Genomic DNA, 56,584 nt, shown 5'->3' with positions numbered 1-56,584 from the left:
CGCAGGAGCGCAGCGGCCCCGAGCGGTTCCTCTCGACGTTCCCGCTGCTCACGGCCCTGTTGCGCCACGGCCTTCCCGACGCCGGGGCGGGGCGGGTCGGGCTGCTCGTCGCGCGGCTCGCGTCGCTGCGCCGCCTGTCCCTTGGGGTCGCGAGCGCCCTGGAGCGGGGGGAGTCGCCGGACGTCGCGGCCGCGCTCGTGAAGGACCTGGGCACTCGCTACGAGGGCACGGTCGTGGAGGAGGTGCGGGCGCTGTCCCCGGTGGTCGCCGACCCGTCCGCGCCGGTGGGGTCGCTCGCCGAGGTGCTGGCCCTGGGGATCGGGCACCTGCCCGCCTACACGCTGCGCGGCGGGACGAACGAGATCCTGCGCGGCATCATCACGAAGGGGCTGGGCGCGTCGCCGGAGCAGGACGCCCCGACGCTCACGCTCGACCCCGGGGCGTCCGTGGCCGAGCAGGTGACCGTGGTCCGCGCGCTCGGCGCCGGGGTCGCCGACGGCCCGACCGTCGAGGACCTCGTCGCCCGGCGCGTGCTCGCCGCGGCCGGTCAGCCGGTCCCGGACGGCCCACTCACTGTCGCGTTCGACGACCGCATCGTGGTGCGGGACGCCGACGACGGGCAGGTGGTGCTGGACGGCGAGCTCACCCGGGTGCCGTGGGGGCGGTCCGCGCCGACGGTCCTGGTCACCCGCGGCGCCCACGGCCCGTTGCTGGTCGTGCTCGAGGCGGGCGGACCCGTCGTCGGGAAGGGGTCGCACGGCGCCGGAGGCGAGGAGCCCGAGGTGACCACCCCCGTCGTCGGGAAGGGACAGAACCTGGCGGGGGAGCCGCGGGACACGCTCACCCTGCACGAGCTGACGGCGGCGGCGACGCCGCTCGACCCGGACGCGGCGCAGGACGGTCGGTACCGGCTGGCGCTGCTGCGGGCGGCGCTGATCGCGGGCGCGGCGCGGCGGGCGAGCGAGCTCGCGATCGACCACGTCCGCACCCGCGAGCAGTTCGGGCGGCCGCTCGCGAGCTTCCAGGCGGTGAAGCAGTCGGTGGCCGAGCTGGTCGAGGAGGTCGCGCTGGTGGAGGCCGCCGTCGCCGTGGGCGCGGAGCGGGGCGGGGAGTTCGGCGTGGGGGTCGCGAAGGCGCAGGCCTCGGCGTCGGTCGCGGAGATCACGCGGATCGCCCACCAGCTGCACGGCGCGATCGGGTTCACCGAGCGCAGCGCCCTGCGGCACGCGACGACGCGGCTGTGGTCGTGGCGCGACGAGGACGGCGACGAGCGCGCCTGGGCCGGGCGGCTGGGCGCGCTCGCCGTCGGGACCGACGACCTCTTCGCCCTGGTGACCGGCTGAGGGCTACCGGCCGGTGTGGGCGAAGGAGCTGTCCTCCTCGGCGGTGCGGATCGACTCCTTCTGCCGGTCGAGCCGGCCGAGGACCGTCCGCAGGTCGTCGAGCAGCTGCGAGGCGAGGGAGTGGGTGAAGCCGTTGCGGATGACGAGGCGGAGGACCGCGAGGTCGGTCCGGTCGGCGGGGAACGTGTAGGCCGGGACCTGCCAGCCGTGCTCGCGCAGCCCGGCGGAGACGTCGAAGACGCTGTAGTGCGTCACGTCGTCCCGGAGGCGGACCGCGAAGACCGGCAGCTCGTCGCCGTGGGTGAGCAGCTCGAACGGGCCGAGGTCGGCGATCCGGTCGGCCAGCCTCGTCGCGACCTCCCGGCAGTGCTGCTGCACGCGGGTGTAGCCGTCCCGGCCGAGGCGCAGGAACTGGTAGTACTGCGCGGCGACCGGCGCGCCCGGGCGGGAGAAGTTGAGCGTGAAGGTGGCGAGCTCGCTGCCGAGGTAGTTGACGCGGTAGACGAGCTCCTCGGGCAGGGCCTCGGTGTCCTGGAAGGCCACCCAGCCCAGTCCCGGGTAGACGAGCCCGTACTTGTGCCCCGAGGTGTTGATCGAGGCGACGCGCGGCAGGCGGAAGTCCCACACGAGGTCGGGGTCGAGGAACGGCGCGACCATCGCCCCGGAGGCACCGTCGACGTGGACGGGCACGTCGGGCCCGCCGTCGGCGGCGAGCCGGTCCAGCGCCGCGCAGATGTCTGCGACGGGCTCGTAGCTGCCGTCGAAGGTGGAGCCGAGGATCGCGACCACGCCGATCGTGTTCTCGTCGACGTGCTCGAGCGCCGAGGCCGCGTCGAGGTGGAAGCGGTCGCCCGACATCGGGACGAGGCGCGGCTCCACCTCGAAGTAGTTGGCGAACTTGTCCCAGCACACCTGGACGTTCCCGCCCATGACGATGTTGGGCCGTCCGGTCCCCGCACCCCGGGCGATCCACCGTCGCTTGAGGGCGAGCCCGGCGAGCATGCAGGCCTCGCTCGACCCGGCCGTGGAGGTGCCGGGCGCCGTCGTCGGGTCCGGGGCGTGCCAGAGGTCGGCGAGCATGCGCACGCACCGCTGCTCGAGCTCCGCGGTGCGGGGGTACTCGTCCTTGTCGATCATGTTCTTGTCCGCGCAGGACGCCATGAGCGCGGCGGCGTGCGGCTCCATCCACGTGGTGACGAACGTGGCGAGGTTGAGCCGGGAGTTGCCGTCGAGCATCAGCTCGTCGTGCACGAGCTGGTGGGCGACCTCGGGGTCGAGCTCGTGCTCGGGCAGCCGGGTGGAGGGCATCGTGCCGGGCTCGGCGGTGAAGGTGGGGACGAGCGCGGCGTCGAGGCCGCTGCCGGCCCGGGGGGTGCGGGACGGCGTGGCAGGGTGGGTCACGACCATGATCGTGGCCCGACGGGGCGAACGTCGCGGTGAACAGTCGCCGACGTCGCGAGATCGGTACGTCGCGGTCGGTGCCCCTCCTGCTCGGACGGGGTACAACGGCGCTCGTGGGATCCAAGACCAAGGCCGCGTCCGTGACCGCCTCGACGCTCGTCCTCGCCGCGCTCCGGGAGCGCGTCGCCGCCCTCCACGCCGCGGTGGAGTTCGAGACCGACGAGCCGGTGCCGACGCTCGACGACACCGAGGTCGCCGCGTCCTCCGACGGCGCTCCCGACACCGACGCCGGGCAGGACGACGACGGCGGCACGTCGGTGACGGTCCCCGCCGCCCCGGAGGAGGTGCCGGACGCCGACGCCTCCGACGACGAGGACGACGACTCCGTGGTCGCCGCCGGCGTCGACGTCGAGGGCCTCGCCGAGGTGCTGGCGGAGCTCGACGCGGTGGTGGCCGGGTTCGCCCCGCTGATCGAGGGGCCCGACGTCACGCCGCTGCGGGCGGAGCTGGCCTGGGCCCGGGCGATCGTCGACGAGGCCCGCGGCCTGGAGGACACCGTCGACGTGCTCGAGGACCTGCTCGGCGGCCTCGACCCGTCGCTGCGTCTCGGCCCGGTGGAGCAGCGGCTGCGCCTCGTGGTGTCGGCCCGGACGACGGAGCGGCGCGACGCGGTCGCGACGATGCTCACGCAGCCCGAGTGGTCGAGCCTGGTGGAGCACGCCGACCGGCTCGTGCTGACCGCCCCGATCGCGGGCAGCAAGCCCAAGCACACGGCGAAGGTGCTGGCCTCGGCGCTGACCGCCGCGGACGAGGCCGCCCGGCAGGCCGCCGATGCGGCCGTCGCCGAGGCCCGCGGGTCGGACCGGGCGGGCGACCCGCAGCTCGCTCCGGTGATCTCCGCCGCCACCACGGTGGCGACGACCGCCCACGTCACCCAGCCCGTCCTCGGGAAGGACGCCCGCAAGCTCGCCCGTGCCGCCGAGGCGCTGGCGGCGGCCCTCGTGGAGCGGCGGCGCAGCGAGGCGGCCGCGCACTGGCTGGTGGACCTCGCCGACCTCGCGCACCGCGCGGGCGAACCGAGCTTCACCTACGGCGTGCTCCACGTCGGCGCCCGCACCCGCCGGGAGCTGGCCGACGACGCGCTCGAGGCTGCCGTCACCGCCTACACGAAGCCGAAGCTGCACAAGCTGTAGGCGGGCGGGCGCCGCTGCGGGGGATTCAGCGCAGCGGCGGCGCGTGCCGCTCGCCCGCCTCCTCGCCGTGCTCGAAGAGCTCGGAGGCGGGCCCGACGACGGCGGGGTCGGGCGCGTGGGCCACCTCCGGGTCCTTCTCCGGGTAGTCGAAGCGGTGCAGGACGTGGCGGATCGCCTCGAGCCGGGCCCGCTTCTTGTCGTTCGACTTCACCACCGTCCACGGCGCGTCGGCGGTGTCGGTGTAGAAGAACATCGCCTCCTTCGCCGCGGTGTAGTCGTCCCAGCGGTGGATCGAGGCGAGGTCGTTGGGGGAGAGCTTCCAGCGGCGCACGGGGTCGACCTGGCGGATGAGGAACCGGGTGCGCTGCTCGGACTGCGACACCGAGAACCAGAACTTGAGCAGGTGGATCCCGCTGCGGACCAGCATTCGCTCGAGGTCCGGCGTCTCGCGCATGAACTCCAGGTACTGGCGCGGCTCGGCGTAGCCCATGACGCGTTCGACGCCCGCGCGGTTGTACCAGGAGCGGTCGAACAGCACGATCTCGCCGGCCGAGGGCAGGTGCACCACGTAGCGCTGGAAGTACCACTGTGTCCGCTCGCGCTCGGTCGGCTTCTCCAGCGCGACGACGCGGGTGCCGCGCGGGTTGAGGTGCTCGGTGAACCGCTTGATCGTCCCGCCCTTGCCCGCGGCGTCCCGGCCCTCGAAGAGCAGCACGATCTTCTGCCCGCTGTCCTTCACCCACGCCTGGAGCTTGAGCAGCTCGATCTGCAGCAGCCGCTTCTGCTCCTCGTACTCCTTGCGGTCCAGTCGCCGGTCGTACGGGTAGCCCTCGCGCCAGGTGTCGACGACCTGCCCGTCGGGCCCCAGAAGGGTCGGGTCGTCGTCCTCGGCTCCGTCGGTGTCGACGGAGAGCTGCTCGATGGGCACTCCCGCGAGGTCGGAGAGCTCGTCACGGTCCGGTGTCACGGTCGCGATCATGGCCCGAGGAGGTGGCCGTCAGGTGAACGTCGGCCGGGGGTCGCCTCACGGTCACGTTCCCGACGACGGGTCGGGTCAGGCTGGGGCCATGCCCCACCTCCTCAGCGGAGATGCCCTGCTCGCCCGCGCCGAGGCCGCGCTCGCCGTGGCGCTGCCCGACGCCCTCGGGCTCGAGTTCGTCGACTCGGCGGACCCCCTGCAGGGCGTGGCCTTCGAGGTCGCCGGGATCGCCGTCACCCCGGCGGCGACCCTGCACGCCTCGGCGCTCGCCGCGGCGCTCGAGCTCGCCGGCTACCTCGCCGTCCTCCCGACGCTGACCGCGGCGGAGCACGCCGTGACCCACCAGATCTCCACCCAGTACCTCCGGGCGGCGACGGTCGGGCAGCGTGTGCGCGTCCGCGCGGAACTCGCCCGCCGGACCCGGACCCTCGCCTTCGTCGGTGTGAGCGCGGAGCGCGAGGTCGACGGCGTCGTCCTCGCGCAGGGGCAGATCACGAAGTCGATCGTGGAGTTCTGAGGAGCGTCGCGGCGAGGCCGAAGCCGATCGTGGCCGCGAGCAGGTGCCCGACCGTGGTGAAGTCGGGGAGCAGCCCGTACCAGTCGGCGTCGGAGATGGGCCAGCCCACGACGAACACCACCCAGGGCGCCCACAACCATCGCGGCAGCGCGACGACGGCCCCGGCGAGCGCGGCCTCGGCCCCGTAGGAGATGCCGACGTCGACGGCGGCCCGGGTGTCGTCGGGGTAGCGACCGGCGCGGATGGCGGCGATCAGTATGAGGGCGGTCAGCAGGGTCGCGCCCACGTGGCCCGTGAGGAACACCGTGGCCGCCCGCCCCGCCCCACGGTGCGCCTCGATCCACCACAGGGCGCCGCCGATGCCGAGCCAGAGCGTGATCACGAGCCCCGGGTCGAGCAACGACCCGTCGGTGACCACGGCGCTCCCGACCAGCGAGCCGACCGGGTGGTGGCCCAGGTTGTCGAGGTTCGTCGAGAGCCAGGCGACAGCGGTGTCCGCCGCGGGGGAGAAGGTGAACCACGCGTGCGCGGCGAGCAGGACGACGAGGAACCCGCAGGTCCACGGGCCGCGCCGGACGTAGCTCACGGTGCGAGCTTCCCGTGTCCGACGTCAGGCCGCTGCGAGGGTCCGGCGGCGCGCCGGACGCCGGCGCCAGGGCGTCCGGCCCCACGGCTTGGCGACCGACGCCCACGTCATGAGCGGGAACGCCGCCATGCTCACGAGCGGGCCGACCACGAGCGGACCGGCGACCGGACTGGGGGAGGTGCCGACGGCGATGCTCTCCTCGACCCACACGCCCACGCAGAACGTGCTGTAGAGGATCACCGCGACCGTCAGCCCGAGCTTCACGAGCACCCACCAGTACGTGACCAGCCCCCACGGCGTGACCAGGCTGAGGACCACCCCGGTGGCGAGCGCGAGGAACGCCCCGGGGATGACGAGCCAGCGGTCGATCGTCGAGACCAGTAGGTAGCAGGCCCGCCGCAGCTCGACGTCGTCGGTCACGGCCGCCGTCGAGGTGAGCACGACGTTCGCCGCCCCGGCGCCCATCCAGCCGAGCGAGACGACGACGTGGGCGAACACGAGCAGGTGGCGGGTGCGCTTGCCGACCGAGGAGGCCACATCGGGGAGTCCCCGGTTTCAGGGTCCTGAAACGCGGGTGGCCACGCGGTTCAGGAGGGTGGTGAGCGTGGCCAGCTCGTCGGGGTCCAGGCCGAGGGCCTCGGCGCGGTCGGCCGCCTCGACGAGCGGGGTGGCCCGGGCGAGGACTTCGTGGCCGGCGTCCGTGAGGTGTACCGGGGCGGGACGACCGCGGCCGGTGGCGGTGCGCTGCAGGTAGCCCGCCGTCTCCAGTCCGGGCAGCAGCTCGCTCATGCTCTGCGGGGTCATGAGGCAGCGTCGAGCGAGTTCGGACGAGGTGGCGCCCGGGGTGTTGTCGAGCTGGACGAGAACTCCGAACTGCGTCGGACTGAGCCCGACCGGCGCGAGGGTGCGGGCCAGGCGGGGCGCCAGCAGCAGGTGGGCCCGGATCACCGACCAGCTCGGCAGTGCCGCCACCCGTTCGTCGCTCCAGAGCTCGGGCACGCGCGGACCCTAGCCCGCCTCCGGCGAAGTTGCTCCGAACGGCCTCTCGATCTTGTCGAACATGTGTTCGATACTGGGTGCATGGTGATCGCGGCAGGGTTCGACCCCGAGGCGGGGTCGCCGTTGCCGTGCCCGCCGGGGGACGAGGAGCCCGACGAGCCGTCGTTCGAGGTGCCCGGTGACGCCGAGCTGACGTGGTGGGCGGCGCTGGATGCCGGGGTGCCGGCGCGGGAGTGCCCGTGGCCCGACGACGAGCCGGTCGTGGCCGAGGAGCCGGCGTGGGCCGTGCCCGGGGTGAGCTCTGGGTGTGAGCCTGTCTCGGAGGGGCTCTCCGCCGGGACGCAGGCGCTGTTGGACGAGGCCGCGGCCGCCGCGTGCGCGCAGCGCACAGCTCTCGGACGGCTGTACCGGGCGGTCACCGCGTTGGGACGTAGTGACGTGTTGGCCCAGACGCACTACAAGAAGCTGTCGCGGCTGCTCGAGGACCACCTGCGCCTCGACGCCCACACCATCACCGCGCTCTCGACGCAGGCCGCAGCCCTGCACCCCACCGTGACNCCGTCCGGGACCGCCACGCCCGCGGACCTGCCCGCCACCGCCGCGGCGGTCGACGACGGAGCGATTGGCGACGGGCACGTGGAGATCATCCGCAAGACCATGCACCGCATCCGGACGGTGGCGGGGTTGGCGCCGGCGGTGGGTGACACCGCCGAGGAACAACTCGCCGGGTTGGCGACGATGTTGTCGCCGCGGCGGTTGGCGACCGCGGCGAAGGTGATCGCCGACCGGCTCGACCCCGACGGCGCCGCCCCGATCGACGACGACCCGTCGGGCAACGAGTTGCACTACCGCAAGCGNCGCGACGGCACCCTCACCGCGAAGCTGCTGCTGCGTGATCCGGCCGCGGTCGCCCTGTTCGACGACGCGATCCGCGCCGCCACCCCCGCCCCCGCCTCCGCGTCGTGTGCCGACCCCGAGACGGGGTTGCCGCCGGTCACCGAGGACGGCCGGCAGGTCGGGGCCGACCCCCGGGTGGAGGCCCGCAACACCAGACCCTGCCGGCAAGCGACCGGGCTGTTGGATTTGCTGGCCGCCTCCCACCGCGCCGGTCTCGATCACCCCGAGTCCGAACAACACCCCGGCAGCCCCACCGCGTCGATGCCGCTCCCGGACCTCGACGACCACGACGACACCGGCCCCGACGACGACCTCCCCGGCAACGCCACCGCCCCCGGGTCCCCTGGCGACGACCGCAACGGCACCAGCGACGGCATAGCCGCTGACGGCGACGCGGACACCCGGGCCATGGACGGTGACGCCGACACGAAGGCGCGCACCGGCTCCGCCGAGGCCGACGCCGACGCCGAGGCCGACGCCGACGCCGACGCCGACGCCGACGCCGACGCCGAGGCTGACGCCGACTCCAGTGCGGACTCCGCCGCCGACGGCGAGCCCGCCGCATTCGGACCCGCGTCACCGAACGCGAACGACGTGTTCGACGACGTCGAGTTCGACGAGCTCCGCGACGAGACCGGGCACGACGAGACCGGCGACGACACCGACGGCGAGACCGACGCGTTCGGTTCAGTCGGGTCAGCGCCGGACGGCACCGCCGATCCGGCACCCGAACCCGGAAGCCTCGGCCCTGAACCGCCGCCGCCCCCGCCGTGGACCCCACCGGAGCCCGGGGCGATGGCCCTGCCCGGCCGCGAACGGGTCACCCTCACCGTGACCCTGGACTACGACACGCTGCGCCACCAGCTCACCGACACCAGCCAGACTCTGGCGCTGCTCGGGGACTCCGCCTGGATCCGCCCCGACACCGCCCGACGCCTGGCCTGCGACGCCGATGTCATCCCCCTGGTCCTCGGCTCCCACGGCGAGGTCCTCGACGTCGGCCGCAAGACCCGGGCCGTCCCCACCGCCACCGCACGCGCCGTCACCCACCGCGACCGGCACTGCGCCTTCCCCGGCTGCCGACGACGCGCCCACACCACCGAAATCCACCACATCGTCCACTGGGCCGACCACGGCGACACCGCACCCGACAACCTCGTCTGCCTCTGCCGCTATCACCACGACCTCGTCCACCACGCCGGCTGGACCGTCGCCATGCTCGACCACCAGCCCTGGTTCACCCCACCGCACTGGCTCGACCCCACCCGAACACCACGACACAACCGGCCGTGGACCCTGATCACAACGGCGTGACCGCGTCAGGCTGGCCGTGGCTCGGCGAGGACGGTGGCCCAGACGTGGGTCATCGTGCGGACGTCCCCGTCCCGCCCCGGACGCAGGCCTGTGGCGGGTCCACCGGCGAGTTCTGCGTCGAGCTGGCGCCGGATCTCGTCCCGGTCCGCTTCCGGGGTGTGGCTGCGCTCCATCCAGTCCTCGACGTCGAGCGGGTTGTCCCGCAGCTCCGTGGAGATCGGGGTCGCACCGGCGTCCGTGAGCAGCCCGTGGATCTCGGTGGTGCTCAGCGTCCGGCCGTGGCTGGGGTCGCGGAGCCGTTCGAGGTGGGTGTTGCGGTCGACCAGGTCCGGGTCGGCCTCGTCGGGCTCGAGGACGAGGTCGGTGATGCCGATCCGACCGTCCGGGCGCGCGACGCGGACCATCTCCCGGACGACCGCGGCCGGGTCGGCGACCTGGTGGAGGGTGAGCCGGCAGACGACCAGGTCGAACTGGTCGTCGAGCCAGGGGAGAGCGGTGGCGTCCCCGACGGCGAACGTGATGTTGCGGAGCCCGGCGTCGCGGGCGATGCGATCGCCGTGGGCGAGCATCTCCGGCGTCAGGTCCAGGGCGCTGACGTGGCCCAGCCGGGGCGCGAGGGCCCGCCCGAGGTGCCCGGCACCGGACGCGACGTCGAGGGCCTGCTCGCCGGGTCGCGGGGCGAGCCGGTCCACGATCCAGTCGAGGTTGCTCGCGAACACGCCGGTGTCGGTGAAGGTCGGGGCCTGGAGCCGGAACTGCTCGAGGACCTTCGCGTTGTGCTCGTCCCGGCTGCGGTCCACGGACCGATCATCGCCCCCGGGGGCCGCCCGGTCGAGGGCCTACGGCGTCGACACCCGGCGGTTGCGCTGCACCGGGATGGCGCCCGACCAGCCGAACTGCTCGCTGTGCACCCGCTCGGCGGGGACGCCGAGCTGCTCGATCGCCGCGAGCGACCCGGCGAGGAGCGACGGCGAGCCGCACACGAACCAGTCGAGGTGGCGGCGGCCCCGGCCGGGGATCACCTCGTCGAGCAGGGCCGCGTCCACCCGCCGCCCGGACGTCCGCGTGATCCGCAGGTCGAGCCGGCGGGCCAGCGACGCGAGCTCGGGCTCGAACAGCGGCTCGTCGGGGCGTTGGGCGACGACCATGTGCAGCGGGCGTGGGTCGGCCGAATCGGCCAGGGTGCGCAGCATCGACATCATCGGCGTGATCCCGACACCCCCGGCGATCAGCACCAGGCCCGGTGCCTCGGGCGTGGCGGAGAAGGAGCCGTGCGGGCCGTCGAGCCAGACGCGCGATCCCGGCGGGAGCGACGCCAACGTCGTCGAGAAGTCCCCGCTGCCGCGGACGGTGAGCTCCAGCCGGCCCGTGATCTGCGCGGACGAGGCGATGGTGAACGGGTGCTCCTCGCTGCCGAGCACCGAGCGGCGCAGGCGCAGCCACACGAACTGGCCCGCGTGGAACCGCATCCCGCGCTGCAGGTGGACCGGGGCGAGGACCAGCGTCGCCGTCGAAGGTCCTTCCGGGCGGACGCCGTAGACGACGTACGCGCCGTGGCGGGAGAACAGCGGCCGCCACACCCACCGCAGGAAGAGCACGGCGAGGAAGCCGAGGATCAACGCGGAGAGGACGACCCGCATCACCGGGTCCTCGAGCAGGTTGCCGAGCCAGAACACGTGCAGTCCGGCCAGCACGATCGCGGCGGCCGCCAGCAGCGCGTGCACCCGCGCCCACACCTCGTAGCGCCGACCCGACCGTCGACCCCAGGCGGCGACGAGTCCGACCGCGACCATGGCCGTCGTCGCCAACCACCCCCACTGGATCGACAGCGACGCCGCGAAGGGGTTCCAGAGCTTCGGCGACCGGACGACGGCGACCGCCAGGTGCACCAGGGCAGCGACGATCGCGGCGATCCCGAGCCAGCGGTGGGTGCCGATGATGCGGTCGATCCCGAAGGTCCGTGTGAGGGTCCGCAGCCGCGCGGGGGCGAGCATCGTGACCCCCATCGTCACCAGCGCCACCACGCCGACGGCCGTGAGGATCACCGAGAGCGGCTTGCCGGACCCGGTCCGCCAGACCGTCAGCGCCACCGGCCCCAGGAGCAGGAGGGCCGCCACCGCCGTCCAGATCGTCCGTCGTGTCGCGAGATGCACGGGGCGCGACGGTAGGGAGGCGCACGGTGACGACTCCCCGAACCTGAGAACGCCGACGATCAGTGGTGCGGTGGGCGCGACGAGAGGCGGGACCCGTTCAGAGAGTCGTCCGCAGCCGGTAGGTGCGGGTGATCTGCTGCGGACTGTCGTTGTCGTCGGACACGAGCAGCAGGTCGAGCGCGCCATTGGGCTCGCGGCCGGTGATCGTCATGCCCTCGATGTTGTCGAGCAGCGGGTTGCGTTGCGGCTGCTTCGCGGTCGCGCCCAGCGACGGGCAGGCGCCCAGATCGGCGAGCACGCTGACGGTCGCCGGGCTCGTCCGCGGGTCGACCAGGACGAGGTGCACGGTGTTGCCGGTCGCCTTCTCGTACCCGCGCTCGAGAGCGAGCAGCCGCCCGTCGCCGATCGCGACGAGCTCGGAGACCCCCAGGTCGGCCGGCAGCGGCATCGGGATCTCCGGCCCGGGGACCCCACCGCGCCAGGTGAGCAGGCGCGTGTCGGTCTCACCGGTGAGCGGCTTCTCCAGCGACGCGACGAGCGTGTCGTCGGGCTGCAGCGCGAGGCCCTCGAACGTCGCGTTGTCCTGCGTCCGTCCGACAATGTCTGCCGGGATCGGCAGGGCGCCGAGCAGCCGTCCGTCGGGGGAGTAGCGCAGCACCTGCGGCCCGGTCTCGTCGCCGATCAGCAGCGATCCGTCCCGGTCGATGACGAGCGACTCCGAGTCGAGCGGCTGCCCGGCAGGATCGGCGAGCACCACCGCCGTCAGTGGACGGGTGGCGGACGCGTCGAGCGTCAACAGGACGGAGCGGTCGGAGAGTGCGAAGAGAGTGCCGTCGGCCCGCCTGGCGAGCGCGGACAGGTTGCCCACCGTCTGCCCCTGGAACGTCTGCCCCTCGAGGGCGTCGGAGTACGACGCGATGCTCGTGCTCGGCGAGCACGGCCCCGGACCGCTGTTCCCGACGGCCGGTGGGGTCGGGCCGGGTGCGCCGCACCCGGCAAGAACGAGGGCGGCGGCGAGGAGGAGGCGGCGCACTCCCGGGAGCGTGCCCGACGCGGGTGGCCCGCCGGTGAACGCGGTGACCGACGCACCCTCCGCGGACGGTGCCGTCCCGCTCGCGCCGTACGTCCGGGTCCGCACGACGTCACGTGTGGCGCCCGCGCAGACGGGCGACCCGAGGGCCATGAGCATGACGGTGGCCGTACTCGGCACGGGACTGATGGGCTCCGGGATGGCGCGCAGCCTGCTCCGCGAGGGGCACACGGTCCGCGCGTGGAACCGGACGCGGGAGAAGGCCGACCCGCTGGCGGACCACGGCGCCACCGTGGTCGACACCGCGGCCGAGGCGGTCGACGGCGCCGACGCGGTGATCACGATGCTGTTCGACGCCGACGCGGTGGCCGCCACGATGTCCGACGCCCTGCCGAGCTTCGGCGAGCGCACCGTGTGGGTCCAGACCTCCACGGTCGGCGTCGACGGCATCGAGAAGCTGGCGCGGCAGGCGTCCGACGCGGGCGTGGACTTCCTCGACGCACCCGTCGTCGGGACCCGGGGGCCGGCGGAGCAGGGGAAGCTCGTCATCCTGGCGTCGGGGGACAAGGACGTCGTCGAGCGCGTGCAGCCGGCGCTCGACGCCATCGGGCAGAAGACGGTCCACGCGGGCGACGTCGGCACCGGCAGCCGGCTCAAGCTCGTCGTGAACGCGTGGCTCTCGACGGTCGTCGGCGGGGTCGCCCAGTCGATCGCCCTGGCCGGTGACCTCGGCCTGGACCCGCAGCTCTTCCTCGACACCATCGACGGTCAGGCGCTGGACAGCCCGTACGCCCAGCTCAAGGGCAAGGGCATGATCGAGAACGACTTCGAGCCGTCGTTCGCCGTCGACGGCGTCCTCAAGGACACACACCTCATCCTCGACGCCGCGCACTCGTCCGGGACCTTCACCGGGCTGCTCGCGATGCTGGCCGACCGGCTCTCCACCGCCGACCGCGCCGGCCACGGGGACGAGGACGCCGCCGCGGTGGTGCTCGCCTACCGGGCGCACCGCGACTAGCGGCCGGGTCCGACCACGGCGTCGGGGTGCAGGTGCTGGTCGGCGACGAGGGTGAGTAGCCGGCGGGCCGAGCGCGGGGAGTCGACGACGCCGGCCGGCACCGCACCGCGGGTCTGCCGGTACGCCCGCCCGGCGAGGTCCTCGAGCAGGTCGGTCACCGGGCCGTCGTCGGCGAGCCGGAGACCCCGGTGCAGGCGCCCCGGCGTGCCGTAGGTGCGCTCGGCGTACTCCGGGAAGACCCCGGCGAGGAAGAGCGCGCCGTCACCGATCCGACGCCAGACCCCGGGGCGCTCGGCCTCGGGGACGTCGGCGAGCAGGTCGGCGAGGCGGGTCAGGTCGAGGTCGTCCCAGCGCCGCCGGCGCCAGCCGTGGTCGTCGCGACGCCAGACCACCCCCGACGTCAGGCGCGCGTAGGAGTTCAGCAGCTCGGCCGTGAACAGCCGGTGCTCCGGCTCGGTGGCGAAGGCGGCCAGCTGGGGCCCGTCGAGCACGGGGACGCGGGCGCGTGGTCCGGTGCGGTCGAGCACCGACGCGCGCCCGACCAGCCCGCCCGACGTGCGGTGCACGGCCGCCGCGAAGACCAGGAACGGCGAGACGTACCGGAAGCGCTCCCCGGGGTCGTGCTGCGCCGAGAGCACGGCGTCGGCCACGGCCGGGCGGTCGAGCAGATCCAGCACGAGCTCGGGTCGGCGCCGCAGGGCCGGCACCTGGTCGGGGCGGTCGCCGGTGAGGGCGAGCAGGTCACGGTCGGTGAGGTGTTCGCCGTAGCGACGGGCCACCGCCTCACGTGAGGTCATCCCCTCATGCTGCCTCCACCGCGCGCAGCTTGCCCGGGTTCAGCTGGGCCGCGAGGTGGACGAGACGCCCGGTGTCGGCGTCGAAGGCGGCCTGCATCACGACCGTCAGGACCCCGTCCACGCGCACGGACACGCCGACCGACCCGTTGACCTCGCCGACCTCGATCGTCGCGGTCGCCGCCTGGCGGGCCAGCCCGGCGACGAAGCGCGCGATGCGCTCCCGGCCCTCGACCGGTCGGCGCGCCGCGGTCACCACGCCGCCGCCGTCCGACACCGCGACGGCGTCGTCGGCGAGCAGCTGCTCCAGCGCGGCGAGGTCCTGACCCGCGGCCGCGGCGAGGAAGCGGGCGAGGAGGTCGGCGGCGCGGTCCGGGTCGGCCTCGAACCGACGGCGTCCCCGCACCCGGTCGCGGGCCCGGTGCAGATGCTGGCGGACGGTGGCCTCCGGGAGGTCGAGCAGCGTCGCGACCTCGGCGTGCGGGTGCCCGAACGCCTCGTGCAGGACGAACACGGCCCGCTCGGCGGGGGAGAGGGCCTCCATCAGCTGGAGCACGCCGAGCGAGAGCGTCTCCCGCTGCTCGGCGGTCTCGAGCGGCCCGAGGTCGGCGCCGCCGTCCGTGCGCACCGGCTCGGGCACCCAGGGCCCGACGTACTCGGTGCGCCGCGCCCGCAGCGACGTCAGTCGGTTGCGGCAGAGGTTGACGACGACGCGGGTGAGCCACGCGGGCGGGTCGCGCACCTCGTCGCCGGCACCGGCCCAGCGCAGCCACGCGTCCTGCACCACGTCCTGCGCCTCGTGCAGCTCGCCGAGCATCCGGTAGGCGAGCCCGGTCAGCCGCCCGCGCTCGGCCTCGAACACCTCGGGGGAGACGGAGCGCAGCGGGGCTCGACCGTGGTCGGGGGAGACGGAGCGCAGCGGGGCTCGACCGTCGTCGGCGACCCCGGCGGTGGTGGTCATGCGCTCGTCGGGATCCACGGGTGGCGCTGGACGCGCAGCGCGTTGACCACGATCGCCTCCTTCACCGCCGCCGCGAGCCGTCCCGTCAGCACGGTCTCGCGCGGCGAGTCGTCCGCGTGCACGAACTGGACCAGCCCGTCCCGGCGGCCCAGGCTGACGCACCGGAGCGCGTACCGGAAGTGCAGTGGCTCCGGTGTCGTCCCCGCGAGCACCGCCGCCACGGTGCGGGCGGCCTGCTGCGCCTGGGGCATCCCGGTCGCACAGGCCATGCGCAGCGGCTGCCCGTCGGGGCGGGTCGCGGCGGCCGCGTCCCCGATCGCGAGCACGTCGGGGTGCGAGGTCGAGCGCAGGTCCGGCCCCACCCGCACCCGCCCGGTGTCGTCCACGGCGAGCCCGGCCCGGCGGGCGAGGTCGGGCACCGCGAACCCCGCGGTCCCGACGACGACGTCGGCCGCCACCCGGGTGCCGTCGGCGAGGGCGAGTCCGTCGTCGTCCGCGGCCACGGCGCGGGCGTGCTCGCGGAGCACGACGCCGAGCCGGGCGCAGACGCGGCGCACGTGGCGGGCGCCGCGGACGGACAGGTCGTCCTCCAGGGCGCGGGCACCGACGAGGGTCACGTGGTGCCCGTGCTCGGCCAGCTCGGTGGCGAGCTCGAGGCCGGTGAGCCCGCCGCCGACGACCGCGACCCGTCGCGGTCCGGCCGCGAGCCGCTCGCGGAGCCGGGCCGCGCCGGGCGCCGTCGACACGTCCTCGACCGGACCCGGGAGCGCACGGGGGTCGGCGTGGCTGCCGACGGCGTGGACCAGCAGGTCGTAGTCCTGCGCGCCGCCGCCGCGCAGTGCGACGCGGTGGGCCGCGAGGTCGACGTCCTCGGCGCGGTCGTCGACGAACTCCACGCCGGTCCCGGCGAGCAGGTCGACGAACCGCGGCGCGGCCGCGGCGCTTCCCACCGCCGCCTCGTGCAGGCGCACCCGCTGGACGAAGCGGTCGCCGTCGTTGACGAGCGTGATCGCCGCGTCCGTCCGCGCCGCCAGGGCCTGCGCCGCGAGCTGCCCGGCGTACCCGCCGCCGAGCACCACCACCCGTGCCCGCGCGCGGGACCCGCCCCGACCCGTCGTCGGGAACATCCGGACCGTCATGGCCGACCTCCTCGTCGCTGCTGTCGAGAGGAGGACCGCCGGGCCGGACCCGGCGTGACAGCCGCGAGCGTGAGCCGCAGCACACACCGCCCGGACCCCGCCGTTCGGCCGGGTGTCGTACCGGTCCTGTTTTCCGATCAACGACGACAGGGAATCTGAACGGCGTGTGAGGTCCGCGCGGCGTCGTGCGGACCCGGGACGGAGGGGCCGAGATGGACCACGTGCGCTGGCTGGAGACGCTGTCGTCGAGCGACGTCGATGCCGTCGGGGGGAAGAACTCCTCGCTCGGCGAGATGATCCAGAACCTGGAGTCGGCCGGGGTACGCGTCCCCGGGGGCTTCGCGACGACCGCGGACGCCTACCGCGCGTTCCTGTCGGCCAACGGGCTCGACGACCGGGTGCGGGAGCTGCTCGACGGGCTCGACCCGAACGGCGACAAGCTCGCCGAGGTCGGTGCCGCGATCCGTGACGAGTTCACGAAGGCGGAGTTCCCGGACGACACCGCCGACGCGATCCGCGAGGCCTACGCCGAGCTCTCGCGCCGGTACGGCACCGAGAACGTCGACGTCGCCGTGCGCTCCAGTGCCACCGCGGAGGACCTGCCGGACGCGAGCTTCGCGGGCCAGCAGGACACCTACCTCAACATCACCGGCGCCGACGACCTCATGCGCGCCTGCAAGGACTGCTTCGCGTCGGTGTTCACCGACCGAGCGATCGCCTACCGCACCGAGCAGGGCTACGACCACCTCGACCTGGCCCTCTCCGTCGGCGTGCAGAAGATGGTGCGCTCCGACGAGGGCAGCGCCGGCGTGATGTTCACGATCGACTCCGACACCGGCTTCCCCGACACGATCGTCATCAACGCGGCCTGGGGCCTCGGCGAGAACGTCGTCGGCGGCGAGGTGACGCCGGACCAGTACACGGTCTACAAGCCGTTCCTCGACGACGAGAAGCTGGTCCCGATCGTCGAGAAGTCGGTCGGCGCCAAGGAGAAGACGCTGCAGTACGCAGCCAAGAAGAAGGACGGGGGGGACCCCGAGCAGGCCGGCGACACCACGGAGAACGTCGACACCCCGGAGGAGCAGCGCAACCGCTTCGTCCTCACCGACGACGAGATCCTCGAGCTGGCCCGCTGGGGCGCGACGATCGAGAAGCACTACGACCGGCCGATGGACATCGAGTGGGCCCGCGACGGGCGGACCGGCGAGCTGTTCATCGTGCAGGCCCGGCCGGAGACCGTGCAGTCGAACGCCGGGGCCGGGACGCTGCAGACCTACCGCCTCGACGAGACCGGCAGCGTCCTCGTCAGCGGGCTCGCGATCGGGCAGGCCGTGGCGTCGGGCGCGGTGCAGTTCATCGCGTCGGCCGACGACATCGACACCTTCGAGGAGGGCCGCGTCCTCGTCACCGAGATGACGGACCCGGACTGGGTGCCGATCATGCGCAAGGCGGCGGCCATCGTCACCGACCGCGGCGGGCGGACCTCGCACGCGGCGATCGTCTCCCGCGAGCTGGGCGTGCCCGCGATCGTCGGGACCGGCGACGCGACCTCGGTGCTCTCCGACGGCCAGGAGGTCACGATCTCCTGCGTCGAGGGCGACCAGGGCCAGGTCTACGAGGGCCTGCTCGAGTACACCGTCGAGGACCTCTCGCTCGACGACGTTCCCGAGACCAAGACCCGCGTGATGATGAACATCGGCAACCCGGCCGCTGCGATGCAGTGGTGGCGGCTGCCGGCCAAGGGCATCGGGCTCGCCCGCGTGGAGTACCTGGTCAACAACGTCATCCAGGCCCACCCGCTGGCGCTGCTGCACCCCGACCAGGTCGACGACGAGGCCCGGGCGCGGATCGAGGAGCTCACCACGGGCTACGACTCGAACGAGGAGTACTTCGTCGAGCAGATGGCCCGCGGCATCGGGGTGATCGCCGCCTCGCAGTACCCGGAGCCCGTCGTCGTGCGGCTCTCGGACTTCAAGACCAACGAGTACGCGGGCCTCATCGGCGGGACGGCGTTCGAGCCCGACGAGGAGAACCCGATGCTCGGGTGGCGCGGCGCGTCGCGCTACTACAGCGACGACTACAAGGAGGCCTTCGCGCTCGAGTGCCGCGCGCTGCACCGCGTGCGCGTCGAGATGGGCTTCACCAACGTCATCGTCATGGTGCCGTTCTGCCGCACCCCGGAGGAGGCCGACCGCGTCCTCGAGACGATGGCCGAGTTCGGCCTCGAGCGCGGCCAGGACGAGCTGAAGGTCTACGTGATGGCGGAGATCCCGTCGAACGTCCTGCAGGCCGACGAGTTCTCGGAGCGCTTCGACGGCTTCTCGATCGGCTCCAACGACCTCACCCAGCTCACCCTCGGCATCGGCCGCGACGACGACCGGCTGACCCACCTGTTCGACGAGCGCAGCCCTGCCGTCAAGAAGATGATCTCGATGTTGATCGAGACGGCACACGCGCACGACCGGTACGTCGGCATCTGCGGCCAGGGCCCGTCGGACCACCCGGAGCTCGCGGAGTTCCTGGTGGAGCAGGGCATCGACTCGATGTCGCTCAACCCCGACAGCGTGCTCACGGTGATCGGGAAGGTGGCCGCGGCGGAGCAGAAGTAGCCCTTCCCGACGACGGGTCGGTGCAGGATCCGCAGCTGCGCTGCGGATCTTGGCGGACCCGTCGTCGGGGTAGTGGGATTCGCGGCATGAACGAGTGGATCGCCGAGGTGGGCTCCGACAACGCCGCCTACCTCGCGACGTCGACGCGGACGTCGGTCCTGGCCCGCGAGTACCGCCCGGAGGATCTCGGCGACGGTCGGATCCGCTACTCGAAGGCGGCCCTCGGGGCGTCCCGCGAGCTCTCCGAGGAGGAGGACGGCGCGATCACCGACGATGCCGACGGTCTGCGGGTGTGGGTCGGGGACGACGCCTACGAGCTCGAGGAGGTCTGACCCGCCGGCCGCTCCCGTCGTCGCACGCGGGCGAGGACGGCGGGGAGGTCGACGAGGTCGCCCATCGCCGCCCCGGTGACGCGGCCCTGGTCGGGGTGGGTCACCCGGCCGCGGTAGGTGGCAGGCCCGAGGCTCTCGACGCGCCAGTCGGACTCGGCGAACGCGGCGGTCACCGCGTCGTCGTCGATCTGCGGCCCGAACCCGGGGCCGCGCGTCGAGAGCGCGAGGACGACGACCCGGCCGCCGGGCTCGACGACGTCGGTGAGGGCCCGGGCGTAGCGGGCCCGGTCGTCGGCGTCGAAGACGTGGAGGAGGGCGCTGTCGAGCACGGTCGCGAAACGGCCGAGCCGGGCCGGGTCGAAGGCGTCGGCGACGACGAAGGCCGCCTCGACCCCGGCGGCCGCGGCCGTGGCGCGGGCCCGGTCGACGGCGGCGGGGGAGGCGTCGGCACCGAGGACGTCGTAGCCGAGTCGGGCCAGCAGCACGGTGTGCTCGCCGGCGCCGCACCCCAGGTCGAGGACCGGGCCGACGATCCCGCCGTCGCGCTCGAGGTCGACGATCGCGGGCTGCGGTGCGCCGATCACCCAGGGCGGGTCCCCGGCTCGGTAGGCGTCGTCGAACGTGGACGGGGATGGGGTCACGGTGTCCTCCCGGGGCTCGGTCGTCCCGGAGGACGGTCCACCCTGAAGTGCCGTCGAGGTCAAGTCCGGAGCGATCGTTCAACGATCCGGCGAGTCGTACGCTGTGATGGTGAACGACCCGGTCCACCCCGTGCTCGAGGCGCTGGCGGGCGTGCACGTCGTGCAGACCTCCTCCACGGCCGAGCGCGTGGCCGATGCGGTGCGCGAACAGGTCGTCGAGGGCCGACTGACACCGGGCGTGCGGTTGCCGGAGCAGGCGTTCTGCGACGCGCTCGCGGTCTCCCGCAACACGCTGCGCGAGGCGTTCAGTCAACTCGTCGCCGAGCGCATCCTCGTCCGGGCGCAGCACCGCGGGGTGTTCGTGGCGACGCCGGACGTCGCCGACGTCCGGGACGTCTACCGGGCCCGGCGGCTCGTCGAGCCCGAGGCGGTCCGGCACGGGGTGCACGCCCTGGACCCGGTCGGGGGCAAGGCCCTGCGCGCCGCGGTGGACGAGGGGCGGGCCGCGGCGGCGGCAGGTGACTGGACGGGCGTGGCGGACGCGAACCAGCACTTCCACCGTGCCGTCGTCGGGCTGGCGGGCAGCACCCGGCTCGACGCGTGGATGGCGCTGCTGCTGGCGGAGATGCGGCTGATCTTCCACCGCATCGGCGCCGTCGAGGACTTCCACGCGCCGTACCTCGAGCGGAACGCCACGGTGGCCGACCTCGTGGAGCAGGGCCGGCTCGACGCGGCCGCCGCGGAGCTCGACGCGTACCTGGCGGATGCCGAGACCCGGATCGTCGCCGCGCTCGACGACTGAGCGGGGCCGGCGGCGTCAGACCTCCACCCACACCGCGCCGTCGTCGATCCGGCAGGGGAAGCTCGTCACCGCCTCGACCGCGGGGATCCCGCGGGCCTCGCCGGTGTGCAGGTCGAAGGTCGAGTTGTGGGCCGGGCAGACGATCTCGTCCTCGGGGGTCACGTGTCCCTCGGACAGCGACTGCCCCTGGTGGGTGCAGGTGTCGTGCACGGCGCACGCCTCGGTCCCCGACAGCAGGACCACGCACACCGGCGTCCCGTTCAGCTCGACACGGAGCGGCTCACCCTCCTCGAGCTGGTCGACGTCCGCGACCGCCTCCCACGCCATGACGGCCCCCTCGCCCACGAGACTGGTCGCCGTGGTTGCCCGATCGGTGCTCCCCGTAGTCCTGCTGGGCGCGTGCGGGCGGCTCGCACGCGGGTCCTGACGCAGGACGTGTTCCCCGCGTAGCGTCGGGGGCATGGCCGGATGGATACGACCATGGTTCCAACTCGTCGAGATCTCGGTCTCGGCGCCGATCGTGATCGGGGTGCGGACGGCGCGGATCGTCATGACCGGGCGGCCTCCGGGGCCCGCCGAGCGGCGCGAGATGCGTCGGATGGTCACCGAGAAGGCCCGGGCGTTCACGCAGGCGGGGCACGCGGCCCTCACCCGGCCGCCGAGCGACGTCGCCGGTTATCTGGGCGGCGTGCTCGCGCCCGTGCACCGGACGGTGCGGTCGAACCGGCGTCGGCTCATCCGCGTCTGACGCGGGCCACGACCACCGAGTTCACGACGTCGGTGAAGGGGTGGACGACCGAGAGGGTGTCCATCCCGGGCAGGTCGTGCGGGTCGAGGACCGGGTAGAGCAGGCCGCGCAGGGAGTGGGCGCTGCGGGCGAGGACGAGCGTGCCCGGCGTCAGGCATCGCGCGAGGTGCTCGAGCAGCGCGAGCTTGGCGTCGGGATCGAGGCCCGCGAGGGCGGCGAGGTAGACGAGGTCGTAACCCGCCAGGTCCTCGTGGTCGACGACGTCGCCGAGGTCGAACCGCAGGCCGGTGCGCCCGAGGGCGCTGGCGAGCGTGTCGGCGAGCGCGACCGCCTCCGGGACGCGGTCGAGGTTGTCGACCTCGCAGCCGTACCGCTCGGCCAGCAGCAACGAGGTCAGGGGGAGCGGGCCGGAGCCCACGAACAGGACCCGCCCGACCTGGTCCCCGACGAGCCCGGAGACCGCGTGGTGCTCGAGCCGGGTCAGGTCGACGTAGTTCTGGTGGTAGGGGAATCGGGCCAGCTCGGCGGCGGGATCGGGTGCCGCCACGACCCGCCGGGCCCAGTGCCGCTCGAGCTCGAACTCCCCGGCGGCGCACAGCTGCCGCAACTCGGGCAGGAGGGTCCGGACGGCGGGATCGGCGAGGACCGCGTCCGCGTCCCGTGCGGCCGACGGGTCGACGGCGAGGGCGACGAGCCGCCCGAAGAGATCGTCGGTGCGCGGGCCGGGCGCGAGGTCGGTGCACGCGGCGAGCGCCTCGTGCAGGGCCCGGACCTGCGTGACGACCGCGGCCCGCGTCGACCCGGTGTCGGCGTGTCCGCAGCCGTGGACCGCGGGGCGCGCCGGGCGGGACGTCGGGTGCGGTGGAAGCTGGTGGGACGGGTGGGTCGGGTGGGCCACGGAACGACGGATCGGCATCGAGCTCGTCATGATCGTTCGGCCTCCACGATGGTGCCCGGCGGGAACACGTGCCAACATACGTGCTCGTGTGCGCACGCAACACCACTGAACCGGTCGACCCGTGGCAGGAGCTGCCGACGGACGATCGCGTCCAGGAGGTCGTCGACGGCCTGCGGATGTTGGCCGACCCGACGCGTCTCCGGCTGTTGTGGCTGCTCTGCGGAGGCGAGCTCGACGTCTCGACCCTCGCGGCCCGCCTCGGCGTCGCCCGCCCCGCGGTGTCCCAGCACCTGGCGAAACTCCGCCTCGTGGGCCTGATCATGCAGCGCCGGGACGGTCGTCGTGTCCTCTCCCGGGCCCGCGACCACCACGTGGGGGAGCTGCTCACCGTCCTCGTCCACGACGCCGGGCACCGGCTCGCGCAACGGTGAGCGGAGGAAGCCGAACCGCGTCGATCGGCGCGTCGTGCCTGCACTAGAATTGAGTGGCACGACTTAGTGGAGTAGCCCCCGTAGCCCAATCGGCAGCAGGCAATGGTCTCAAACTCCATACAGTGTGGGTTCGAATCCCACCGGGGGCACCACATTCGGCGCGAGGGCCACATCAGGCAAGTTCTCCGGCCCCGCGGGATGCCTGGCGTGCACCTCACGGCGGCGGCACCCGTCCGCCGGCCCACTGTGAGAGCGCCCTCATCGTGGCGCTCGTCGTCGACGGGGCCGCAGGCCACGTGGCTAGGGTGTCCTGAATCGAACCCGCCAGCGCGGGGACGAGCATCGGCCCGCTCCTCGGGGGAGACACAGGGCGGGATCGAGCGGCAGCGACGCGCACAGGAGGACCCGCCCATGAGCCAGCAGGCCGCGGACATCGTCGTCGGGGCGGACACCGCCCCCGAGCCGCAGGAGACGCCGCGCGAGGCGCTCCGCGTGCTGGTCGCGGAGGACGAGGCGCTCATCCGGATGGACCTCGTGGAGATGCTCCGCGAGGAGGGTTACGACGTCGTCGGCGAGGCCGCCGACGGGGCGCAGGCCGTGGAGATGGCCCGCAGCCTCAAGCCCGGCCTCGTCATGATGGACATCAAGATGCCGGGAACGGACGGCCTGGAGGCCGCGACCACCATCGCGCAGGAGCGGATCGCGCCCGTCGTCATGCTGACCGCGTTCAGCCAGCGCGAGCTCGTCGACTCCGCGCGGGACGCCGGCGCGATGGCCTACCTGGTCAAGCCGTTCACCAAGACCGACGTGGTGCCGGCGATCGAGGTCGCGGCGAGCCGTTTCGCCGAGGTGCGGGCCCTCGAGGACGAGGTCGCCGGGCTGACCGAGCGCCTCGAGACCCGCAAGACCGTCGAGCGGGCCAAGGGTCTGCTCATGGCCAAGAAGAAGATGACCGAGCCCGACGCCTTCCGCTGGATCCAGCGGACCGCCATGGACCGGCGCACCTCGATGAGGGTCGTCGCCGACGCGGTGATCGAGACGTTCGGCTGAGCCGGACCGACACGGTCGGCCCTGAGACGAACGCGATGACGGTGCGTCGATGGGCCGCCTGAGTGACGCGGCACGCTGACCTGCAGTAACAGGACGACCCGGCCCCGGGCCTCACCTGATCGTGACCTACGGTGTCCGGCCATGAGGCGTTCCGCTGCTCTCGCGACGGCCGTGGTCGTGGTGGCCCTGACCGTCACCGCGTGCGGCTCGGGCGCCTCGCCGGGGAGCTGCGACACGGACCGCGGCACGCTGACGCTGGGCCTGATCGCCCCGCTCTCCGGCGACCTCGCCAACATCGGTGCCGGGATGCGCAACGCCGCCGATCTCGCGGTCCGCGAGGCCAACGAGCGGTGCGCGGTCCCCGGGTACCGGCTCGCGCTCGACGCCCGGGACGACCGCGCCGACCCGCCCACGGGGGCGGCCGCGGCCCGGCAGCTGGCGGCGGACCCCGGCCTCGTCGGCGTGGTCGGCACGTACAACTCCTCGACCGCCCAGGCCGTGCAGCCGGTGCTGGGCGACGCCGGCGTGGTCCAGGTGTCGCCGGGCAACACGAACGTCTCGCTCACCCGCGGCGCCAACCCGGTCACCGCGCCACTGCGGCAGTACCAGACCTACTTCCGCGTGGTCGCCACCGACGCCGTCCAGGGCCCGCTCGCCGCGAACTACCTCGCGGGGACCGGGCGCACGCGCGTCGCGGTCGTCAGCGACGGCAACACCTACGGCGAGGGCCTCGCCGGGGAGTTCGTCAAGCAGTTCCAGACCCGCGGCGGCCAGGTCGTGCTCCGCCAGGTCCTCCCCGCGAGTGCCCCGCCCGCGGCCCGCGACGCGACGGTGGCCGCCGTCCGCGCCGCCCGCCCCCAGGCGGTGTTCTACGGCGGCGAGTACCCGGCGGGCGGCCCGCTCGCGGAGGCCCTGGCCGGGGCGGGCGGCCCGCTCATGGGCGGGGACGGCCTGGTGAACCCGGGCTACGCCGCCGCCGGGGGACAGGACGGCGATCTCGGCACGTCGGTGGGCGCCCCGCCCGAGACGCTGCCCGCGGCCCGCGGGTTCGTGGACGCCTACCGCGCCGCCGGATACGCGGAGGGCTACGGCGAGTACGGCGCCTTCAGCTTCGACGCCGCCGACGTCGTGATCGACGCCGTGGCCGGCGTCGTGAATGGGCGTGGTGGCGGAGAGTGGTCACCCGATCAGCGACCTGCGGTGGTTCAGGCGGTCCAGTCCACGGACGTCGACGGGGTGACGGGACCGTTGTCGTTCGACCGGTTCGGTGACGTCAGTTCCGACGCCGTGACGGTGTATCGGCTGGTCGGAGGCCGATGGATCCCGGAGCGTACCCAACCTTAAGCGCTTGCGTCACGGGGACCCCATTTCCGGCAGATGCGACGTTACGACCTCGATACCAACTGGACGCCCGCTGTTCCTCGCGAAGATTTGGGTCTATGTTTCCCACCCGACCGGCGGAGTTTGGAACTCCGACGGTCGCTCTGCGAGCACACCAGCATGGAGGTTCTTTCAGTGGTCCGACGTCGGTTCGCCGCCGCGGGCGCCCTGGTCGCGGCAGCGGCCCTGGTGCTCTCCGGCTGCGCCAACCAGAGCGGGAGCGGCCCGGCGCAGACCAGCGCAGCCCCCGCCCCCGCCCAGCCGAACAACGCCGTCCTGCCCGCGGGCGACGGCCAGGGCAAGTGCGCACCCGGTACCTCGATCGCCTACGTCGGCACCCTCGCCGGCCAGAACGCGGCCCTCGGGCAGGCGATCGCGAACGCCACCGAGCTGGCGGTCAACCAGCACAACCAGGCCAACGCCGGGTGCAAGGTCACCCTGGTCAAGGCCGACTCCGGCGGCACGCCGGACACCGCGGTGGGCCCGACGCAGGCCGTGATCAACAACCAGGCCGTCCTCGGCATCGTCGGCCTGCCGTTCTCCGGTGAGTCGAAGGCCGTCGGCCCGGCGCTCAACGCCGCGGGCCTGGTCAACATCACGCCGTCGGCCACCAACCCCGGCCTGACGAAGAACGGCTGGACCAACTTCTTCCGCGGCCTCGGCAACGACGCCGTCCAGGGGCCGGCCGCCGCCAAGTGGATGCAGGGGAAGTTCAACCCGCAGAAGATCTGCGTCATCAAGGACGACTCCGACTACGGCATCGGTCTGGCCACCGCCGTCTCCCAGGCGCTCGGCCCGCAGGTCGCCTCGTGCCAGGGCGACGTGAAGACCAACCAGAAGGAGTTCTCCGCGACGGTCGGCCAGGTCCAGCAGGCCGCCCCGCAGGCGATCTTCTACGCCGGCTACTACACCGAGGCCGCGCCGCTGATCCAGCAGCTGCGTGACGCCGGCGTCCAGACGCCGTTCGTCGCGCCGGACGGCGTCAAGGACGAGCAGTTCGTGGTCAACGCGGCCGGCTCGGCCAACGGCTCGTTCCTCACCTGCCCCTGCGTCCCGCAGGAGGGCTTCACCGCCTTCACGCAGGCGTACCAGCAGGCCTACAACACCCCGCCGCAGACCTACTCGGCCGAGGCGTACGACGCCACGACCATCCTGCTGCAGGGCATCGACAAGGGCGCGAACTCGCGTCCGGCACTGCTCAACTTCGTGCGGTCCTACAACGGCCAGGGTCTGACGAAGAAGTTCCAGTGGCAGCCGAACGGCGAGCTCACCGACACCCCGGTGTACGTCTACCGGGTCGACGGCGACAAGATCGTCACGGACTCGCCGATCTCCGGCTGATCTTCACGACGACGGCCGCGCCCGGGTCACCAGCCCGGGCGCGGCCGTCGTACGTCCGCCCCCGCGGCACCTCGAAGACGACCGCCGCGTTCCCCCGGCCGGGCCACCAGCACCGGCCGCCGGCGCCCCCAGGGAGAGCGTCATCCACACCCTCACCGCAGTCACGGACCTGGTCACCCAGGGCACCGGGCCGTGGATCAACTTCGACGTCGGGTTGTTCCTCGACCGCTTCTGGGCCAACACGATCAACGGGCTCTCCTACGGGAGCATCTACGCCCTGGTCGCCCTCGGCTACACCCTGGTCTACGGGGTGCTCCAGCTCATCAACTTCGCCCACTCCGAGATCTTCGTGATCGGGGTGTTCGGCGTGTACTTCACCTTCCTCGCGCTGGGCTTCCAGCCCGGGCAGACCCCCAACGTCCCGCTCGCCGGCATCATCGCCAACCTCGTCCTCGCGGGCGCCGTCGGCATGATCCTCGCGGGCGTCGCGGCCGTGATCCTCGAACGCGTGGCCTACCGCCCGTTGCGCAAGCGCAACGCGCCCCGGCTCGCGTTCCTGATCACCGCGATCGGCGCGTCCTTCGTCATCCAGCAGGTCTTCCGGATCACCCGGGGCTCGAACCCCGAGGGCACGATCCGGCTGCTGCCGCCGGAACCGCTCTTCCGGATCTTCGGCGCCCCGGTGACGAACCTCCAGGTGATCATCATCCTGGCGGCGCTCGCGCTGTTCGTCGTCGCGGACACCTTCGTCAACCGCACGCGCCTCGGCCGCGGCGTCCGCGCCGTCGCCCAGGACCCCGCGACCGCGACGCTCATGGGTGTCAACCGCGAGCGCGTCATCATGATCACGTTCCTGCTCGGCGGCCTGCTCGCCGGTGCGGCCGCGCTGTTCTACCTGATGACGATCCCGCAGGGCGCGGTCTTCAACGGCGGCTTCCTGCTCGGCATCAAGGCGTTCGCCGCAGCCGTCCTCGGCGGTATCGGCAACCTGCGCGGCGCCCTGCTCGGCGGCCTGATCCTCGGGATCGCGGAGAACTACGGGCAGTCCCTGTTCGGCGGCGACTGGCGCGACGTCGTCGCGTTCGTGCTGCTCGTGGGCGTCCTCATGTTCCGCCCGACGGGAATCCTCGGGGAGTCGTTGGGGAAGGCGAGGGTATGACGGCGACGACGCAGTCGGAAGCACGCCCGTCGTCGGGAACGCCGCCGAGGCCGGGCCGGCGCGCCGAGCTCTCCCGCTGGTGGAACGCCCGCAGCCGGCCCCAGCAGTGGGGCCTGCTCGTGCCGGTGGCGGCGATCATCTACCTGCTGCCGGTGCTCAACCCGCCGATCCTCACCACCGAGCCGGCGACCTCGTTCCCGATCGCGCTGTTCAACGCGGCGGTGTTCGCGCTCATCGCCATCGGCCTCAACGTCGTCATCGGCCAGGCCGGTCTGCTCGACCTCGGCTACGTCGGCTTCTTCGCGATCGGCGCCTACACCGCGGCGCTGCTCTCGTCGCCGGACTCCGAGCTCGGCGTCCGTTTCCCGTGGCTGGTGATCGTGCCGATCGCCATGGTCGTCACGATGATCTCCGGGGTCATCCTCGGGACGCCGACGCTGCGGCTGCGCGGGGACTACCTCGCGATCGTCACGCTCGGCTTCGGCGAGATCGTCCGCCTGCTGGCCGACAACATCGACCCGTTGCGCGGCAACCGGGGCTTCCAGGACATCGCGCGTCCCGGCGGCACCTACTCCGACGGCACGCCGATCTTCACCCAGAACGACGCCCAGGGCTTCTACTGGCTCGCGGTCACCATCGTCATCATCGTCCTGCTGTTCATGGGGAACCTGGAGCGCTCGCGGGTCGGGCGCGCCTGGATCGCCGTGCGCGAGGACGAGGACGCGGCCGAGCTCACCGGGGTCCCGACGTACCGCTTCAAGATCTGGGCGTTCGCGATCGGTGCTGCGGTCGGTGGCCTCTCCGGCACGCTGTTCGCCGCGCAGGTCGGGTTCGTCAACAACCAGCGCTTCGACGTGACGACCTCGATCCTCTACCTCGCCGCGGTCGTCCTCGGCGGGCAGGGCAACAAGATCGGCGTCGTGGTCGGGGCGTTCCTGGTGTCCTACATCCCCGACCGGTTCCAGTTCGAGCCCGAGTACCGCTTCCTGGTCTTCGGTCTCGCGCTGATCATCCTCATGATCTTCCGGCCGCAGGGCATCCTCGGCATGCGCCAGCACCTGCTGACCTACGGCCGACAGGCGTACCAGAAACTGTTCGGGGCGGGGACCGGGGTGGCGCCGACGTCGCTCACGCCGTCGAGCAGACCGACCGGCGAGCCCGCGGAGGCGGTTCCCGACGACCGGTCCGGGTCCCGTCCGCAGGGAGGTGGCGAGTGACCGCGCCCGAGGAGGGCCTGCTCGAGGCCGTCGAGCAGATGGCGCCCGAGGAGCGTGCCGAGCACGAGGCCGAGGTCGCCGAGAAGGTCGCGGCGGACCGCGAGATCTCCGTGTCGACGGGGGAGACCCTGTTGGCCGTCCAGAACCTCACGGTCCGCTTCGGCGGACTCACCGCGCTCGACGACGTCTCCTTCGACGTGAAGCGGGGCGAGATCCTCGGGCTCATCGGCCCGAACGGCGCCGGGAAGACGACGTGCTTCAACATCGTCACCGGCGTCTACCGGCCCACCGAGGGCGACATCCGCCTCGAGGACCAGTCGCTCGCGAGGATGAAGCGGTACAAGATCATCCAGGCCGGCGTCGCCCGGACGTTCCAGAACATCCGGCTCTTCGGGGCCATGACGGCGCTCGAGAACGTCGTCGTCGGCACCGACGCCCGGCACCGCACCTCGGTGCCCGGGGCGCTGCTGCGGCTGCCGCGGCACCGTCGGGAGGAACGGGAGGCCGTCGACAAGGCGATGGCGCTCCTCGAGTTCGTCGGCATCGCCGACCGGGCGGCGGACAAGGCGACGTCACTGCCCTACGGCGACCAGCGGCGGCTCGAGATCGCCCGCGCGCTCGCGACCGAGCCGAAGCTGCTCTGCCTCGACGAGCCGGCGGCCGGGTTCTCCGCGATCGAGAAGGACGCGCTCTCCGAGCTGATCCTCAAGATTCGCGACGACGGGTTCACCGTCGTCCTCGTGGAGCACGACATGCGCGTGGTGCTCGGCGTGACCGACCGGCTCGTCGTCCTGGACTTCGGCCGCAAGATCGCCGACGGCGTCCCCGACGAGGTGCGCCGCGACCCGGCGGTCGTGTCGGCCTACCTCGGAACGGCGGTGGAGGAGTGAGCCTGCTCCAGCTCTCGGACGTCAACGTCGCCTACGGGCGCATCCAGGCGTTGCGGGGCATCTCGCTGACCGTGCAGGAGGGCCAGATCGTCTCGCTGATCGGCGCGAACGGCGCCGGCAAGACGACGACGATGAAGACCATCTCGGGGCTGCTCGGACTGCAGTCGGGGTCGATGACCTTCGACGGCGAGGACCTGACGAAGGTGCGCGCGGACCTGCGTGTGCGCAAGGGGATCTGCCAGGTGCCCGAGGGGCGCGGGATCTTCCCCGGCATGACGGTGCTGGAGAACCTGGACATGGGCGGGTTCGTCCGGTCCGACCGGCGCTCGAAGGAGTTCGCCGACGACCAGGAGCGGGCGTTCACGTACTTCCCGCGGCTGGCCGAGCGGCGCCACCAGGTCGGCGGCACCCTCTCCGGTGGCGAGCAGCAGATGCTCGCCATCGGCCGCGCCCTCATGGCACGGCCGCGGCTGCTGCTGCTCGACGAGCCCTCGATGGGGCTCGCCCCGCAGTTCATCCAGCAGATCTTCCGGGTGATCGAGGACATCAACCGGGAGGGCGTGACGGTCCTGCTGGTCGAGCAGAACGCCACCCAGGCCCTCGGGCTCGCCCACCAGGCGTACGTGCTGGAGACCGGGGAGGTGACCCGTTCCGGCCCCGGCTCGGAGCTGCTCGCCGACCCGACGATCCAGGACGCGTACCTGGGCGTGTCGTAGGACCCGGTCCGACACGAACGGGCCGTTCGTCAGGTGGGACCTGACGAACGGCCCGTTCGTCCGTTCCGGGGCCCTGCTCTCACAGCTCCGGGAGGTGCTGCGCGCGGCCCAGGAGCGGACGCAGCGGGTCGCCGACGGCCGCGAGGCGGTCGAGCACCGTCCGGACCGTCCACCGGTCGGGCCGCAGCTCCGGGTCGTCGAGCTCCTCCCAGGTGATCGGGACCGACACCGGTGCGTCCGGCGACGGGCGGGCGCTGAACGGGGCGACCAGCGTCTTGTTGATCGCGTTCTGGGTGTAGTCGAGGCGGGCGAGGCCACGGCGCCGGTCGGTGTGCCACTCCCACGAGACGAGCTGCGGGGCGATCGAGCCGACCGCGCGGGAGAGCTTCTCGACCCACGCCCGGGTGTCGTCGAACGAGTACCCGTCGGCGATCGGCACCCAGATCTGGACGCCGCGCTTCCCGGTGACCTTCGGGGCCGCCTCGACCTCGAGGTGCGCCAGGGCGGTGCGGTAGAGCCGGGCGAGCGTGAGGACGTCGTCGAACCCGACGGCCGGTCCCGGGTCGATGTCGATGAGCGCCCAGGTCGGGCGGTGGACGTCCGGCAGCCGCGAGGTCCACGGATGCAGCTCGAGCGCGGCGTGGTTGGCCAGCCAGACGAGGCCGGCGGTGCTGTCGAGGACGGCGTAGTACTGCGTGTCGTCGGGCCCGGCCCCGGGGTCGTGCCACCGCCGCAGCCACCCCGGCGCGTGGCCCGGCACCTCTTTCTGCCAGAACCCGGGACGGTCCACGCCGTCGGGGAACCGGTGCAGGTTGACCGGGCGTCCCGCGAGGTAGGGGAGCAGGAACGGCGCGACGGTGGCGTGGTAGCGGACCAGGTCGCGCTTGGTCACCGGCGGACCCGTCCGGCCGGGGAAGAGCGCCTTGTCGAGGTTCGTCAGGGCCACGTCCCGGCCGCCGACGGTCCACGTGCCGGCGGCCCCCAGGGCGTCGAGGGCGGCGAGCTCGTCCTCGGTCGCCGCGGCCTGGGCGGTCGGGTCGGCCCGGCGAGCGGCACCTCGGCGGTCGCCGCCGGCGCCCCGCTCTGCCACATCGCGGCCGGGGCGGCGGCCACCTCGTCGTTGGTGCGGCCACTGAGCACCGAGCGCGGGTGCGCCTCCGGGTCCCAGCCGTCCACGGCGTCGTCGTCGCGTTTGTGGACGAGGACCCACTGCTCCTTGCGCCCGCCGTCGTCGGCGCGGCGCACGAACACGAACCGCCCGGCGAGCTTCTCGCCCACGAGGTCGGCATGCAGCTCGCCGGCCGCGAGAGCCGCCGCGGGGTCCTCGGTGCGGGCCGGACGCCAGGTGCCGCGGTCCCAGACGATCACGTCGCCGCCGCCGTACTGCCCGGCGGGGATGACGCCCTCGAAGAACGCGTAGTCCATCGGGTGGTCCTCGGTGCGGACGGCCAGGTGGCGGGCGGCCGGGTCCAGCGTCGGGCCGCGCGGGACGGCCCAGCTGGCGAGCGCCCCGTCCACCTCGAGGCGGACGTCGTAGTGCAGCCGCCGGGCCCGGTGTCGCTGCACGACGAAGATCGGCTCCCCGGGCTCCGGCGCGCCGCCCGTCGGCTCCGGGGTGACCGTGAAGTCGCGCATGCTCGCGTAGGTGCCGAGCCGGCCGGGGACCGTCGCGCACACCCGGTCCGGCGAGCGGCGGCCCGGGCGGTAGAGCGCGGTGCGGCGCACGGCGACGATCCCGGGCAGGCCGTGGCGGCGGGCCACCGCCAGCACCTCGGCCGGTGCGACGTCGGTGAACACGGGCGGCACCAGCGTGCCGGGCCCGCAGTCGAGCGCCTCGAGGCGGGCGCGGCGCTCGTCGAACGGCCGGTCGCACAGGTCCTCGCCGTCCGCGTGCAGCAGGTCCGCGACCGTCAGGGTGTCCGTGCCGTCGGGCGCCGGTCGCCCCTGCCCGTCGAGCGCCACGACCTCACCGTCGAGCACGAGGCCCCGGGTGACCCCGACGAGTCCGGGGAGGTCGGCGGCCAGGTCCTCGCCGTCCTCGCCCGTCGCGCGGATCTCGTCGCCCGTCGTGTCGACCACGACGCGCCGCCCACCCCACGCGAAACCGACGGCCCAGTCCCCGCCGACGGGCGGGTCACCGGGCGTCGGGATCTCGGGGCGCGGGGTCACGACGGAGGCTTCCCACTGCGGGCCGCGGACATGACAGGGCCGAACGGCGCCGGGCCCGGGCGCGGGTGACCCGTGTCAGGCCTGCGGGGTGGCGTCCCGGTAGATGCAGGTCAGCTTGGCCGTGCAGACGCGGCGACCCTCCTCGTCGGAGATGACGATCTCGAACGTGCCGACCGTCTTCCCGACCGACGCCGGGGTGCAGACCGCGGTGACGAGGCCGGCGAGCGCGGAGCGGTGGTGGGTGCACCCGAGCTCCAGGCCGACCGGCCGCCGGTCGCCGACCCGGTTGAGGTAGGCCGCCGTCGAGCCGACCGTCTCGGCGAGCACGGCACTCGCGCCGCCGTGCAGCAGGCCGAAGGGCTGACGGTTCCCGGCCACCGGCATCGTGGCGACCACCCGGGCCGGATCCCACTCGGTGATCTCGATGCCCATCTTCGACCCGAGCTGCTCGTCGGGGTAGGCGACCTCGAGCTCGGGGACGGCCTGCTGTTCGGGGGAGGGTGCCACGGTTGCACCCTAGGGACGACGGGCGAGAGTGTCGGACCCCCCTGGCAGACTCGGCGTCGTGGCTGGGACGAAGACCGCAGACAAGCCCGCGACGACGCCGGGGGACCAGGCCGGGGGCGCGCGGCTGCTGCTGCTCGACGGGCACTCCCTCGCCTACCGGGCGTTCTTCGCGCTCCCGGTGGAGAACTTCACCACCACGTCGGGGCAGAAGACGAATGCCGTCTACGGCTTCACCTCGATGCTGATCAACCTGCTGCGCGACGAGGCGCCGACGCACGTGGGCGTCGCCTTCGACGTGTCCCGGCAGAGCTTCCGGTCCGAGACCTACGCCGCCTACAAGGCCAACCGCAGCGCGACGCCCGACGAGTTCCGCGGGCAGGTCGACCTGATCCGCGAGATCCTCGCGACGCTGCACATCCCCGTGATCATGCGGGAGGGCTACGAGGCGGACGACGTGATCGCCACGCTCACCACGCAGGCGGTGGCCGAGGGCATGCAGGTCGCCATCTGCACGGGGGACCGCGACGCCTTCCAGCTGGTCTCCGAGCAGGTCACCGTGCTCTACCCGCGCAAGGGCGTGTCCGATCTCGTGCGCTACACCCCCGAGGCGGTGCTGGAGCGCTACACGCTGACGCCGGAGCAGTACCCCGACTTCGCGGCCCTGCGCGGCGACCCCAGCGACAACCTGCCCAGCATCCCCGGCGTCGGGGAGAAGACCGCGCAGAAGTGGGTGCGGGAGTTCGGCAGCCTGGACGCGCTCGTCGAGCGGGTCGACGAGGTCCGGGGCAAGGCGGGCGACGCGCTGCGCGAGCACCTGTCGTCGGTGGTGCTCAACCGGCAGCTGACCGAGCTCGTGCGTGACGTCGAGCTCGACGTGACGCCGCCGGAGCTCGAGGCGCGGGCGTGGGACCGGGACGCGGTGCACCGCCTGTTCGACGAGCTGGAGTTCCGCGTCCTGCGCGAGCGGCTGTTCTCCACGCTGCAGTCCGCCGAGCCGGAGGCCGACGAGGGTTTCGAGGTGCGCGGCGCCGCACTCGAACCGGGCGCGGTCGCGGCGTGGCTCGACGCGCACGCCCGCGACGGCCGGCGCGCGGGACTGGGCTTCCGGGGCACGTGGTCGCACGGGACGGGCGATCTCGAGGGCGTCGCGATCGCGGCGGCCGACGGGGAGACCACCTACGTCGACGCCCGGGCGGTCACGCCGGAGGACGAGACGGCGCTGGCCGCCTGGCTCGCCGACCCGGAGCTGCCGAAGGCGGGGCACGAGATCAAGGGGCCGCTGCACGCCGTGCGGGCCCGGGGCTGGCGGCTCGAGGGGGTCACCAGCGACACCGGGCTCGCCGCCTACCTCGCCCGGCCCGGCGAGCGCAGCTTCGACCTCGCCGACCTGGCGCTGCGCTACCTGCGCCGCGAGCTGCGGGTCGAGGAGACCGGAGGTGGCGCGTCGGGGGGCGACCAGCTCACGCTCGACGGCGGCGAGGAGGAGGCCGACGCGACGCTCGCGCAGACCGAGATGCTGCGTGCCCGGGCGGTGGCCGACCTCGCCGACAAGCTCGACGCCGACCTCGCCGAGCTGGGCGGCACCGCCCTGCTCACCGAGCTCGAACTGCCGCTGCTCGCCGTCCTGGCCGACCTCGAGGAGGCGGGTGTGGCGGTGGACGTGTCGGCGCTGCAGGACCTGGAGTCGCAGTTCGGCGCCCGCGTCCAGTCGGCCGCGCAGTCGGCGTACGACGTGATCGGCAAGGAGATCAACCTCGGGTCGCCGAAGCAGCTGCAGGTGGTGCTCTTCGACGAGCTGCAGATGCCGAAGACCAAGCGCACCAAGACCGGCTACACCACCGACGCCGACGCGCTGCAGACGCTGAACGAGTCCAACCCCCACCCCTTCCTCGAGCACCTGCTCGAGCACCGCGACGCCACCCGGCTGCGGGTGACGGTGAAGGGCCTGCTCGACTCGGTGTCCGACGACGGGCGCATCCACACCACCTTCAACCAGACGATCGCGCGCACCGGACGGCTCTCGTCCACCGAGCCGAACCTGCAGAACATCCCGGTGCGCACCGAGGCCGGGCGCCGGATCCGCGACACCTTCGTCGTCGGGGCCGACTCCGCGGCCGGCGCCTACGCCGAGCTCATGACGGCCGACTACTCGCAGATCGAGATGCGGATCATGGCGCACCTCTCGGTCGACGCCGAGCTCATCGAGTCGTTCAAGTCGGGCGAGGACTTCCACTCGGTCACCGCCGCCAAGGTCTTCGGGGTCGCCGAGGACGAGGTCAGCCCCGGGCAGCGCGCGAAGATCAAGGCGATGAACTACGGCCTGGCCTACGGGCTGTCGGCCTACGGCCTGTCCGCGCAGCTCCGCACCTCCACCGAGGAGGCCAAGGAGCTCATGGAGGACTACTTCGCGCGCTTCGGCGGGGTGCGGGACTACCTGTTCCAGGTGGTCGACCAGGCGCGCAAGGACGGCTACACCAGCTCGATCCTGGGCCGGCGGCGCTACCTGCCCGATCTCACGAGCGACAACCGGCAGCGGCGGGAGATGGCGGAGCGGATGGCGCTCAACGCGCCGATCCAGGGCAGCGCGGCCGACATCGTCAAGGTCGCGATGCTCGGGGTGCACGCGGCGCTGCGCGAGGAGGGGCTGCGCAGCCGGATGCTGCTCCAGGTGCACGACGAGCTCGTGCTCGAGGTGGCGCCGGGGGAGCGGGAGCAGGTCACCGAGCTGGTGCGCCGCGAGATGGGCGCGGCGTTCGCGCTCGACGTGCCGCTGGAGGTGTCGGTCGGGTTCGGTCGGTCGTGGGACCAGGCCGCCCACTAGGGAGACCGCAGCGGAGCGGAGCTCGACCCGGGCCACGGGAGACGCAGCGGAGCGGAGCTCGACCCGGGCCACGGGAGACGCAGCGGAGCGGAGCTCGACCCGAATCAAGGGTTGGTACGCAGCGGTACCACGCGGTAAGGTGGTACGCATGAGTACCGCGGACGGGAGCACCCCCGAGCACCTGGATGTCGTCATCGTCGGCGCGGGCCTGTCCGGCATCGGCACGGCCTGCCACCTGACCACGGAGCACCCGCACCGCTCCTACGCCGTCCTCGAGGCGCGCGAGGACCTGGGCGGCACGTGGAGCCTGTTCCGGTACCCGGGCATCCGGTCCGACTCCGACATGCACACGCTGGGCTTCCGCTTCCGCCCGTGGCCGGACTCGGTCGCGCTCGCCGACGGGCCCTCGATCCTGGAGTACGTCCGCGACACCGCGGAGGAGTACGGGGTCGACGAGCACATCCGGTACGGCCGCCGGGTCACCGCCGCCGCCTGGTCGAGCGTCGAGCAGCGCTGGACCCTGACGGTGTCGAGCGCCGCGGGCGACGAGCACCTGACCTGCTCCTACCTGCTGTGGTGCTCGGGCTACTACCGCTACGACCAGGGCTACACGCCCGACTTCCCCGGCATCGAGAACTTCGGCGGCACGGTCGTGCACCCGCAGCTGTGGGACCCGGAGCTCGACTACGCGGACAAGAAGGTCGTCGTCATCGGCTCCGGTGCCACGGCCGTGACGCTGGTGCCCGCCATGACCCAGGGCGAGGGCCGCGCCGCCCACGTCACGCAGCTGCAGCGCACCCCGAGCTACGTGCTCGCCATCGGCCGCACCGACCCGATCGCCGAGAAGCTCTCCCGCTGGCTGCCGGCGAGGATCGCCGACCCGCTCGTGCGGGCGAAGAACATCGCGCAGATCATCGCGCTGTACCAGATCTCGCAGCGGTTCCCCGGCTTCATGAAGGGCGTGCTCCGCAAGCAGGTCGCCGCCCAGCTGCCCGAGGGCTACGAGGTCGACACCCACTTCAACCCGCCGTACAACCCGTGGGACCAGCGCATGTGCATGGTGCCCAACGGCGACCTGTTCAAGGCCATCAAGCGCGGCGACGCCGACATCGTCACCGACAAGATCGACACCTTCACCGAGCACGGCATCCGCCTCGCGTCGGGCCAGGAGCTCGAGGCCGACATCGTCATCACGGCCACCGGCCTGAACCTGCAGCTGTTCGGCGGGGCCACGCTCACCGTCGACGACGAGCCGGTGAAGCTGCCCGACACCATGGCCTACAAGGGCATGATGCTCTCCGGTGTGCCGAACCTCGTGTTCATGATCGGCTACACGAACGCCTCCTGGACGCTGAAGGTCGACCTCGTCGCCGAGTACTTCTGCCGCCTGCTGCGCTGGATGGACGCGCACGGGAAGGTCGTGGCCACCCCGGAGCGCGACGCGTCGGTCGAGGAGCGTCCGCTGCTCGACTTCGAGGCCGGGTACGTGCAGCGCTCGATCCACGAGCTGCCCCGCGGCGGCGACCGCAAGCCGTGGACGCTGGCGATGAACTACGCCATCGACGCGGTCGCGCTGCGCCGCGGCGACCTCGAGGAGGGCATGCGCTTCGAGTCGGAGCGCGCCACGATCCCCGCGTGACGACGGTCGGGATCCACGCACCGGGCGCGATGGGCACGGCCCTCGCCCGGTGCGTGCGTGCGGGTGGCCACGAGGTCCTGACGACGGCCGTGGGCCGCTCCCCGGCCACCGGGCGGCGCCTGGCCGACGCCGGGATCCCCGACGCCGGGTCGCTCGACGCGGTCGTCGCCGGGGCCGACGTACTGGTCAGCGTCGTGCCGCCGGGACAGGCGCGCGACGCGGCGGCCGGGATCGCCGCCGCGTGCGGGCGCACCGGAGCCCGCCCGCTCGTGGTGGAGGCGAACGCCGTCGCGCCGGACACCGTCGTGGCGATCGCCGCGGACCTGCCGGACCTGGTCGACGCCGCCATCTCGGGGCCGCCGCCCACCCCGGAGGCGGAGCAGCCGACCCGGGTGTTCCTCTCCGGCGCCCGCGCCGAGGAGGTCGCCGGGCTCGCGGTGCCGGGTGTGGCCTGGGTGGTGCTCGGCGCCACGCCCGGCGCCGCCAGCGCGACCAAGATGTGCACGGCGTCGGTCCGCAAGGGCTTCACCGGCCTGCTGGCGCAGGCGCTGCTGACCGCGGACCACCACGGCGTGCTCGACGCCGTCCTCGCCGACCTGCGCCTGGACTTCCCGACGGCGGGGGTGCGCCCGGCCGCCGTCGCGGCCACCAAGGCCTGGCGCTTCGTCGACGAGATGACCGCCATCGCCGACACCCAGGCCGGGGCCGGTCTCACCCGCGCGTTGTTCGACGGCTTCGCGGAGGTCTACGGCGACCTCGCCACGAGCGCCTCCGGGGACCGGCGGCCGGAGGACCTCCCCGACACACCCGACGTCGGGGACCTCCGTCCGCGGGGGAGGGGCCGGACCGGAACGGGGCTTGGCGAGGAGTAGCGGGGTGGGTCAGGGTGCCGGAGTGACCGCCGGTGGCGACGAGCCTCGTCCGCGCCTGCCCCTGTCGGGCGATGCCCTGCTCCGCCCGGACCCCCGCTACGGGGACCTCCGCGACCGCGGGCCGCTGGCCCGCGTGCTCACGCCCGCGGGCGACGAGGCCTGGCTGGCGGTGCGGTACGCCGAGACCAGGGCCCTGTTCGCCGACCCCCGGCTCGGCCGCTCCCACCCGCATCCCGCGGAGGCGGCCCGGATCTCCGACTCCGGCGTGCAGGGCGGGGCCGCCGCCAACTACGCGACCGAGGCGGCCGACCACGCCTTCATGCGGCGACTCGTCGCGCCGTCCTTCTCCGCCCGGCGGGTGGCACGGCTCGGGCAGTACGTCCAGCAGCTGCTCGACGGCTACCTCGACGAGATGATCCGGGAGCACGACCGCACCGGCGCCCCGGTGGACCTGCACGCGTGGGTGACCGGGCCCCTGCCCGTGCGGATGATCGGGGAGCTGCTCGGCGTCCCGGCCGCGGACCACGGCCACTTCCGCGATCTCGCCGACCGGGCCGGCGGCCTGCGTGGCACGGCTCCCCGGGCCGCGATCGGAGAACTGGTCGGCTACGCGACCTCGCTGCTCGAGTGCAAGCGGGCCACTCCCGGCGACGACGTCGTCTCCGACCTGGTCGCCGCGCAGGACGAGCACCCCGACTTCACCGACGAGGCCGCGGTCGGCATCCTGATCATGCTGCTCATCGCGGGCCACGAGACCACGGTGTCGTTCACCGACATGGGCGTGCTGCTGCTCCTGCGCCACCGGGCGGTGCTCGACGCCCTCGGCCGCGACGCCTCCCTGGCCGATCAGGTGGTCGAGGAGGTCCTGCGGGTCGGGAGTTCCGGGGGCGTCGGCATGGTCCGGTACGCGCACACCGACGTCGACGTCGTCGCCGCGGACGGCACGGGCACGACGATCAGGGCCGGCGATGCGGTCATCCTCTCGATGAGCTCCGCCAACCGCGACGAACGGGCCTTCGACGACCCGTCGGAGTTCCGGCCCTTCGCCCCGAGCGCCGCACCGCACGTCGGCCTGGGCCACGGCCCCCGGTTCTGCCTCGGGGCGCCGCTGGCGCGCCTGGAGATGCGGGCGGTGCTCTCGACGCTCGCCGCGCGCCTGCCCGGACTCCGCCTGGCCGGCGAGGAGTCCGAGGTGATCACCCGGCGCGACTCGTTCATGGGCGGCATCGAGTCCCTCCCGGTCACCTGGTGACCGTCCGGTCAGACCGAGCCGGCCCGCGCGCCGTGCAGCGGGCAGGAGGGGTCGACGAACGACTCCTCCTGGTTGAACAGCACCGAGCAGCGGCAGCCGAAGCGCACGGCGTCCGGCGTGCCGGGTGCCATGGCCGGGTCGACCGCGGCGGCCTTCCTCGCGAGCTCGTCCATGGGCACCCAACGAGCCGGGTGTCCCGCCGGTGACGCCGAACGGGTGATGGGCTCAGGCCGGTCGGAGACCCCCGGCCGGCCGAACCTCCCAGAGTGTCCACAACGGCCGGTAACCGGCGCGGGGCCAGAAGACGGACGACAGCGGGTTCGGCGGGTTGTAGTAGAGGTAGGTGCCGCGGACCGGCAGGGCCGACTCCGTCGTCTCCAGCTCCGGGAGGGCGGTGGCGACGAGGCGGTGGCCCACCCCGCTGCCGCGCTCCGACGACGTCACCGAGGCGCAGTTGACGTAGCCCCAGGCGCCGGGCGGCAGCAGTCCCGCCAGCCACGTCCCGGGGGTCGACTCGGTGCGGCCGCACTCCATCATCCCGACGGCCCGGTCGCGGCGCAGGGCGATCCAGGTGGGCTCGCCGCGGGTCAGCCGGTCGCGGATCGTGGTGCGCTTCACGGCCTCCGCGTCGGCCCGGACCAGGGAGCCGCCGACCTGGCTGGAGTAGGCGAGTTCCTCCATGGCGAGGCGGACGCAGGCGTCGAGGTCGTCGGGCGTGGCCCGTCGCACCTCGAGGTCGGGGTCCGGGGGCGGCGCCGACACCGGCGCGGGAGGGCGCACGGCGAGGACGGCCAGCGGGACGAGGCCGTGGTCGAGGAAGACCCGGGTGGCGACGACGTCGCGGCTCGGCCAGGTCACCGTGGCGGCCGAGTCCGGCTCCCGCAGCACGGCCGGCAGCAGGCGGCCCCGCCAGGCCTCGACCAGCGCGTGCAGCGGGGCGTGGCCGGCGGCGCCGACCACGGGGTGCAGCTCCGAGACCTGTGCGGCCGACCAGAGCAGGGGCCCGCTCCCGGCCGGCCAGGTGTGGTGGGTGACCACGCCGGCCACGCGGTGCGGGGGCGTCCCGACCACGACGATGTCGCCCGGCGGGGGAGCGACGGCCTCCGGGAGCCGCGGGTCGAGCGCCGCGAAGCGACGGCGCTGCACGTCGAGCAGGTCGGCCAGCACGCGGGCCGGGGTCTCGGGCGCGGTCCGGGCCGCGTGCCGGGCCATCAGCCGGGCAGCCGGCAGCGGAAGATCGCCGTCCCGGGGAACAGGGCGCCCCGCAGCGGCGACCACTGCCCCCACACGTCGGTGAGGCCGGCCGGCCACTCCGGCTCGACGAGGCCCTCGAGCACGAAGCCCGCTCCGACCACCTCGGCGATCCGGTCGCCCAGCGTCCGATGGTGCTCGACGTAGGTGGCGCGGCCGTCCTCGTCGAACTCGGCGTAGCCGGTGCGGTCGAAGTAGGAGTGGACGACGGTGAGGCCCTCCTCGCCGGGGTCGTCCGGGAAGATCCACCGCAGCGGGTGGTTCACCGCGAACACCCACCGGCCGCCGGGCCGCAGCACCCGCGCCACCTCGGCCATGAGCGCGGCCGAGTCGGCCACGAAGGGGACGGCCCCGAAGGCCGAGCAGGCGAGGTCGAACCCGTCGTCGGGAAAGGGCAGGCGCGAGGCGTCCGCCTGGATCAGCGGCACCGGGGTCCCCGAGCGTCGCGACGCCGCCTGCGCCTGGCGCAGCATCCCGAGCGAGAGGTCGACGCCGACCGCGTCGGCGCCCCGGTCGACCAGCCAGCGGGCGCAGGACGCGGCGCCGCAGCCGACCTCGAGGACCTGCTTCCCGACGAGGGCCGCGGTCGGCCCGAGCAGCTGCGCGTCCGCCTCCCGGAGCCGCTCGGGGCACCAGACGAAGTCGGCGTCGCCGAGGAAGGCGCCGTGCTCGGCCTGGTAGTCCGCCGCGTCGGCGTCCCACCAGGCACGGGAGGCCGCGACGGACTCCGCGTCCCCCACGGCGCCGGCGCTCATGGGCGGCATCCTGGCACGCCGTCCGGACACGCCCGACACGCCGGGCGGGCTGCACGGTGTGACCCGTTTGCCGGTCCGTCGGGAGAGTGGATACGATGGAGTTCCACGTCAGTGGTCTCGCCCTGTCCGGTCGGCTCCGGTGGGCAGCGATCCCCTCGGTCCCCGCGGGTGCCGAACCAGCGCGTCAGGACGACGTCCGCCCTCGTGGTTGAACCACCTGTCCACCTGACCGAGACCTGCCCATCCCGGAGCCACCCACCGTATGTCCATCGACACCCACACCGCCCCGAGCCACAGCAGCCCCCAGGTTGCTGTCAACGACATCGGGTCGGAAGAGGACTTCCTCGCTGCCATCGACGAGACGATCAAGTACTTCAACGATGGCGACATCGTCGAAGGCACGATCGTCAAGGTCGACCGCGACGAGGTCCTTCTCGACATCGGCTACAAGACCGAGGGCGTCATCCCCTCGCGTGAGCTGTCCATCAAGCACGATGTCGACCCCAACGAGGTCGTCGCCGTCGGCGACGAGGTCGAAGCCCTCGTCCTCCAGAAGGAGGACAAGGAGGGCCGGCTGATCCTGTCCAAGAAGCGCGCGCAGTACGAGCGCGCCTGGGGCACGATCGAGCAGCTCAAGGACAACGACGAGCCGGTCAAGGGCACCGTCATCGAGGTCGTCAAGGGTGGTCTCATCCTCGACATCGGCCTCCGCGGCTTCCTCCCCGCGTCGCTGGTCGAGATGCGCCGCGTCCGCGATCTCCAGCCGTACGTCGGCAAGGAGATCGAGGCCAAGATCATCGAGCTGGACAAGAACCGCAACAACGTGGTCCTGTCCCGCCGCGCCTGGCTGGAGCAGACCCAGTCCGCCGTGCGCAGCGAGTTCCTCAACCAGCTCGCGAAGGGCCAGATCCGCAAGGGTCAGGTCTCCTCGATCGTCAACTTCGGCGCCTTCGTCGACCTCGGCGGGGTCGACGGTCTGGTGCACGTCTCCGAGCTGTCCTGGAAGCACATCGACCACCCCTCCGAGGTCGTCGAGGTCGGCCAGGAGGTCACGGTCGAGGTCCTCGACGTCGACCTGGACCGCGAGCGGGTCTCGCTGTCGCTCAAGGCGACGCAGGAGGACCCGTGGCGTCAGTTCGCCCGGACCCACCAGATCGGCCAGATCGTGCCCGGCAAGGTCACGAAGCTCGTGCCGTTCGGTGCGTTCGTGCGCGTCGACGAGGGCATCGAGGGCCTGGTCCACATCTCCGAGCTGGCCGAGCGCCACGTCGAGGTGCCGGAGCAGGTCGTCCAGGTCGGCAACGACGTCATGGTCAAGGTCATCGACATCGACCTCGACCGTCGCCGCATCTCGCTCTCGCTGAAGCAGGCGAACGAGGGCATGACGCCGGAGACCGAGTTCGACCCGGCGCTCTACGGCATGGGCGCCGAGTACGACGACGCCGGCAACTACATCTACCCGGAGGGCTTCGACCCCGACTCCGGGGAGTGGCGTGAGGGCTTCGAGTCCCAGCGCGAGGAGTGGGAGCGCCAGTACCAGGCGGCGTACGCCCGCTACCAGCAGCACGTCGCGCAGCTGCAGCGCACCGCCGAGCAGGAGGCGGAGGCCGCCGAGGCGGCCCCGGCCAACTACTCCTCGGGTGGTCCGGCGGACGAGTCCGCCGAGCCGCGGGACGACGACGACCCGGGCCAGGGCCCGCCGTCGCAGTCCGGCGCCGGGTCGCTCGCCAGCGACGCGCAGCTCGCCGCGCTGCGGGAGAAGCTCTCGGGCAACTGATCGCCTGAGCGCCTGACAGCACTGGTCGACGGGCCCTCATCCCTGCGGGGATGGGGGCCCGTCGTCGTGTCGGGGGTGCCACGGTCGGGTCACTCGGGTATCTTTCGTCCCGCTAGTCACACCAGTCCCAGGGGGTCGGCATGTTCTCGTGGCGTCGTCGGTCCGGTCGGCACCGTCTCGGGTCCACCGGTCTCACCTGGGCCGGTGAGCACGTCGCCGTCGCGGTCGCCCTCGGGGTGCCGGCCGTCGCGCGGCGCGGGCTGTTCGAGACCTTCTTCGCGACGGCGAGGCACGCGGCGCTCGCGTGACCCGGGGGCGAGCGGAGCGACGGGAAGATCGCCGCTAGGGCAGACTGCGCGCCGTGCTGCGTGTGGGACTGACCGGGGGCATCGGGGCGGGCAAGTCGACGGTCGCCTCGGAGCTGGCGTCGCTGGGTGCCGTAATCGTGGACTCGGACAAGATCGCCCGCGAGGTCGTCGAGCCGGGGACCGACGGGCTGGCCGCGGTGGTGGAGGCGTTCGGTCCCGACGTGCTCGACGCCGACGGGGCGCTCGACCGGCCCGCGCTCGGGAAGATCGTCTTCAACGACGACGAGGCCCGGGCGCGACTGAACGGCATCCTGCACCCCCGGATCGGCCGGCGGACCGGGGAGCTCGTCGCGGCCGCCCCGTCCGACGCGGTGCTGGTGCACGACGTGCCGCTGCTCGTGGAGAACGGCATGGGCGCGGCGTTCGCGCTCGTCGTCGTGGTGGATGCGCCCGAGGACGTGCGCGTGGAGCGGCTGGGACGCACGCGGGGGATGTCCGAGGACGACGCCCGCTCGCGGATCCGGGCCCAGGCCACGACCGAGGCGCGGCGGGCGGCCGCGGACGTGTGGATCGACAACGTCGGCTCCGAGGACGAGGTCCGCGCCAGCGTGGGGACGCTGTGGTCCGACCGGCTCGTCCCCTTCGAGGCCGCGGTGCGCGCCAGGACGGCCACGACGTGGCCGGAGGACGCGGTGCCGGCCGACCCGACCTGGCCGGACCAGGCCCGACGGCTGGCCGCCCGGCTCGTGCTCGCGGGCCGGGAGCAGGTCGCGCGGGTGGAGCACGTCGGTCCGACCGCCGTGCCCAGGATGTCGGCCCCGGACGTCATCGACCTGCTGGTGCTGAGCGCCTCCTCGCCCGACGAGCTCGTGGGTCCCTTCGGGGGCATCGGGTTCCCGCGGGTGGAGGGCGCTCGGTTCGGCAGCGCCGACCCTGCCCGCCCGGCACGCGTGGTGGTCGCGCCGGAGGCCTCCGACCTCGCGTCGGAGTTGCTGTCCGCGCGGGACGATCAGCGGGCCTGACGCTGAGGCTCAGCGGGCCTGACGCCTGTGCTGAGCGGGTCCGGCGCCGCGCCTCAACGCCAGGGCCAGTCGAGGACGATGCCGCGGGTCGCGAGCCACGCGTCGAGGTCGTGCCCGTGCTCGGCGATACTCGCGTACGTCGTCGTCGCCGTGGTGAGGGCCCGCTCGGCCGCCTCCCGAGCGAGGACCCCCGCGGCGACGGCCTCGACGTACTCGTCGACGTCGAGGAGCTCGGTCCGCTCACCGGTGTGGACGACGAGGTCGAGGTAGAAGTCCGTGGTCGTCCAGACGTCGCCGTCGCGGGTCACGTCGGCGATGTCGACGTAGAAGTCCTGCAGCCGCTCGAACCCGGGCTTGAAGCTGAAGTCGGTGACCCGGATCCCGAGGTCGGGCAGCAGCCACGAACGCATGTGCGTGAGCGACGGGTGGTCGGGCATCGGGCGGGCGAGGTAGAGGCCGAACGGGGTGGTGCGGTAGAGGTCGACGGCCCGGACGAAGCCCTTCGGGTCGGTGTTCGTGCCCTCGGCGACGGCGAACGTCTCGACCTTCGGGGGATGCAGCGCCACGCCGCGGGACCCTAACGACGACCGTCGGTAGCGCGCGGGAGGGCCGGGTCGGCTGTCGCTCGAACGGACGCTGGTGGACACCGACGGCCACCGTGATCCTGTGCCGGTGTTCGGCTTCCTCCGTCCGTGTCGCCATCACCTGGGCCCCGAGCTGCACGGACTCTGGTCGTCGCACCTGTGCGGCCTGTGCCTGGCGCTCCGCGACGGGGCGGGGCAGCCGGCCCGGGTGACCACGCACGTGGACGCGCTGGTCGTCTCGGTGCTCGGGGAGGCGCAGGGCGTCGTCGGCACCCGGCGGGCCGGCCCGTGTCCGCTGCGGGGGATGCGGCCGGCGACGGTCGTGACCGGGGAGGGCGCCCGACTCGCCGCGTCGACCGCCCTCCTGCTGGCCGCGGACCGGGTGGCCGACCACGTCGAGGACCGCGACGGTGCGTTCGCCTCGCGCCCCGCCGCCGTCGTCGGGAAGCACCTCGCGACGCGGTGGTCGCGGGCGGGGACCTCGGTCGCGACGGACCTCGGGTTCGATCCCGCGGCCCTGCTCGCCGTGCCGGCCCGGCAGCGGGAGGTGGAGGCGCGGGTCGGGTCGTCGCTCCGGGCGGTCACCGCACCGACGGAGGCGGCGGTCGGCGCGGCGCTCGCGCACACCGCGGTGCTCGCCGGTCGTCCGGGGAACGCGGCTCCGCTCGACGAGGCGGGCCGGCTCCTCGGACGCCTCGCGCACCTGCTCGACGCCGTGGCCGACCTCGACGACGACGCGGCCCGGGGCCGGTGGAACCCGCTGGCGGCCACCGGGGTGTCGCGGTCGGGGGCGTCGGGGGAGTGCCGGGCGACGGTCGCCGAGATCGGGGCGGCCCTGCGGCGGGTGTCGTTCGTGCCGGGTCCGGCCCGGCGGCTCGCGCACGTGCTGCTGGTGCACGAGACGGGGCGCGCGGTGGAGCGGGCGGCAGGACCCCGGGAGCCGTTGGCGCCGTGGGACCCGGCCGCGCCCGGTGGGGAGCCGCCGGGGGAGGAGCCGCCGGACGGAGGGCCGCCGGACCCGCCGTCGGGACCGGGGCGGCGGGGTCTGCTCGCGGGCTGCGCGGCCGCGGCCGGCCTGTGCTGCACCGGGCAGCTGTGCTGCGCGGACGAGTTCGTGGGGCCGTGGTCGGGGCAGCCGCGGCAGAACCCCTGCGGGCGGTGCTCGGACTGCGTCGACTGCTCCGAGTGCTCCTGCGACTGCTGTGACGACTGCTCCTCGTGCGGCGACTGCTGCTCGTGTGACTGCGGGTCCTGATCCGCCTCTGAGCTGGGGAAATCGTGATTGTCGGGGGGTCGGGTTAGCCTCGTGTCATGGCGTTCGCGACCGAGGTCCCCGGGGCCGCCCGTGACCAGCACGAGAACTCGTCGGGCACCCTGCTCGACAACCCCGAGGGCCTGCCCGAGGACGCGCTGGCCGAGTCCGAGTTCCGGCCGATCGGCGAGATCGAGCGCACCGGGGTGCCGTTCGAGGTCATCAGCCCGTACCAGCCGGCGGGCGACCAGCCGGCCGCGATCGACGAGCTGGAGCGGCGGGTCCGGGCCGGGGAGCACGACATCGTGCTGCTCGGCGCCACCGGCACCGGCAAGTCGGCCACCACGGCGTGGCTCATCGAGCGGGTGCAGCGGCCGACGCTGGTGATGGCGCCGAACAAGACGCTGGCCGCCCAGCTGGCCAACGAGCTCCGCGAGCTGCTGCCGAACAACTCGGTCGAGTACTTCGTCTCGTACTACGACTACTACCAGCCCGAGGCGTACATCGCGCAGACCGACACCTACATCGAGAAGGACTCCTCGATCAACGAGGACGTCGAGCGGCTGCGCCACTCCGCCACCTCGAACCTGCTGTTGCGCCGCGACACCGTGGTGGTGGCGTCGGTGTCGTGCATCTACGGCCTGGGCACGCCGCAGTCCTACCTCGACCGGTCGGTGAAGCTCGAGGTCGGGGAGGAGATCGACCGCGACACGCTGCTGCGGGCGCTGGTCGACGTGCAGTACACCCGCAACGACATGGCGTTCGCCCGCGGCACCTTCCGCGTCCGCGGGGACACGGTGGAGATCATCCCCGCCTACGAGGAACTCGCGATCCGCATCGAGTTCTTCGGCGACGAGGTCGAGGCGCTCTTCTACCTCAACCCGCTCACGGGCGACGTGGTGCGGCAGGTCGAGGACGTGCGCATCTTCCCGGCCACCCACTACGTCGCCGGGCCCGAGCGCATGGAGCGCGCCATCAAGGCCATCGAGCAGGAGCTCGAGGAGCGGCTCGCGGAGCTGGAGAACCAGGGCAAGCTGCTCGAGGCGCAGCGGCTGCGCATGCGCACGTCCTACGACATCGAGATGATGCGCCAGGTCGGGTTCTGCTCGGGCATCGAGAACTACTCGCGGCACATCGACGGCCGTGGCCCGGGCACCGCGCCCGCCACGCTCATCGACTACTTCCCGAACGACTTCCTGCTCGTCATCGACGAGTCGCACGTGACCGTGCCGCAGATCGGCGGCATGTACGAGGGCGACATGTCGCGCAAGCGCAACCTCGTCGAGTACGGGTTCCGCCTGCCGAGTGCCACCGACAACCGCCCGCTGACGTGGGAGGAGTTCGCCGACCGCATCGGGCAGACGGTGTACCTCTCGGCGACACCGGGCGACTACGAGATGCGCCAGGCCGGCGGCGAGTTCGTCGAGCAGGTCATCCGCCCGACGGGCCTGGTCGACCCCGAGGTGATCGTCAAGCCCACCAAGGGCCAGATCGACGACCTCGTGGGGGAGATCCGGGCGCGCGTCGAGAAGGACGAGCGCACGCTGGTCACCACACTGACCAAGAAGATGGCCGAGGACCTCACCGACTACCTGCTCGAGCTCGGGATCAAGGTGCGGTACCTGCACTCCGAGGTCGACACCCTGCGCCGCGTCGAGCTGCTGCGTCAGCTGCGCGCCGGGGAGTACGACGTGCTGGTCGGCATCAACCTGCTCCGGGAGGGCCTCGACCTGCCCGAGGTGTCGCTGGTGGCGATCCTCGACGCGGACAAGGAGGGCTTCCTGCGCAGCGAGCGGTCGCTGATCCAGACGATCGGCCGCGCGGCCCGCAACGTGTCCGGCCAGGTGCACATGTACGCGGACAAGATCACCGAGTCGATGCAGTACGCGATCGACGAGACGGCCCGGCGCCGCGAGAAGCAGATCGCCTACAACACCGAGCGGGGTGTCGACCCCCAGCCGCTGCGCAAGAACATCGCCGACATCCTCGACCGCGTCTACCGCGAGGCCGAGGACACCGAGGTGGAGATCGGCGGGTCCGGGCGCAACGCCTCGCGCGGTCGGCGCGCCGCGGGCGAGGCCGGTGGCACCCGGGGCCACTCCGGTGTCGTGGAGCACCGCGACACCAGCGGGATGGCTCGCGCCGAGCTGGCCGACCTCATCCAGCAGCTGACCGACCAGATGATGTCCGCGGCCCGCGACCTGCAGTTCGAGCTGGCCGGGCGCCTGCGCGACGAGATCGCCGACCTCAAGAAGGAGATGCGGGGGATGGACGCGGCCGGCGTGAAGTAGCCGGTCTCCTCGGGCCAGGTCCTCGGGCCAGGTCCTCAGGCCAGGAGCGCGGCCGCCACGCGGAGGTCGGCGACGAAGCCCGCGCGCATCTCGTCGCCGTCCTGGCCGCGGGCGGGGTCGGCACGCAGGATCGCCGAGGGGTGGATGGTCGGTACCAGCGTGGTGCCCTCCCACTCCCGGGCGGTCCCGCGTTCGCCGGTGATGCGGAACGACGAGCCGAGGAGCGCCTTGCCCGCCGTGGCCCCGAGGGTGACCACGACGTGCGGGCGGACCAGCGCGAGCTCGCCGTCGAGCCACGGCCGGCAGGCGCGGACGTGCCCGACCTTCGGCGTCTGGTGGATGCGCCGGTTGCCCTGGCGCCGGAAGGAGAAGTGCTTCACCGCGTTGGTGACGTAGGCGTCCTCGCGGGCGATCCCCGCCTCGACCAGGGCGTCGTCGAGCAACTTCCCGGCCGGCCCGACGAAGGGCGAGAGCTGCCGGTCCTCCTGGTCCCCGGGCTGCTCGCCGACGAACATCAGCCGCGCCGTCGTCGGGCCGACGCCGAACACCGTGCCGGTGGTGCCCTCGTACAGCTCACAGGCGGTGCAGCCCGCGGCCCGCTCGCGCAGGTCCTCCAGGGTCGACGCCTCGGAGACGGCGACGGCGGGCGTCGGCGACTCCTCCTCCGTGGGGAACAGCGGTTCGGTCACCGGCCGTGGGTGCCCACCTCGCCGAGGGAGAACCCGCCCGTACCGGCGAGGTGTACATCAGGCATGTCCGGGCGCCCGGCAAGCTGCCTGATGCCACTCCCGCGGGGGGAGGCGGAGCGGGCTCAGTCCGTCCGGCATGCCATGATCAACGACGAGCGCAGCGTCCCGTCGGCGCGACGGTAGTGCCGGTCGCGCAGCCCCTCGACGACGAAGCCCGTCGCGCTGTACAGCGCGATCGCCCGCGCGTTGTCCGGCCACACCTCGAGGTCGACCTTGTGCGCCTCGCCGGCGCGGGCGAACCCCAGCGCCGCGTCCACCAGCGCCCGCCCACCGCCACGACCCCGACCCGCCGCGAGGATCGCCATGCCGAGCCCCAACACGCCCCGGGTGCGGGGCGTCAGCGACAGGTAGCCCACTACCGCGCCGCCGTCGACGAGCACCCAGGCCGCCCCCTCGCCCGCGAGGAGATCCCGGAACCCCGCGGCCCGCGCCTCGACGTCCACCGGCGGCTGCGCCCCGAGCCTGTCCTCCGGGGCCACCGCGGCGACGACCCCGGCCATCGCCTCCGCGTCTCCCACGACCGCCCGCCGCACGTCCACGCCGCGAGCCTGCCCGAGGCCGCCCCCACCCGCCGTCGGGAAGCTGTGTGCCGGGCCACCCGCCCGGTTATGCTGCGGGCCACTGGAGGTGCACGTGGTGGACGACGGCGTCTGCGCGGTGACGCGGAGTACCGACCTCCGACAGCATGCGCGCCTGCTCCACCAGGCCCACGACGCACGTCTGTCGGGCGCGCGCGTGACGGCGGGACTGCGTCGGGTCGTCTCCCGCTCGTGGGACCGGATGGTCGCGCTCGGGGTCACCCCGGACGTGCGGTCGCTGCCCGACCCGGCCGGGCCCGAGGTCGTCGAGCGGCGCCGCGCCGAGTCGCCGATCTCGGGGGTGCTGCCGCAGCTGCGAGCCAGTCTGACGGCGGTGGCCGAGGACGCCGAACACATCATGGTGATCACCGCTGCGGACGGGTTCGTCCTGTGGCGGGAGGGCGCGACCCGAGTCGCGCGGCTGGCGGAGGGACTGGGGTTCTCGCCGGGCGCCGACTGGACCGAGGGGTCGGTCGGCACCAACGCCATCGGCACGGCCCTCGCCGAGCACGCCCCGGTACAGCTGTTCTCCGCCGAGCACTTCGCCCGCGCCCAACACCCGTGGACCTGCACCGCGAGCCCGATCCACGACCCGCGGACGGGGGAGATGCTCGGCGTCGTCGACCTCTCGGGGCCCGCGCCGACCGTGCACCCGACCACGGTCGCTCTCGTCCACACCGCCGTCCGGCTCGCGGAGTCGGGGCTGTGGTCCCAGCACGAGCAGCGGCTCGACTCCCTGCGCTCCGTCGCGGCCCCGCTGCTCGCCCGGCACCGCGGGCCCGCGCTCGTGGTGGACGACCACGGGTGGGTCGCCGGCGCGACGGGGCTCTCCCCGCGCGACCGGGTCGGCGTCCCGCGGGCGGGCGAGGTGATGCTCGTGCACGGCCTCGGGGCGTGCCTGCCCGAGCCGGTCCCCGGCGGGTGGCTGCTCCACCCGACGGGCGGCGGGGGGTCCACGCGCCTGCGGCTCGACCTGGCCGCCGAACCGCCCGTCGCCGTGGTCGAGGGCCGCGAGACGTGGCGACACACGCTGTCGCGGCGCCACCTGCAGATCCTCGCGCTGCTCATGGCGGCCGGGCCCACGGGCCTCGACGCCGCCGCCCTGAGCCGGGCGCTCTACGACGACGCCGACCACCTCGTGACGGTGCGCGCCGAGCTCTCGCGCCTGCGCCGCGTGCTGGGCAACCTGGTCGTCGCCCGGCCCTACCGCATCGCGCCGGGCGTCGCGGTCGAGGTGCCCGGACCCGACGTCATGACCGGTCTGTTCGGGGCTGCAACACGGCTGCAACGGTTCCCGTGACCGGGGTCACTCGCCTGGGATGAGGTCACCCGAGCGAGGAGGACCGCATGAAGGCTGCCCGGTTCCACGGACGCGGTGACGTCCGTGTCGAGGACATCCCCGAGCCGCACCCCGGCTCCGGCCAGGTGCAGGTCGCGGTGGAGTGGTGCGGGATCTGCGGCACCGACCTGCACGAGTTCCTCGACGGCCCGATCTTCGCGCCGACCGACGCCGCCCCGCACCCGCTGACCGGCGGCGCGGTGCCGATCACGCTCGGGCACGAGTTCTCGGGCGTGATCGCCGAGGTCGGCCAGGGCGTCACCGGGCTGTCCGAGGGCGACCGGGTCGTCGTCGAGCCCTACGACGTGTGCGGCACGTGTGTGGCCTGCCGCGACGGCCGTTACAACATCTGCCGGGAGCTCGGGTTCATCGGCCTTGACGGCGACCAGGGCGGGTTCGCCGAGCGGATGGTCGTCGACGCGCGCTGGGCCCACCGCATCGACGGCCTCACCCCGGAGCAGGGCGCCCTCGTGGAGCCGCTCGCCGTCGGCTACCACGCCGCGAAGCTCTCCGGCCTCGAGCGGGGCGGGACGGCGGCGGTGTTCGGCTCCGGTCCCATCGGGCTCGTGACGGCGGCCGCGCTGCGCGCCACCGGCGCGGGACAGGTCATCGTCGTGGAGCCGGCCGACGCCCGGAAGGCCAAGGCCCCGGGGGCGGGCGCGGACCACGTGCTCGACCCGACCGAGGTCGACGTCCCCGAGGCGATCCGGGAGCTCACCGGCGGCCGCGGCGCCGACGTCACGTTCGAGTGCGCCGGCATCGACCAGGTGCTCGCCAGTGCCGTCGCGTCGACGAAGCCCGGCGGCACCTGCGTGAACGTGTCGATCTGGGGCCACCCCGCGACCTTCGACGTCAACTCGCTGGTGTTCTCCGAGATCACCCTCGTCGGCTCGCTCGCCTACGCCAACCGGCACGAGGAGGTGATCGAGCTGATCCGCAGCGGCACCGTCGACGTCGAGCAGTTCATCACCGGCCGCATCGCGCTCGAGGACATCGTCGACCAGGGCTTCCGGGAGCTGATCGACCACAAGGAGTCCAACGTCAAGATCCTGGTACACCCGTAGCCGGAGGCGCCGGACCCCTCCGCTTGCGCGGTCACGTGGCCCGAGTAACATCGTCGTCATGATCGCGCGGGCAGAGGTAGTACCCCAGCGCGTCGGGTGAGCCAGGCTCCCGGCGCGCACACCATGGCGCGCCGCCGTGAGCACCCGTGGAGGACCTCCCGAGACCTGGCTCGGATTCCAGACAGCGGATCCCAGCACGTCCCAGGAGCACCGCCATGACCACGCTCGAGCCCGCCCGTATCCCCGCCGCCGCCATCGAGCGCGCCGTCAACGGGCCCGGCCGCCGCGCCTCGCGTCTGCCCCGGCCGTTCACGATGGTCACCACCGGCGGGATGACCGGCGTCATGTCCCTCGCCTCGAGCCTGTGCGAGCTGGGCTACCGCGTCCCGGACTTCGCGGTCGACGTCCACGAGGGTGTCTCCTGCACCAGCATCACGTGCACCGTCGCGCTGACCACCGACGAGTGCGACGCCTTCGCCGACACCGTCCGGGGCCTGCCGGGCGTCGAGTCGGTCCAGCAGTACTGAGGGCGGACGGGCCGGGAAACCCGGTCGCGGCGGGGCGGGCCCCGACCTAGCGTCGAGGCCGTGCGTCCCCACACTTGACTCCCCGCCCGACGGCCCTACCCGGCCCCGGAGCTCCGTCTCGACGATCCGCCCACCGCGACCGGGCTGCTGCTCGCGCTCGGCCGGGTCTCGCGACAGCGACCGTCGTCCTCGGCACCCTGTGGCTCGTCCCGGGCGCCCTCGTGCCCCTCGTGGCGGGCGACGCGGTCGACGCCGGGATCGCCGGCGGGGACGTCGGCGCTCTGTGGTGGGGCGCCGGCCTCGTCGTCGCCCTCGGTCTTGCGCAGATGGCCGCCGGGGGCGCCCTCGACTTCGCCTCCCACGGGATGTGGCTGCACGCCGCCTCGGGGACCCAACGTCGGCTCACCACGCACGTCCTCGGGCTCGGGGCGTCGCTCACCCCGCAGGTGAGCAGCGGTGACGTCACCGCGGTGACCACCTCGGACCTCAACAAGATCGGCAACCTCTTCGACACCGCGGGCCGCTTCGTCGGGTCGGTCGTCGCGTTCGCAGTGGTGGGTGTCGGCCTGCTGGGCCGCTCGCCCCTGCTCGGGGCGGTCGCATTGGTCGGGGTGCCCCTGGCCGTCGTCGGGATCGGACCGCTCCTGCGTCCGCTGCAACGGCGCCGGGACGCGCAGCGCACCGAGCTCTCAGCGGTGAACGCGCTGGCGGCGGACATCGTGGCCGGGCTGCGGATCCTGCGCGGCGTCGGCGGCGAGGCCCGGTTTGCCGGCCGCTTCGCCGACGCCACGGCGCGTGTCCGCCTCGCCGGGCTCGACGTCGCCCGCAGCACCGCCTCGCTCGCCGCGGCCGAGGTGCTGCTGCCGGGCCTGGTGCTCGTCGTCATCACCTGGCTCGGCGCGCGGCTCGCCGTCGCCGGGACCCTCGGCCCCGGGGAGCTGGTGGCGGTCTACGGCGCGTCCGCCTTCCTGGTGGTCCCCGTGACGACGGCGACCGAGGCAGCGGCGTCCCTGGCCTCCGCCCGGGCGGGCGCGAAGAAGGTGGCCCGCCTGCTCGCGCTGCGACCGCTGCTCCGCGACCCGGGTGACGACGCCACGCCCCTGCCGGCCGGTGCGCTCGGGCTGGCCGACCCGGCGACGGGTCTGACGGTGCGGCCGGGCGAGCTCGTCGTCGTCGACGCCGGCGCGGAGGCGGCCGCCGTGGCCGCGCGCCTCGCCCGGTTCGTCGACGGCGGCATGGTCGACGACCGCGCCGGCGACGACGTCGCGCTCGCCGAGATGCGCCGCCGGGTGGTGCACGCCGGGCCCGAGGACCTGTGGTTCTCCGGGCCGCTGCGCGCGGAGCTCGACCCGAGGGGACAGCTCGCCGTGTCCGAGGCGCTCGACGCCGCGGCCGCCACCGAGATCGTCGACGGCTTCCCCGACGGGCTCGACGAGGTCCTCGGCGAACGTGGCCGCGAGGTCTCCGGCGGGCAGCGCCAGCGCCTCGCGCTGGCCCGGGTCCTGCTCACCGACGCGGACGTGCTGGTGCTGGAGGAACCCACGTCCGCCGTCGACGCCCACACCGAGGCGTGGATCGCCGCCCGCGTGGCGGCCCGGCGACGGGGGCGCACCACCGTCGTCCTCGCCCAGACCGCGCCGTGGCGACACGTCGCCGACCGCACCGTGGACCTCGCCCGCACGCTCGAAGGGAGCATCCCGTGACGACCGCCGTTCTCGGCTACGCCTCCGGCCGCGAGGCGCTGCGCTGGGCCGGATCCGTCCTGCGCGCCCGCCGCGGCCGGGTCCTGACGACGACGGGTCTGTTCCTGGCGGCCGCGGCCGCCGGCCTCGTCGGCCCGCAGCTGCTCGGCGCGATCGTCGACGAGGTCGCAGCCGGGCCGGGCTCGACGTCGCGCATCGACGTCCTGGCCGGCGTCTTCCTCGTCGCGCTGCTCGTCACGGCCTGGCTGCGGCGGGCGGCGCGGTGGCGCGCCGGCGCGCTGGGGGAGGACCTGCTCGCGGCGAACCGCACCCAGCTCGTGGACCGGGCAGTGGCGCTGCCGCTCGGGCAGGTCGAGGCGGTCGGCACCGGGGCGCTGCTCTCCCGGGCCACCACCGACCTCGACCGGGTCGACTCCGCCCTGCGGCAGGGGCTGCCCGAGGTGGTGACGGCGGCGGTCACGGTGGCGCTGACGATCGCCGCCATGGTGATCACGTCGCCGTTGCTCGCCCTGGCCCTCCTCGTCGGTGTCCCGACCGTGGTCCTCCCGACCCGGTGGCTCTGGCGCCGCCTGCCCGCGGCGATGGAACGGATGCTCGACGCCTGGGCGGTGCTGGCCTCGCGGGCCCACGAGTCGAGCTCCGGGGCGCGGACCCTGGACGCGCTGGGACGGATCGCGCCGCGCCGCCGCGGGGACCATGCGGCGCTCGACGGCGGCATCGACCGGGAACGCGACCTGCGCGCCCTGCACGTCCGCTGGACCCCCTGGCTGGACATCTCCCACGTGCTGCCGGTGGCCGCGGTGCTGCTGCTCGGCGGCCGGGCCTACGCCCACGGCCTCGTCTCGCTGGGGACCGTGACCACGATGGTCGTCTACACCCAGGCCCTCGCCACCCCGCTCGACACGGCGCTGTGGTGGGTCGAGGACCTCATGGTGGCCTCGGTGGCGCTGCGGCGGGTGCTCGGCGTGCGCGTGCCGCCGCGGCCGCCGGTCGCGACAGGCGGGCCACGGACCGAGGCGGGCCTCGAGGTCGAGGACGTCCGGTTCGCCTACCGGAGCGGGCGTCCGGTGCTGCGCGGGATCGACCTCCGGGTCCCGCGCGGCGAGCGGTGGGCGCTCGTCGGCGGCTCGGGCGCGGGCAAGTCGACGCTCGCGCGGCTGATCGCCGGGATCTCGGTTCCCGACGTCGGGTCGGTGCGGCTCGGCGGGCGCGAGGTCACCTCGCTCGACGACGACACGCTGCGCTCCGAGGTCCTGCTCCTGACCCAGGAGCACCACGTGTTCACCGGCACCGTGCGCGACAACCTGCTGCTACCCGCCGGGTCGTTCACCGACGGCGACCTGCTCGCCGCCCTGGACGTCGTCGGGCTGGCGCCGTGGGCCGCCGCGCTCCCCGAGGGACTGGACACGGTCGTGGGTGCGGGCGCCCGGCCCGTCCCGGCGACCGTGGCGCAGCGGCTGGCGCTCGCCCGGGTGGTGCTGGCCGACCCCGGCACGGTCGTGCTCGACGAGGCCACCTCGCTGCTCGACACCGCCTCGGCGCGGCGCACCGAACACGCGCTCGAGCGCGTGCTCGCGGGCCGCACT

Annotated in this window: 54 protein-coding genes and 1 tRNA gene (2 of these 55 only partly in view); 32 read left to right on the top strand and 23 right to left on the bottom strand. The window is 73.5% G+C overall.

Translation table 11 applies throughout. From position 1 onward, the window contains the following. Window positions 1–1,343, top strand: the 3' portion of a protein-coding gene (locus A3CO_RS37075; protein WP_018333818.1) for an acyl-CoA dehydrogenase family protein. The gene continues 733 nt to the left of window position 1, outside the view; only the last 1,343 of its 2,076 coding nucleotides appear in the window; its start codon lies off the left edge, out of view; the stop codon is at window positions 1,341–1,343. Window positions 1,344–1,346: 3 nt separating this feature from the next. Here the strand turns inward: A3CO_RS37075 and gad are convergent, their stop codons facing one another. Further along, window positions 1,347–2,750 carry a glutamate decarboxylase gene (gad, locus tag A3CO_RS0118940; RefSeq protein ID WP_018333817.1) on the bottom strand — a complete coding sequence of 468 codons (1,404 nt, stop codon included), beginning with the start codon at window positions 2,748–2,750 and terminating at the stop codon, window positions 1,347–1,349. A 107-nt stretch (window positions 2,751–2,857) separates the two neighbouring features. Between gad and A3CO_RS0118935 the strand changes: the two genes are divergently transcribed. After that, window positions 2,858–3,937 carry a CHAD domain-containing protein gene (locus tag A3CO_RS0118935; RefSeq protein ID WP_026204765.1) on the top strand — a complete coding sequence of 360 codons (1,080 nt, stop codon included), beginning with the start codon at window positions 2,858–2,860 and terminating at the stop codon, window positions 3,935–3,937. A 25-nt stretch (window positions 3,938–3,962) separates the two neighbouring features. On the opposite strand, the gene ppk2 is transcribed toward A3CO_RS0118935, so the two are convergent. Further along, window positions 3,963–4,916, bottom strand: coding sequence for a polyphosphate kinase 2 (ppk2, locus tag A3CO_RS0118930; RefSeq protein ID WP_018333815.1), 954 nt, complete (start codon window positions 4,914–4,916; stop codon window positions 3,963–3,965). Between the two features lie 88 nt (window positions 4,917–5,004). Between ppk2 and A3CO_RS0118925 the strand changes: the two genes are divergently transcribed. Continuing rightward, a complete protein-coding gene (locus A3CO_RS0118925; RefSeq protein ID WP_018333814.1) occupies window positions 5,005–5,433 on the top strand; it encodes a PaaI family thioesterase in 429 nt (142 codons plus the stop codon). Here A3CO_RS0118925 and A3CO_RS33130 read toward each other — a convergent pair. From A3CO_RS33130 to A3CO_RS36070, 3 genes are read right to left on the bottom strand one after another with little or no spacing between them, the layout of a single operon-like run. Then, entirely contained in the window at window positions 5,408–6,019 is a 612-nt protein-coding gene (locus A3CO_RS33130) for a rhomboid-like protein (RefSeq protein ID WP_018333813.1), read from the bottom strand. The two genes, A3CO_RS0118925 and A3CO_RS33130, sit on opposite strands and share 26 nt — an antisense overlap. 24 nt (window positions 6,020–6,043) lie before the next feature. After that, entirely contained in the window at window positions 6,044–6,556 is a 513-nt protein-coding gene (locus tag A3CO_RS0118915; RefSeq protein WP_018333812.1) for a hypothetical protein, read from the bottom strand. Window positions 6,557–6,574: 18 nt separating this feature from the next. Further along, on the bottom strand, window positions 6,575–7,018 hold the full coding sequence (locus tag A3CO_RS36070; RefSeq protein ID WP_018333811.1) for a MarR family winged helix-turn-helix transcriptional regulator: 444 nt from the start codon (window positions 7,016–7,018) through the stop codon (window positions 6,575–6,577). 81 nt (window positions 7,019–7,099) lie between these two features. On the opposite strand from A3CO_RS36070, the gene A3CO_RS36065 reads away from it, so the two are divergent. Further along, window positions 7,100–9,229: an HNH endonuclease signature motif containing protein gene (locus A3CO_RS36065; RefSeq protein WP_018333810.1), complete on the top strand. Its 2,130-nt coding sequence runs from the start codon at window positions 7,100–7,102 to the stop codon at window positions 9,227–9,229. 5 nt (window positions 9,230–9,234) lie between these two features. Here the strand turns inward: A3CO_RS36065 and A3CO_RS0118900 are convergent, their stop codons facing one another. The 3 genes from A3CO_RS0118900 to A3CO_RS0118890 form a co-directional block, all read right to left on the bottom strand. Further along, complete coding sequence (locus A3CO_RS0118900; RefSeq protein ID WP_018333809.1) at window positions 9,235–10,029, bottom strand: class I SAM-dependent methyltransferase; 795 nt, start codon at window positions 10,027–10,029, stop codon at window positions 9,235–9,237. Window positions 10,030–10,068: 39 nt separating this feature from the next. Further along, window positions 10,069–11,382: a ferredoxin reductase family protein gene (locus A3CO_RS33115; RefSeq protein WP_245561540.1), complete on the bottom strand. Its 1,314-nt coding sequence runs from the start codon at window positions 11,380–11,382 to the stop codon at window positions 10,069–10,071. Between the two features lie 97 nt (window positions 11,383–11,479). Further along, window positions 11,480–12,415, bottom strand: a complete 936-nt coding sequence (locus tag A3CO_RS0118890; protein ID WP_026204764.1) for an esterase-like activity of phytase family protein — start codon at window positions 12,413–12,415, stop codon at window positions 11,480–11,482. 154 nt (window positions 12,416–12,569) lie between these two features. Between A3CO_RS0118890 and A3CO_RS0118885 the strand changes: the two genes are divergently transcribed. Beyond that, on the top strand, window positions 12,570–13,430 hold the full coding sequence (locus A3CO_RS0118885) for an NAD(P)-dependent oxidoreductase (RefSeq protein ID WP_018333806.1): 861 nt from the start codon (window positions 12,570–12,572) through the stop codon (window positions 13,428–13,430). On the opposite strand, the gene A3CO_RS0118880 is transcribed toward A3CO_RS0118885, so the two are convergent. From A3CO_RS0118880 to A3CO_RS0118870, 3 genes are read right to left on the bottom strand one after another with little or no spacing between them, the layout of a single operon-like run. Beyond that, window positions 13,427–14,227 (bottom strand): hypothetical protein, encoded by an 801-nt coding sequence (locus A3CO_RS0118880; RefSeq protein ID WP_018333805.1) that lies wholly within the window; start codon window positions 14,225–14,227, stop codon window positions 13,427–13,429. The genes A3CO_RS0118885 and A3CO_RS0118880 overlap by 4 nt on opposite strands. A gap of 4 nt (window positions 14,228–14,231) precedes the next feature. Beyond that, a complete protein-coding gene (locus A3CO_RS0118875; protein WP_084682078.1) occupies window positions 14,232–15,185 on the bottom strand; it encodes a sigma-70 family RNA polymerase sigma factor in 954 nt (317 codons plus the stop codon). After that, complete coding sequence (locus tag A3CO_RS0118870; RefSeq protein ID WP_018333803.1) at window positions 15,182–16,324, bottom strand: NAD(P)/FAD-dependent oxidoreductase; 1,143 nt, start codon at window positions 16,322–16,324, stop codon at window positions 15,182–15,184. The genes A3CO_RS0118875 and A3CO_RS0118870 overlap by 4 nt, the downstream gene beginning before the upstream one ends. A gap of 212 nt (window positions 16,325–16,536) precedes the next feature. Between A3CO_RS0118870 and ppsA the strand changes: the two genes are divergently transcribed. Next, a complete protein-coding gene (gene ppsA / locus A3CO_RS0118865; protein WP_033414601.1) occupies window positions 16,537–18,933 on the top strand; it encodes a phosphoenolpyruvate synthase in 2,397 nt (798 codons plus the stop codon). Between the two features lie 86 nt (window positions 18,934–19,019). After that, entirely contained in the window at window positions 19,020–19,265 is a 246-nt protein-coding gene (locus A3CO_RS0118860; RefSeq protein WP_018333801.1) for a hypothetical protein, read from the top strand. Here A3CO_RS0118860 and A3CO_RS33110 read toward each other — a convergent pair. After that, window positions 19,244–19,906: a class I SAM-dependent methyltransferase gene (locus A3CO_RS33110; RefSeq protein ID WP_018333800.1), complete on the bottom strand. Its 663-nt coding sequence runs from the start codon at window positions 19,904–19,906 to the stop codon at window positions 19,244–19,246. The genes A3CO_RS0118860 and A3CO_RS33110 overlap by 22 nt on opposite strands. Window positions 19,907–20,012: 106 nt before the next feature. Here A3CO_RS33110 and A3CO_RS0118850 point away from each other — a divergent pair, with 106 nt between their 5' ends. Then, a complete protein-coding gene (locus tag A3CO_RS0118850; protein WP_018333799.1) occupies window positions 20,013–20,708 on the top strand; it encodes a GntR family transcriptional regulator in 696 nt (231 codons plus the stop codon). 15 nt (window positions 20,709–20,723) lie between these two features. Here the strand turns inward: A3CO_RS0118850 and A3CO_RS0118845 are convergent, their stop codons facing one another. Next, window positions 20,724–21,053 (bottom strand): Rieske (2Fe-2S) protein, encoded by a 330-nt coding sequence (locus A3CO_RS0118845; protein ID WP_018333798.1) that lies wholly within the window; start codon window positions 21,051–21,053, stop codon window positions 20,724–20,726. Between the two features lie 115 nt (window positions 21,054–21,168). Between A3CO_RS0118845 and A3CO_RS0118840 the strand changes: the two genes are divergently transcribed. Continuing rightward, complete coding sequence (locus A3CO_RS0118840) at window positions 21,169–21,456, top strand: hypothetical protein (RefSeq protein WP_018333797.1); 288 nt, start codon at window positions 21,169–21,171, stop codon at window positions 21,454–21,456. Here the strand turns inward: A3CO_RS0118840 and A3CO_RS33105 are convergent. Next, window positions 21,443–22,384: a nicotianamine synthase family protein gene (locus tag A3CO_RS33105; RefSeq protein WP_018333796.1), complete on the bottom strand. Its 942-nt coding sequence runs from the start codon at window positions 22,382–22,384 to the stop codon at window positions 21,443–21,445. The two genes, A3CO_RS0118840 and A3CO_RS33105, sit on opposite strands and share 14 nt — an antisense overlap. 56 nt (window positions 22,385–22,440) lie before the next feature. On the opposite strand from A3CO_RS33105, the gene A3CO_RS0118830 reads away from it, so the two are divergent. The 9 genes from A3CO_RS0118830 (at window position 22,441) to A3CO_RS0118790 (ending at window position 30,538) form a co-directional block, all read left to right on the top strand. Next, the gene (locus tag A3CO_RS0118830; RefSeq protein WP_026204759.1) at window positions 22,441–22,785 is read left to right on the top strand and encodes an ArsR/SmtB family transcription factor; all 345 of its coding nucleotides are present in this window, start codon (window positions 22,441–22,443) and stop codon (window positions 22,783–22,785) included. Window positions 22,786–22,859: 74 nt separating this feature from the next. Further along, window positions 22,860–22,937, top strand: a tRNA-Leu gene (locus tag A3CO_RS0118825). Between the two features lie 259 nt (window positions 22,938–23,196). After that, window positions 23,197–23,835 (top strand): ANTAR domain-containing response regulator, encoded by a 639-nt coding sequence (locus A3CO_RS0118820; protein ID WP_018333794.1) that lies wholly within the window; start codon window positions 23,197–23,199, stop codon window positions 23,833–23,835. Between the two features lie 141 nt (window positions 23,836–23,976). After that, the gene (locus tag A3CO_RS0118815) at window positions 23,977–25,179 is read left to right on the top strand and encodes a branched-chain amino acid ABC transporter substrate-binding protein (RefSeq protein ID WP_026204758.1); all 1,203 of its coding nucleotides are present in this window, start codon (window positions 23,977–23,979) and stop codon (window positions 25,177–25,179) included. A 156-nt stretch (window positions 25,180–25,335) separates the two neighbouring features. Next, complete coding sequence (locus A3CO_RS0118810; RefSeq protein WP_051085998.1) at window positions 25,336–26,556, top strand: branched-chain amino acid ABC transporter substrate-binding protein; 1,221 nt, start codon at window positions 25,336–25,338, stop codon at window positions 26,554–26,556. A gap of 214 nt (window positions 26,557–26,770) precedes the next feature. Beyond that, window positions 26,771–27,715 (top strand): branched-chain amino acid ABC transporter permease, encoded by a 945-nt coding sequence (locus tag A3CO_RS0118805; protein ID WP_018333791.1) that lies wholly within the window; start codon window positions 26,771–26,773, stop codon window positions 27,713–27,715. Next, entirely contained in the window at window positions 27,712–28,932 is a 1,221-nt protein-coding gene (locus A3CO_RS0118800; RefSeq protein ID WP_018333790.1) for a branched-chain amino acid ABC transporter permease, read from the top strand. Before A3CO_RS0118805 ends, A3CO_RS0118800 begins: the two co-directional genes overlap by 4 nt. A gap of 38 nt (window positions 28,933–28,970) precedes the next feature. Beyond that, window positions 28,971–29,822, top strand: coding sequence for an ABC transporter ATP-binding protein (locus A3CO_RS0118795; RefSeq protein ID WP_084682076.1), 852 nt, complete (start codon window positions 28,971–28,973; stop codon window positions 29,820–29,822). Next, window positions 29,819–30,538 carry an ABC transporter ATP-binding protein gene (locus A3CO_RS0118790; RefSeq protein WP_018333788.1) on the top strand — a complete coding sequence of 240 codons (720 nt, stop codon included), beginning with the start codon at window positions 29,819–29,821 and terminating at the stop codon, window positions 30,536–30,538. Before A3CO_RS0118795 ends, A3CO_RS0118790 begins: the two co-directional genes overlap by 4 nt. Before the next feature lie 79 nt (window positions 30,539–30,617). On the opposite strand, the gene A3CO_RS39705 is transcribed toward A3CO_RS0118790, so the two are convergent. The 3 genes from A3CO_RS39705 to A3CO_RS0118780 all read right to left on the bottom strand — a co-directional run bounded on the left by A3CO_RS39705 (window position 30,618) and on the right by A3CO_RS0118780 (window position 33,214). Continuing rightward, the gene (locus A3CO_RS39705; protein WP_245561537.1) at window positions 30,618–31,484 is read right to left on the bottom strand and encodes a DNA polymerase domain-containing protein; all 867 of its coding nucleotides are present in this window, start codon (window positions 31,482–31,484) and stop codon (window positions 30,618–30,620) included. Next, the gene (locus A3CO_RS39700; RefSeq protein ID WP_245561536.1) at window positions 31,475–32,707 is read right to left on the bottom strand and encodes a DNA polymerase ligase N-terminal domain-containing protein; all 1,233 of its coding nucleotides are present in this window, start codon (window positions 32,705–32,707) and stop codon (window positions 31,475–31,477) included. The genes A3CO_RS39705 and A3CO_RS39700 overlap by 10 nt, the downstream gene beginning before the upstream one ends. Before the next feature lie 75 nt (window positions 32,708–32,782). After that, window positions 32,783–33,214: a PaaI family thioesterase gene (locus A3CO_RS0118780; RefSeq protein ID WP_018333787.1), complete on the bottom strand. Its 432-nt coding sequence runs from the start codon at window positions 33,212–33,214 to the stop codon at window positions 32,783–32,785. 58 nt (window positions 33,215–33,272) lie between these two features. Here A3CO_RS0118780 and polA point away from each other — a divergent pair, with 58 nt between their 5' ends. The 4 genes from polA (at window position 33,273) to A3CO_RS0118760 (ending at window position 39,798) form a co-directional block, all read left to right on the top strand. Then, window positions 33,273–36,035 (top strand): DNA polymerase I, encoded by a 2,763-nt coding sequence (gene polA, locus A3CO_RS0118775; RefSeq protein WP_018333786.1) that lies wholly within the window; start codon window positions 33,273–33,275, stop codon window positions 36,033–36,035. Window positions 36,036–36,183: 148 nt separating this feature from the next. Continuing rightward, the gene (locus tag A3CO_RS0118770; RefSeq protein ID WP_018333785.1) at window positions 36,184–37,674 is read left to right on the top strand and encodes a flavin-containing monooxygenase; all 1,491 of its coding nucleotides are present in this window, start codon (window positions 36,184–36,186) and stop codon (window positions 37,672–37,674) included. Next, window positions 37,671–38,546, top strand: coding sequence for an NAD(P)-dependent oxidoreductase (locus A3CO_RS33095; protein WP_018333784.1), 876 nt, complete (start codon window positions 37,671–37,673; stop codon window positions 38,544–38,546). The genes A3CO_RS0118770 and A3CO_RS33095 overlap by 4 nt, the downstream gene beginning before the upstream one ends. A gap of 22 nt (window positions 38,547–38,568) precedes the next feature. Next, entirely contained in the window at window positions 38,569–39,798 is a 1,230-nt protein-coding gene (locus A3CO_RS0118760; protein ID WP_018333783.1) for a cytochrome P450, read from the top strand. An 8-nt stretch (window positions 39,799–39,806) separates the two neighbouring features. Here A3CO_RS0118760 and A3CO_RS38260 read toward each other — a convergent pair whose 3' ends face one another. The 3 genes from A3CO_RS38260 to A3CO_RS0118745 are packed head-to-tail and all read right to left on the bottom strand — an operon-like array spanning window position 39,807 to window position 41,804. Then, complete coding sequence (locus tag A3CO_RS38260; RefSeq protein WP_018333782.1) at window positions 39,807–39,971, bottom strand: hypothetical protein; 165 nt, start codon at window positions 39,969–39,971, stop codon at window positions 39,807–39,809. Window positions 39,972–40,023: 52 nt separating this feature from the next. Further along, on the bottom strand, window positions 40,024–41,010 hold the full coding sequence (locus A3CO_RS0118750; protein WP_018333781.1) for a GNAT family N-acetyltransferase: 987 nt from the start codon (window positions 41,008–41,010) through the stop codon (window positions 40,024–40,026). After that, the gene (locus A3CO_RS0118745) at window positions 41,010–41,804 is read right to left on the bottom strand and encodes a class I SAM-dependent methyltransferase (RefSeq protein ID WP_018333780.1); all 795 of its coding nucleotides are present in this window, start codon (window positions 41,802–41,804) and stop codon (window positions 41,010–41,012) included. The genes A3CO_RS0118750 and A3CO_RS0118745 overlap by 1 nt, the downstream gene beginning before the upstream one ends. 262 nt (window positions 41,805–42,066) lie before the next feature. On the opposite strand from A3CO_RS0118745, the gene rpsA reads away from it, so the two are divergent. The 3 genes from rpsA (at window position 42,067) to coaE (ending at window position 44,911) form a co-directional block, all read left to right on the top strand. Then, a complete protein-coding gene (gene rpsA, locus A3CO_RS0118740; protein ID WP_018333779.1) occupies window positions 42,067–43,581 on the top strand; it encodes a 30S ribosomal protein S1 in 1,515 nt (504 codons plus the stop codon). Window positions 43,582–43,721: 140 nt separating this feature from the next. After that, window positions 43,722–43,889 (top strand): hypothetical protein, encoded by a 168-nt coding sequence (locus A3CO_RS38255; protein WP_018333778.1) that lies wholly within the window; start codon window positions 43,722–43,724, stop codon window positions 43,887–43,889. 53 nt (window positions 43,890–43,942) lie between these two features. Continuing rightward, a complete protein-coding gene (gene coaE / locus A3CO_RS33090; protein WP_051085997.1) occupies window positions 43,943–44,911 on the top strand; it encodes a dephospho-CoA kinase in 969 nt (322 codons plus the stop codon). A 53-nt stretch (window positions 44,912–44,964) separates the two neighbouring features. On the opposite strand, the gene A3CO_RS0118725 is transcribed toward coaE, so the two are convergent. Continuing rightward, a complete protein-coding gene (locus A3CO_RS0118725) occupies window positions 44,965–45,477 on the bottom strand; it encodes a ribonuclease FAU-1 family protein (protein ID WP_018333776.1) in 513 nt (170 codons plus the stop codon). A gap of 73 nt (window positions 45,478–45,550) precedes the next feature. Here A3CO_RS0118725 and A3CO_RS0118720 point away from each other — a divergent pair, with 73 nt between their 5' ends. Together A3CO_RS0118720 and uvrB are read left to right on the top strand one after the other, a co-directional pair. Continuing rightward, the gene (locus A3CO_RS0118720; RefSeq protein WP_342663168.1) at window positions 45,551–46,750 is read left to right on the top strand and encodes a DUF5685 family protein; all 1,200 of its coding nucleotides are present in this window, start codon (window positions 45,551–45,553) and stop codon (window positions 46,748–46,750) included. Window positions 46,751–46,806: 56 nt separating this feature from the next. Beyond that, window positions 46,807–49,038: an excinuclease ABC subunit UvrB gene (gene uvrB / locus A3CO_RS0118715; RefSeq protein WP_018333774.1), complete on the top strand. Its 2,232-nt coding sequence runs from the start codon at window positions 46,807–46,809 to the stop codon at window positions 49,036–49,038. A 35-nt stretch (window positions 49,039–49,073) separates the two neighbouring features. Here the strand turns inward: uvrB and A3CO_RS0118710 are convergent, their stop codons facing one another. Beyond that, window positions 49,074–49,727 carry a UdgX family uracil-DNA binding protein gene (locus A3CO_RS0118710; RefSeq protein ID WP_018333773.1) on the bottom strand — a complete coding sequence of 218 codons (654 nt, stop codon included), beginning with the start codon at window positions 49,725–49,727 and terminating at the stop codon, window positions 49,074–49,076. A 122-nt stretch (window positions 49,728–49,849) separates the two neighbouring features. Further along, window positions 49,850–50,326, bottom strand: a complete 477-nt coding sequence (locus A3CO_RS33085; protein WP_018333772.1) for a GNAT family N-acetyltransferase — start codon at window positions 50,324–50,326, stop codon at window positions 49,850–49,852. A 97-nt stretch (window positions 50,327–50,423) separates the two neighbouring features. Here A3CO_RS33085 and A3CO_RS0118700 point away from each other — a divergent pair, with 97 nt between their 5' ends. The 5 genes from A3CO_RS0118700 to A3CO_RS0118680 form a co-directional block, all read left to right on the top strand. Then, entirely contained in the window at window positions 50,424–51,665 is a 1,242-nt protein-coding gene (locus tag A3CO_RS0118700; protein WP_018333771.1) for a GAF domain-containing protein, read from the top strand. 47 nt (window positions 51,666–51,712) lie between these two features. After that, on the top strand, window positions 51,713–52,768 hold the full coding sequence (locus tag A3CO_RS0118695) for a 2,3-butanediol dehydrogenase (RefSeq protein ID WP_018333770.1): 1,056 nt from the start codon (window positions 51,713–51,715) through the stop codon (window positions 52,766–52,768). Between the two features lie 215 nt (window positions 52,769–52,983). Further along, window positions 52,984–53,295: a hypothetical protein gene (locus A3CO_RS33080; protein WP_018333769.1), complete on the top strand. Its 312-nt coding sequence runs from the start codon at window positions 52,984–52,986 to the stop codon at window positions 53,293–53,295. A 230-nt stretch (window positions 53,296–53,525) separates the two neighbouring features. Then, complete coding sequence (locus A3CO_RS35020; protein ID WP_245561535.1) at window positions 53,526–54,998, top strand: ABC transporter transmembrane domain-containing protein; 1,473 nt, start codon at window positions 53,526–53,528, stop codon at window positions 54,996–54,998. Next, on the top strand, window positions 54,995–56,584 hold the 5' portion of the coding sequence (locus A3CO_RS0118680; protein ID WP_018333767.1) for an ABC transporter ATP-binding protein. It continues 150 nt past the right edge of the window; 1,590 of the gene's 1,740 nt are visible here — the first part of the coding sequence; the start codon lies at window positions 54,995–54,997; its stop codon lies off the right edge, out of view. The genes A3CO_RS35020 and A3CO_RS0118680 overlap by 4 nt, the downstream gene beginning before the upstream one ends.

It is taken from the genome of Actinomycetospora chiangmaiensis DSM 45062 (assembly GCF_000379625.1).
GTDB lineage: Bacteria > Actinomycetota > Actinomycetes > Mycobacteriales > Pseudonocardiaceae > Actinomycetospora > Actinomycetospora chiangmaiensis.
This window is presented reverse-complemented; position numbering and strand designations above follow the sequence as displayed.

Excerpts from the sequence above, each read along its gene's own strand:
- gad (WP_018333817.1), bottom strand. The coding sequence starts at position 2,750 with ATGGTCGTGACCCACCCTGCCACGCCGTCCCGCACCCCCCGGGCCGGC.
- ppk2 (WP_018333815.1), bottom strand. The coding sequence starts at position 4,916 with ATGATCGCGACCGTGACACCGGACCGTGACGAGCTCTCCGACCTCGCG.
- A3CO_RS0118925 (WP_018333814.1), top strand. The coding sequence starts at position 5,005 with ATGCCCCACCTCCTCAGCGGAGATGCCCTGCTCGCCCGCGCCGAGGCC.
- A3CO_RS0118885 (WP_018333806.1), top strand. The coding sequence starts at position 12,570 with ATGACGGTGGCCGTACTCGGCACGGGACTGATGGGCTCCGGGATGGCG.
- A3CO_RS0118880 (WP_018333805.1), bottom strand. The coding sequence starts at position 14,227 with ATGACCTCACGTGAGGCGGTGGCCCGTCGCTACGGCGAACACCTCACC.
- A3CO_RS0118875 (WP_084682078.1), bottom strand. The coding sequence starts at position 15,185 with ATGACCACCACCGCCGGGGTCGCCGACGACGGTCGAGCCCCGCTGCGC.
- A3CO_RS0118870 (WP_018333803.1), bottom strand. The coding sequence starts at position 16,324 with ATGACGGTCCGGATGTTCCCGACGACGGGTCGGGGCGGGTCCCGCGCG.
- ppsA (WP_033414601.1), top strand. The coding sequence starts at position 16,537 with ATGGACCACGTGCGCTGGCTGGAGACGCTGTCGTCGAGCGACGTCGAT.
- A3CO_RS0118860 (WP_018333801.1), top strand. The coding sequence starts at position 19,020 with ATGAACGAGTGGATCGCCGAGGTGGGCTCCGACAACGCCGCCTACCTC.
- A3CO_RS0118850 (WP_018333799.1), top strand. The coding sequence starts at position 20,013 with ATGGTGAACGACCCGGTCCACCCCGTGCTCGAGGCGCTGGCGGGCGTG.
- A3CO_RS0118840 (WP_018333797.1), top strand. The coding sequence starts at position 21,169 with ATGGCCGGATGGATACGACCATGGTTCCAACTCGTCGAGATCTCGGTC.
- A3CO_RS33105 (WP_018333796.1), bottom strand. The coding sequence starts at position 22,384 with ATGACGAGCTCGATGCCGATCCGTCGTTCCGTGGCCCACCCGACCCAC.
- A3CO_RS0118820 (WP_018333794.1), top strand. The coding sequence starts at position 23,197 with ATGAGCCAGCAGGCCGCGGACATCGTCGTCGGGGCGGACACCGCCCCC.
- A3CO_RS0118815 (WP_026204758.1), top strand. The coding sequence starts at position 23,977 with ATGAGGCGTTCCGCTGCTCTCGCGACGGCCGTGGTCGTGGTGGCCCTG.
- A3CO_RS0118810 (WP_051085998.1), top strand. The coding sequence starts at position 25,336 with ATGGAGGTTCTTTCAGTGGTCCGACGTCGGTTCGCCGCCGCGGGCGCC.
- A3CO_RS0118800 (WP_018333790.1), top strand. The coding sequence starts at position 27,712 with ATGACGGCGACGACGCAGTCGGAAGCACGCCCGTCGTCGGGAACGCCG.
- A3CO_RS0118795 (WP_084682076.1), top strand. The coding sequence starts at position 28,971 with ATGGCGCCCGAGGAGCGTGCCGAGCACGAGGCCGAGGTCGCCGAGAAG.
- A3CO_RS0118770 (WP_018333785.1), top strand. The coding sequence starts at position 36,184 with ATGAGTACCGCGGACGGGAGCACCCCCGAGCACCTGGATGTCGTCATC.
- A3CO_RS38260 (WP_018333782.1), bottom strand. The coding sequence starts at position 39,971 with ATGGACGAGCTCGCGAGGAAGGCCGCCGCGGTCGACCCGGCCATGGCA.
- A3CO_RS0118750 (WP_018333781.1), bottom strand. The coding sequence starts at position 41,010 with ATGGCCCGGCACGCGGCCCGGACCGCGCCCGAGACCCCGGCCCGCGTG.
- A3CO_RS0118745 (WP_018333780.1), bottom strand. The coding sequence starts at position 41,804 with ATGAGCGCCGGCGCCGTGGGGGACGCGGAGTCCGTCGCGGCCTCCCGT.
- rpsA (WP_018333779.1), top strand. The coding sequence starts at position 42,067 with ATGTCCATCGACACCCACACCGCCCCGAGCCACAGCAGCCCCCAGGTT.
- A3CO_RS38255 (WP_018333778.1), top strand. The coding sequence starts at position 43,722 with ATGTTCTCGTGGCGTCGTCGGTCCGGTCGGCACCGTCTCGGGTCCACC.
- uvrB (WP_018333774.1), top strand. The coding sequence starts at position 46,807 with ATGGCGTTCGCGACCGAGGTCCCCGGGGCCGCCCGTGACCAGCACGAG.
- A3CO_RS0118695 (WP_018333770.1), top strand. The coding sequence starts at position 51,713 with ATGAAGGCTGCCCGGTTCCACGGACGCGGTGACGTCCGTGTCGAGGAC.
- A3CO_RS33080 (WP_018333769.1), top strand. The coding sequence starts at position 52,984 with ATGACCACGCTCGAGCCCGCCCGTATCCCCGCCGCCGCCATCGAGCGC.